This is a genomic window from Paenibacillus sp. YAE3, from assembly GCF_057546105.1.
In genome coordinates, this window is sequence record NZ_BAAIYF010000004.1 from 170,683 (window position 1) to 228,353 (window position 57,671).

Sequence of the window (57,671 nt, forward strand, 5' to 3'; positions counted from 1 at the left end):
GCACCGTGCTGATCGTTTCCCATGACCGGACGTTTCTGAACCATGTGGCGACGGGAATCTGCGAACTGACCGCGACCGGCGCGAAAAAATACAAAGGCGGCTATTCCGACTACAAACGGGAAAAGGAGCGGGAGCTGAGGGAGCAGGAGGCGCTGTACAAAAAGCAAAAGCAGGCGAAGGAAGCGCTGGAAGAGTCGATCCGCCGTTACCAGGAATGGTTTCACCATGCCGAAAAATCGGCGGACAAAAATACCGAAACCAAAGCCGCTACCCCTTATTACAAAGCAAAAGCGAAGAAAAACATTTCCAGGTACCATGCGAAGCAAAAAGAACTGGAGCGCCTGGAAAAGGACAGCGTGCAAAAGCCGAGGGACACGCCGAAGGTCCATATGCAGCTTGGGGACGGAGGGTTTGCTGCCCGCTACCTGCTGCGGCTGGAAGGCGTAACCTTCGGTTATGACCGTGAACCGCTGTTCCGAGGGCTGGACCTGGAGTTGTCCCGCGGCGACCGGATGGCGGTGAGAGGCCCGAACGGCAGCGGCAAATCGACGCTGCTGAAGCTGGTGCTCGGCGAGCTTGAACCGGATCAGGGCAAAATATGGATGCACCCGGCGGTCCGCATCGGTTATTTTTCGCAGGAGCTGGAAGGCTTGAATCTGGATGAAACGCTGCTGGACAGCTTGCTGCGCCTGCCGGACATGACGGAAACGCATGCGCGCACGATTCTGGGCTGCTTTCTGTTTTCGCGGGAAGACGTGTTCAAAAAAATCGGCAATCTGAGCATGGGCGAAAAATGCCGGGCGGCGTTCGTGCAGCTGTATTTCAGCGGCGCCAACCTGCTTGTGCTGGATGAGCCGACGAACTATCTGGACATCCAGACGCGCGAGGTCGTCGAAGAGGCGCTGGCTTCGTATCCCGGGGCTCTGCTCGTCGTGTCCCATGACCGGATGCTGGTCCGGAAGCTGGCGAACCGTCTGCTGACGCTTTCCCCGGATCATGAACCTTCGCTGTTCGAAGGCACGGTGGAGGAAGAAGAGGAACGTATGGCTAGGCATGGGGGAGCTTTAAAGGAAGATCCGGAGCGGGAAAACCGGAGGCTCGCGCTTGAATGGGAAATCGCCAGGCTGCTTGAGATCGAAGAGGCGGAGGGCGCCGAAGAGCGCATCCGGCAAATCCGTTTGCTGCGGAAGGAACTGGAGAGCCTTTAATCCCGATGCGAATGGGGCGGTGACTTGCCACCGCCGCCCTTTTTGCTTATAATAGTTGACTATAGTGTGCAAGATGAAATAAACGTCATACGATGATGTTCAACAACAAAAGCAAATGCCATGATGGAGACAAGTACGCAGTGCCGCTTTACAGGGAGGAGACGCCGGAGATTGAGAGCGTTTCTACAGGGACAGGGCTGCCGAAATTCCCTCCGGAGCAGTTCCCTGAACCTTTTTTCCGGCGCGGCCGGCACGGGGCAGTAGGGGAAACCGGTTTTCGTGCCGTTAACGACGAATCAGAGTGAGAACAGGCGAGTCCGTTCGCGGGCCATACGCGGTTCTAACAAGGGTGGTACCACGGTCTTTTCGTCCCTTTTCGGGAGAAAAGGCCTTTTTTGTTTTCTGTAAAGTTTCAGGGATACGGTTCGGTTGCGCTGCTCCTCTCCGCTTGCGGGGAGGCATGCCGAATCGCCCTTGGGGCGAAAGCGGTACGTTCATTTTGAGAAGGAGGCAGGAAAAAGATGAAGGAGAAACTCGAAGCGCTGCGGCAGGAAGCTCTGGACCAGCTGCAGGGAGTAGAGGACGTGCAGCAGCTGAATGACCTGCGCGTCAAATATTTGGGCAAAAAAGGCGCCCTGACGGAAATTTTGCGGGGCATGGGCGCGCTGAGCGCGGAGGAACGCCCGGTCATCGGCCAGGTGGCCAACGACGTGCGCGGCGCGATTGAAGCGGTCATCGAATCGAAACAGGAAGCATTCCAGAAAGCCGAAACGGAAAAACGCCTGCAGGCGGAAAAAGTCGACGTGACGCTGCCTGGACGCAAAATGAAGCAGGGCGGCGTTCATCCGCTGAACCGGGTCATCCAGGAAATCGAAGAAATTTTCATCGGCATGGGTTATGAAATCGCCGAAGGGCCGGAAGTGGAGACGGACTATTACAACTTCGAAGCGCTGAATCTGCCGAAAAACCACCCGGCGCGCGACATGCAGGATACGTTCTACATTACGGAAGACATTTTGATGCGGACGCAAACGTCGCCTGTCCAAGTGCGGACGATGGAAAAAATGGAGGGGCATGTGCCTGTCAAAATTATTTGCCCGGGCAAAGTGTACCGCCGCGACGACGATGACGCGACGCACTCCTTCCAGTTCAACCAGATCGAAGGTTTGGTCATCGGCGAAAATATCCGGATGAGCGACCTGAAAGGCACGCTGCTCCAGTTCGTGCAAAAAATGTTCGGGCCGGAAACCCAAATCCGCCTGCGTCCAAGCTTCTTCCCGTTCACCGAGCCAAGCGCCGAAGTGGACGTAACCTGCGCTAGATGCGGCGGCAGCGGCTGCCGCGTGTGCAAGCAGACCGGCTGGCTCGAAATTTTGGGCTGCGGCATGGTGCACCCGGAAGTGCTGCGCAAAGGCGGCTACGATCCTGAGGTATACAGCGGCTTCGCTTTCGGCATGGGGCCGGACCGGATCGCGATGCTCAAGTACGGCATTGACGACATTCGTCATTTCTATAATGGGGATATGGCATTTTTGAAACAGTTCGCCCGCCGATAAGGGAAACTGCGAACGGACATGAAATCAGGAAAGAAGGAAGGGACCCGGGATGAAAGTATCAACAGAATGGTTAGCGGACTATGTTTCGCTTGAAAACGCGGCGGCCGAAGAGCTTGCCGAACAAATCACGCGCGCGGGGATCGAAATCGATGAAATCGAAAACCGCAACAAAGGCGTCTCGAAGGTCGTTGTCGGCTACGTAAAAAGCAAGGAAAAACATCCGGATGCGGATAAGCTGAACGTCTGCATCGTCGATGCCGGACAAGAAGAAGACCTGCAGATCGTATGCGGCGCGAAAAACGTCGCGGCAGGCCAAAAGGTGCCGGTGGCGCTCGTCGGAGCAAAGCTTCCCGGCGGGCTGGAAATTAAGAAAGCCAAGCTGCGCGGCGTCGCGTCGCAAGGGATGATCTGCTCGGCAAAAGAGCTCGGCATGAACGACAAGCTTTTGCCGAAGGAACAGCAGGAAGGCATCCTTGTGCTGCAAGAGAACGTGCAGGTCGGCACGCCGATCGGAACGGTACTCGGCTTGGACGACAAGGTGCTGGAATTCGACCTGACGCCGAATCGTTCCGACTGCCTCAGCATGATCGGCGCGGCTTATGAAGTCGGAGCCATTCTAGGCCGGGACGTGAAGCTGCCGAGGCCGGAAAAGGAACTGATGGAAATCAGCGATGCGGCAGCCGACCATATTTCCGTCAAAATCAGCGCTCCGGAGCACTGCAGCCATTATGCGGCCAGATACATCACGGGCGTCAAAATCGGTCCTTCCCCGCAGTGGATGCAAAACCGGTTAATGGCCGCGGGCGTGCGCCCGATCAACAACATCGTCGATATCACGAACTATGTCATGCTGGAATACGGCCAGCCGCTGCACGCGTTTGACGCGGATAAACTGGAGGGCGGCGCGATCGACGTCCGCCTTGCCAAGGAAGGCGAAACGCTGGTCACGCTGGACGGGCAGGAACGCAAGCTGGAGCCGCATATGCTGCTCATTACCGACGGCGTAAAACCGGTCGCGCTTGCCGGCGTCATGGGCGGACTGAATTCCGAAGTAACGGACGGCACGGTGAACATCCTGCTGGAATCCGCCAAGTTTGACGGCGGTACGGTGCGGAAAACGTCCAGACAGCTGGGGCTCCGCTCCGAAGCGAGCCTGCGGTTCGAGAAGGAAGTCGATCCAAGCGCCGTCATTCCTGCGCTTAATCGGGCCGCAGAGCTGATCTGCCGTTATGCGTCCGGCGCGGTTCATAAAGGCATCGTGGAAGCCGGATCGGCGCAAACCGAAGAGAAGGTGATCGTGCTTTCGTTCGACAAGCTGAACCGTTTCCTAGGCACCGATCTGTCGATGCTGGAGGTCAAAACGATTTTCAATCGCCTTCATTTCAGCTGCGCGGACACCGCGCAGGGCGTGCTTGAAGTTAAAGTGCCGACGCGGCGCGGAGACATTACGCTGGACGTGGATCTGATCGAAGAGATCGCCCGCCTGTACGGCTACGACAACATCCCGACGACGGCAATCGAAGGCCAAACGACGCCGGGCGCTTACACGAAGGCGCAGGCGATTCGCCGCGATATCCGCAAGCTGTTTACGCATGGCGGATGGCAGGAGGTCATTACGTATTCCTTCACGCATCCGGATACGACCCGCTTGTTCCCGGCCTTGACCGAGGGCAGCCATGCCGTCAAGCTGCTGATGCCGATGAGCGAGGAGCGCAGCGTGCTCCGGACCAGCGTCATTCCGAACCTGCTCGACGTTGCCGCGTATAACGCCAACCGCAAGCAAAACGACCTTGCCGTATTCGAAATCGGGAACGTGTTCTATACGCAGGAGGAACAGGTGACGGTCCAGCCGAAGGAGCTGCCGGTGCTGTCGCTGATGTTGTGCGGAAACCGCGTGGATAAACAGTGGAATCAGGCACCGGAGAGCGTGGACTTCTTCGACCTGAAAGGCGCGCTGGAAACGCTGTTCGAATTCCTCGGCTTGGAGGACGTCATCCGTTACGTGGCGAACCAGCCGGAGGGATACCATCCGGGCCGTTCCGCTTCCGTCTATTTGCAGCACGGCACGGAGCAGATTCTGATCGGTACGATGGGCCAGGTGCATCCGCAGCTTCAGCAGGAGCGCGACCTTGGCGACGTATACACGGCGGAAATTTTGCTTCAGCCGTTATATGATCATACGAGCGAAGACATCAGATACCGCGAGCTTCCTCGCTTCCCGGCATCCGAACGTGACATCGCCGTCGTAGTCGACGAAAGCGTGGAAGCCGGTGCGATGCTGGAAGCCATCCGCGAAGCGGCCGGAGAATTGCTGCAGTCCGTGCAGGTATTCGATGTGTATACGGGCAGTAAGCTCGGCGAAGGCAAAAAGAGCGTCGCGATTTCGACGGTATACCGCCACAACGAACGTACGCTTACGGATGAAGAAGTATCCGCAGCGCATGCAGCCGTAGTCACCCGGCTTGAGCAAACTTTTCATGCAGAATTGAGAAAATAGCAGGAATTGAACAAAGCCGCATCGAATCCATGTACATAACGATTCGATGTGGCTTTTTTTGCGAAAAGAACAGACATCTCAGACCAACACACATATGAAGGAGGGCGCAAGCAGTGACTACACCCGATCGTACACGCGTCTCCGTAGAGATCTACGGGACTTCTTATAAATTGGTGGGCAGCAGTGCCGACTATATGAAAAAGATCGCCGCTTACGTCGATGAGCGGATGAACGCCATTTCCAAAAACCACGCCCGGCTCGATACGATGAAGCTTGCCGTGCTGACAGCCGTACATATGGCCGAGGAAGCCCTTCAGGTGAACGAGCTTCAAAACGAGGTCAAAATGCTGACCGGCGAAAGAAGCGAGCTGCGGAGCGAGCTGGCGAAGCTCCATACGCTCCGCGCCGAACAGCAGGAGCTTTACGAAAAGCTTAGGGAAGAACATCATGCAAGCGTCAAGGAAAAGGAGGAGCTTCGCAAGCAGTGGGAAACCGAGCAGGCGGAGCTGAAGAAGCAGCTGGAAGACACGAAAACCTCGCTTGGCGCGGAACTGCAGAAAACCCGGGCTTCGCTCGGCAAAGAGCTGGAGGAAGCGCGCGCTTTGCTCAAGAAGGAAACGGAAATGAAGGAAACGCTGCAGCGGAAGGAGAAGCAGGCGGCCGAGCAGTACCAAAGAGACCGGCAATCGCTCGAAGCGCGGCATAAAACGACGGTCCAGGAGCTTGAGAAGGGGCATGCCGCGGCGCTTCAAGCGGCGCAGCAGAAGCAGCAGGAGCTGCTCAAAACCGCCGAAGACAAACATCTGGCCGCATTAAAGGAAGCCCGCGATAAGCATGAAGCTTCCCTGCGCGAGGCGGAGCAAAAACATCAGGCGGCCATCGATGGCTTAAACAAGCAATTGAGCGAGCTTCGGGAAGGAAACGCCCAGCTGCAAGGGAAGCTCCGCAGTCTGCAAGAGGAGCTGCAGCAATCGAAAAACGCGTATGCCAAGCTGCAGGAGCAGCACCAGGCTGCGCTGAAGAAGGAAGAGGTCTCCCAGACCGAGCTGAAGACGCTCAGGGAGCAGCAGGTTCGGCTGAACGGTCAGATCAACCGTCTCAAAGAAGAAGCGGCGCTTTCGGAAGAGGAGCATCGCCGGATGCAAAAACTTCTTGAAGAATACGGCGCATCCGCCCAGAAGCAGAAAGCGGAACTTGAGAAGCTGGCTGCCGAGGCAGCCTCTTGGCGCAGCCAAGCCGACAAGCAAAAGGAAGAAATCGGCGATTTGGAACTCCGTCTGCTGGAGGCGGGAGAGCAGAACGATACGCTGGAAGCGGGCATGAAATCGCTCCATGACGAACTGAGCCTTCTGAAGGAGCAGCTCGCGGAGGAAACCCGGAAGGCGGAATCGGCAGAGCGGAACTACGAGGAGCAGCAAGCCCGGCTGGAACAGCAGCAGCGGCAGATCGAATACCAGAACCAAAAGCTCGAGGACCTGGACGAAACGCTGCAGCTGCAGGAACTGTCGATCGAGGAGCAGCAGGAGCTTCTTGCAGCCAAGGAGCTGCAGCTCCGGGAACGGCAGGAACAGCTGGATTCGAGCCATGGGCTGATCGAGAAGCTTCAGCAGTCGCTGAGCGAGCAAAACGGCGTTCGGCAGCAGCTTGAGCGGGATCTTCAAGAAAACGAAGCCCGGTACGGGGAGCTTCAGCAGTCGCTGAAGGAGAAGGAAGACCAATTCATCGAACTTCAACGGACGCTGGAAGAAAGCGAAGGCCGATACAAGCTGCTTCAGGAGACGCTGGCGGAGAACGAAGCCCGGTACGATCAGCTTCGTCAGACTTTGAAGGAGAAGGAACAACAACATCGTGATCTTCAACGGAAGCTCGAGGAGGGTCAAACCGAAAGCGATCAGCTTCTGCAGATGCTGGAAGACAACGAAGCCCAATATAAGCAGCTCCAGGAGACGCTGGCGGAGAACGAGGCCCGGTATGGTCAGCTTCGGCAGACTTTGAAGGAGAAGGAAGAACAATATCAGAATCTCCAACGGAAGTTCGAAGAGAACCAGTCCGAAAAGGATCGGCTTCGGCAGACGCTGGAGGAGAAGGAAGTCCGGCATGATCAGCTTGAGCGGGCTTTAGAGGAGAGCCAAGCCCAATCCGGGCGGCTCCAGCAGTCGCTTGAGGCAAGCCAAGCCGAGCGGGCCAACCTGCAGGCGGCATTGGAAGAACATGAAACGCGGCATGCCGCATTGGAGCAGACCGCGGCGCAGCAAGAAGCGCTGCTTGAACAGCTCCGGCAGTCGATCGAAGATAAAGAAGAGCAGTATCGGAAGCTGCAGCGCCAGCATGGCGAAACGCTGCAGCAGCACGAGGTGCTCAGGGACCAATACGACCAGCGCCTTCGCGAACTGGATGAGCTGCTGAACCAACTGGCCGACCTGGGCGAGCAGTGCGAGCGGCTGCAGAGTGAGCTTGAGGATCGCGAGGCGGCCTACCGTGATGCGGAACGACAAGCCAACGATTTCAGGCAGAAACAGGGCGACATGGAACGGCTCTATCAGGAGCACTTGAAGCAGTACGAAAACCTGAAGCAGCAGTATCAGGGCCTGCAAAAACAACATGAGGAATTGCAGCAAAAGGTTGCTGAAACAAAGCGGCAGCAGGAAGACACCGAAATCGAATACCTGTTGGTGCTGGAGGAAAAGGATGAGGCCGTCCGCAAGGTGGAAGAGCTGACGCGGATGCTGGACGACGCGGCCGACAGGGAAAACGAGCAGCGCGAACTGCTTCGCAGCAGCGAGCTGGCGATTCAGTCCTACCAGGAGAAGCTGGAGGAGATGATGAGTCGCGAGGAGCATTGGAACAGCAAGGAGCAGGAACTGAAGGCCGAACTTGCGGAATGGCAGCGCCAGATCGCCGCAGGGGAAGAACGGCTGGACCGCTTGCAGGACGAAAAGGAGCGCGCCGCAGCCGAGCTGCGCGAAGTCGGCGAAAGCTTCGAGCTCGTGGCCCATCAATATCGGCTCCTCCAAGCGGAGCTTGAACTCCAAAAGGAAAAAACGGAGGAACTGCAAAAAGAACACAGCTTGCTTCAGGATGAATATGCCAAGCTGCAAACGGAATATAACGAATGGATCGAATTGATCGAACAGGACCAAAGCTGATTGTTGCGATTTAAAAAGACGCAAATCCCCCTACAAACCGGGCAAGCAGGAACATCATGGTTGAAGTTCCTCCCTGCAGTTTTCGTAGGGGGATTTGCTTGAAGCCGTCGAACCGTCCAAGTCCCGCGAAGCCAAACCTTTAAAGACAGCTTTGGTTTTACGGGACCGTTTTGCGGCGTCTCCCGGCTCCGGATTATTCGTCGACGACCACCTTGGCGATCATCGCGGTATGGCCGGCACCGCAAAATACCGAGCAGGTCATTTCGAACGTGCCGGTTTTTTGGGGCGTCACGACTTGGGATTTATGTTTATTGTCGAGCTGGAGTTCGAGACCCGGGATCAATACGCCGTGGGTGCCTTCCTCATTCTCGAACGTGATTTTGACGGGAACCCCTTTTTTGAGATGATATTCCTGTTTATCGAACGCATAATTGGTCGCTTTGATGACCAGTTCTTCGCTCGGGGCGACGCCCGTTTCGGCGACCCCGCTGTCTTGCGTCGAAGCATTTTTGTTCTTCTCCCCGCAAGCGGCAAGGACCAAGAGAAGCGTGCAGGAAAGAACCAAAGCAATGGCCTTTTTCAAGATGGACCCTCCTCAAAGCATTAAATTTGAAGTAACGATTCTAGTAGTCATCATACCCCAAAAATGGAAGAGCGGAGCCATCGGCATTTGAATAATTGGTGAACTCAGCGCCGGTTGCCGCCCGTATCGAACGAATATCAGCCTGATTTTCAATATTTTTACAATTAAAGATGTATTTTGGCCTGACGGTAAGCTATAATGATAATCACGATTTCATTTGTTATTCCTTGCAAGATTTATTCTTTCCTAAAGAGTAGGGGATTGACTTTTTCATGGATGGGAACAATGTTCTTTTGGAGGATCGGTGGCACCGAAAAATATTAAACGCTTACTGGATTGTCATGGGGATGTTTCTCTTGGCGCAGGCCGTTTTTTTGCTGTTCGGCGGAATCCCGCGGGGCGTGGCTGAGAAAGGCGGCATGTTCTGGCCTCGGCTTTTGTGCTCCAACGGGCTAACCTTATTGCTGCTGGCGATGACGGAAACGTGGCTGCGGCGCTGGACGAAACATCATAAAAAAGCCATCGTGGCATGCGGGTTTTTGATTTCGTACCTGTTTTATTTCATTATGGAGCCGGCCGCGGACGGTTCTCAGGTGGCGCTTTTGCTCCCGGTGTTGATTTCGATCGTGTATTTCGACCGGAGAATGATGTACGGCTTCGGCATGTTTACGATACTGATGTACGTTCCGATCTATTTTTTGCTGGAACGCCCGCTGTACCAGAAACCGATCCCGGAATTCTTCCAGGTCGAAAGCGTGTTTGTGGTCTGCCTGATTTTCGGGAGAACCATTTTGATCCGGGTCAAGGAATTTTTCGCCTATTTGAAGACGGTAATGAAATCGGAACAGCAGCTGCTGGTCGAAAAAACCATTTCGGACAAGCTGCTCAAAATGGATGCCTTGACGGGACTTTACAATCATAAAACGTTTCATGAATACCTTGACGCCTTGCTGGAGCATTCGGAGAAATATCATTTGCCGCTGCAGCTGGCGATTATCGATATCGACGGATTCAAAAAGGTCAACGATTCGTACGGGCATTGGGTCGGCGATCTGGTGCTGAAGCAAGTGGCGTCGACGATCACTTCCATCATGACGCCGAATGACTTCGCGGCCCGTTACGGCGGGGAAGAATTTGCGGTCATTTTTGCGGATAAAACGCTGGCAGAGGCGGAGCGCATTACGGAAGAGCTGCGAAAAGAGATCGCCGTCGTCGAGCATTCCAACATGAAAGGCACTCCGGTAACAGTCAGCATCGGACTTTGCAATTACCAGCCGGGGGACGACAAGGAAACGTTGTTCCGCAAGGCCGACAGCGCTCTTTATCAAGCCAAGCGGACGGGCAAAAACAAAGTGGTGACGGTTTCCGATGCGATTCCGGCCGACTCGCCCCAAGGCAAGGTCGCTTCCATCTGAACCAGGGCCGGGCGAGACGAAAACACCCCTGTTCCATGGAACGGGGTGTTTTCGCTTGAGCGTTATTTACGGTCTTTGGCTGCGTTGAAGGCAGAAACCGGAATAAACAGGTCGATAATCCCGATCACGAGAGCGGCAAGGATCGCACCAAGGATGGTGACGCTGACGCCGCCAACGATGAATTGGGCGATGTAAATGACCAGCGCGCTGACGATAAATCCGACAATGCCCCGACCGAACGGCGTGACTCGTTTACCGAAGATTCCTTCAATGACCCAGCCAAGCAATGCGATGACCAGGGCCAACAGCAGGGCGCTCCAGAATCCACCCACGGAAAATTGCGGAACGATCCAGCCGACAATCATAAGCACAATCGCAGAAACGATAAATCGCACGACATGACCCAGAAAATGCATGCAATTGGCCTCCTTTGCGTAAAAGATACGTAATATGAATCCATTTCATAATGCGTCCTGTTTACGTTCATTAGGAAATGGGTTCTGTATGCATCGTTTATTGTATTCAATTTATAAAATGTTATGTACCGGGCTTGGCCGGATTTATTGGAAATCCGGAATAATCCGGAATCAAGCGTTTGACTTGCAAATAGCGAAGGCGCAGCCGTTTCGTATATAATAAGAGCGATATGGGGATTGCAGAATCGAGGCGGATGGAGAAGCTATCGTTTTCTGGCCATCCCGATGCATGAGAGGAGCAGTGAAATTTCTTGGACGATAAAATTTTGCATACATTGGAATACCGCAAGATTTTAAATACATGCGCCGGCTATACCCAGACCTCCATGGGCAAACAAATCACGGAAAACGTAAGGCCGGATACCGACCTTGAATCCGTCAAAAGGCTGCTGCAGGCCACGGATGAGGCGTATACTGTGGAGCGGCTGAAAGGAACGCCGACCTTTGGCGGAATCAGCGACGTATCGGCGGCCCTGAAACGGGCCAAAATCGGCGGCACGCTGAATCCCCACGAGCTTCTGGCGATCAGCAACACGACATATGGGGCAAGACGCATCAAACGTTTTATTTCCCAAATGAATGAAGACGAGCCGCTTCCGCTGCTTGCGGGCATCAGCGAAAACATTTCGGAGCAAAAAACGCTGGAAGACGCTATCAAAGCGTGCATATCGGATGAGGCGGAGGTGCTGGATACGGCGAGTCCCGAACTGGTCCAGATCCGGCGCGAGCTGCGTTCCGGCGAAGTGCGCATCCGCGAGAAGCTGGATAACATGATCCGCTCCTCGTCCGTCGCAAAAATGCTGCAGGATCAGCTGGTTACGATCCGCGGCGACCGGTTCGTCATCCCCGTAAAATCTGAATACCGCTCGTATTTCGGCGGGATCGTGCATGACCAATCCGGTTCGGGCGCGACCTTGTTCATCGAACCGGAATCGATCGTGGCGATGAACAACAAACTTCGCGAGACCCGGATGAAGGAAGAACGGGAAATCGAAGTCATTTTGCAGAAGCTGACGGCCAAAGTCGGGGAGCAAGCGGATTTGCTGCTGTTCGACCTGGATTTGGTCGGCCAGCTTGACTTTATTTTTGCGAAGGGCCGTCTGGCCCATGCCATGAGAGCTTCCAAGCCGATCATGAACGACCGGGGGTTCCTGAAGCTTCGCAAAGGGCGCCATCCGCTGATCGATATGGAAAAGGTCGTCCCGATCGACGTCGAGCTGGGGAACTCTTACACCTCGATCATCGTGACGGGTCCGAATACCGGGGGCAAAACGGTCACGCTGAAAACGATCGGTTTGCTCAGCCTGATGGCGATGTCGGGGATGTTCGTGCCTGCCGAGGAAGGCAGCCAGCTTTGCGTCTTCGACGCCATTTACGCCGATATCGGGGATGAACAGAGCATCGAACAGAGCCTGAGTACCTTCTCAAGCCATATGACGAACATCATCCGTATTTTGAAAAACATGACGCCAAAAAGCCTGGTGTTGCTGGATGAGGTCGGCGCGGGCACCGACCCTGCGGAAGGTTCCGCGCTGGCGATCGCGATATTGGAGCACATTCACCGGACCGGCTGCCGCATGGTGGCAACGACGCATTACAGCGAGCTGAAGGCCTATGCCTATGAACGGAAATCCGTCATCAATGCCAGCATGGAATTCGACGTCAATACGCTCAGCCCGACCTACCGTCTGCTCGTAGGCGTGCCGGGACGAAGCAACGCGTTTGCGATCGCGGAACGGCTCGGGCTGCCGCACCCAATCCTCGATTTTGCGCGCGGCCAGGTCAATGAAGAGGACCAGCGCGTGGAGCATATGATCGCTTCCCTCGAGGAAAACCGCCTTGGCGCGGAAGTGGAGCGGGAGCAAGCCGAAAAGCTGCGCCAGGAGATGGAGCAGCTGCGCACCCGGCATCAGCAGGAGCTGGAGAAACTCGAGCAGCAGCGCGACCGCTACATCGAAAAAGCGCAGGCCGAGGCGAAAGAGGTTATTGCCAAAGCGAAACGCGAAGCCGAGGAAATCATCGGAGAGCTTCGGCAGCTGGCGAAAGAAGAAGGCGCTTCGGTCAAAGAGCATAAGTTGATCGCCGCGCGGAAAAGGCTGGAGGATGCCGAACCGCAGCAGCGCAAAAAATCGGGAGCGCGAAACACGCCGAAAGCTCCGCGGAAAATCGAAGCGGGCGACGAGGTTATGGTGTACAGCCTGAATCAGAAAGGCCATGTCGTCGAGCTGGCCGGATCGAAGGAAGCCGTCGTGCAGCTCGGCATCATGAAGATGAAAGTCAGTCTGGACGACCTGGAGCTGGTTCAGACGCATGAAGCGGCAGCCAAGCAGGTTCAGCGCCAGGCAACGACCGTCAAACGGACCCGGGACGAGAATGTCCGGAGCGAGCTGGATTTGCGCGGCGCCAATCTCGAAGAGGCGTTGATCGAAGTCGACCGCTTCATCGACGAAGCTTTCCTGGGCAATTTGGGGCAGGTTTACCTGATCCATGGAAAAGGCACCGGCATCTTGCGGAAAGGGATTACGGATTATCTGCGCAGGCATAAACACGTCAAAAGCTTCCGTCTGGGCAATTATGGCGAAGGCGGAACCGGCGTGACGGTAGCGGAGCTGAAGTAAACGGCCGGTTGCTGCCGGCTGCAGCTGCGGGCAGATATGAAGGAGGCAGGACGATGAAAAACTGGGTAGATCAGATGCTTTCCCATCCGCTTGGGATTCTGATCGGTTATTTTTCGGTAGCCATATTGGGTTTGATCGTATTTTTGTACCTGTTCGAGCTGGTGGCCAGATATAATTGCTGGAACGAGATCAGCCGCGGCAATGTCGCGGCATCTCTGGCGACCGGCGGAAAAATTTTCGCCATCGGCAACGTGTTGAGGTACAGCATCGAGGCGAAAACCTCCATTTACGATACGATGAAGTGGGCGTTTTTTGGTTTTGTTTTGCTGTTTGCGGCATATTTGCTGTTCGAGTTTTTGACTCCGGTTTTTTCGGTCGACGAGGAAATCCGGAAGGATAACCGCGCGGTAGGGATCATTTCCCTGCTGATCTCGGTATCCTTGTCTTACGTGATCGGCGCTTGCATTTATTAGGGGGATAACATGAAGAACCTGATAAGAATTTTATTCGTGGCCGCTTTAATCTTTTTTATCGTTGGCATCTATTATTTAATGAATCATTGAGGAGATGAATGGCAATGGAAACGACCGTTTGCCCTTGGTGCCAGACGGAGATCGTCTGGGACGAAGAAATTGGACCGGAAGATACCTGTCCGCACTGCCAGAACGAATTGAAAGGGTACCGTACGCTGAACATCCAGCTCGGCGACGAGGAAGAAGAACCCGAAGAGCAGGTGGATTGGGAAGACGAAGCCGATGAGGAGGACGCTGCGGCGTTTTGGGGGCAAGAGGATATGCGTCACAGTCTCCCTCCTTCCATCCGTACGCTGGATAAATTCGAAGAAAGCCACGACTTGATGAATTACGAGGAGACCGTGGAAAAGATTTTGGATGAACAGGAAGAAGTGCCCGAATGTCCGAAATGCCGAGATTACATGATCTTGGCCGGCACGCAGGAAGTGACGGGAGACGGCTTTAAACCCGCTCAATATCGCGCCCTGAAGTCCCCGGTCATTCAGCCCCCTTTCCGGGTCAATATGTATATCTGCACCGGCTGCTTCCATGTCGAAACCAATTTGACCGAGGAAGACCGGCTGCGCATGGTGGATCATTTAAGCCGGGAAAAGGCCTGATCTGCAGCATCCGAATGGTTTGAAATTTTCAAAATGATATCCCTCCCTTTGGGGCATGTTAAGACCGAGCATGTCCGGCGATCCAAAGGGGGGACTTATGAAAACGACGGCACATTTGAACCGCCAATCGCTGCTTTTGCTGGCCGTGAACGGGTTGATCGTGTTGGCCGGAGCCCTTTCCGGCACGTTTTTGAATGTATACTTATGGAAAAGCAAGCAGGATTACGCGATGATCGGCTGGTTCACCGTCGCCCAGCAGGTGGCTGTCGGGCTTACCTTCTGGCTGGGCGGCAAATGGGTGAAAGAATACAACAAGATGAACGCCCTGCGTGCAGGCATCGTTCTTTCGGGTTTGTTTTATCTTTTCGTTTTATGGGCAGGCCCTCACGCCGTCCGGTGGATTTGGCCGCTGGGGCTGCTGCTCGGCATTGCGATGGGACTTTTCTGGCTTTCGTTTAACGTGGTGTATTTCGAAGTGACCGACCGGGCCAACCGCGATTTGTTCAACGGCTGGGTCGGGCTTCTCGGTTCGGTGACCGGCATCGTCGGCCCTTGGTTCTCGGGGCTGCTGATTACATGGCTCAAAGGCGACCGCGGATACCGGGTCGTATTTACCATTTCGCTGGCGATTTACGGTCTCTGCGTCGTGTTAAGCTTTTTTCTGAAAAAGCGGAAAAACGGCAGCGGCTATCATTGGATGGAACCGATCGCGCAGCTGCGGAGCAAAGGAAATCCGTGGCGGCTTATGGCCCCGGGACTGATTGCGCAAGGGGTGCGCGAAGGCGTGTTCGCCTTTTTGATCGGCCTGCTCGTTTTCGTGGCGACGAAACAGGAGTCCAAGCTGGGACAGTTTACCTTGATCACGTCCGCCATCTCGCTCCTGACATACTGGCTTGCCGGAAAATGGTTCAAGCCCAAGTTCCGGAGCGCCGGGATGCTTGTCGGAGCGCTGCTGCTGTGGATCGTCATCGTCCCGCTGCTCTGGAAAACCGGCTACGGCACGCTGCTCGTGTTCGGGATCGGAACGTCCGTGTTTATGCCGCTGTACATTTTGCCGATGATATCGTCGGGCTTTGACCTGATGGGCACAAGCGACGAAACGGTGGAGAAACGGGTCGAGCTGGTCGTCCTGCGCGAGCTGAGCCTGATGGCCGGCCGGCTGCTGGGGACGTTTATTTTTATCGCCGTATTGATGGTGAGCAAGACGCCGCTGACCATTACGGTGCTGATGCTGGTCCTCGGCGCGTCGCCGATCGCCAGCTGGATATTCGTCCGCAAGCTGCTGAAGGCGGAGAAGTCGGCCGTAACCAACAAATAACACATCCAATTGCAAGCCCCCCGGGTAACGCTTAACCAGCGTCCCGGGGTTTTTTTGTGCCTGTTCGGGATGATCCCCGCACAGTTGCCCGAATCGGCTGCGAATTTCGGCCCCATTTGTTGGGGCTGTTTTTATTTTTAAATTTAAGGTTGCTGTAAGGTTGGGATTAAAACGCTGTAAGGTTCGGGCTTTAAGATTAGGTTTGTGATCAATTCCTACATCCTATAGCGCATCTCGCATAGGGAACCAAAATAAGTAGGCCAAAAAATGATTCATATAAGGAGAACACTAATGAAAACGATCCTCCAAGCTAAACACGTCAACAAAACCTTTGGTACAAAAGGAAACCAATATACGGCGCTGCTAAACATCGACCTGAGCATCGAAGAAGGCGAATTCGTCGGCATCATGGGCCCTTCGGGCGCCGGCAAATCGACCTTGCTGAACATTTTCTCCACGATCGATACCCCGACGTCCGGGGAAATCACGATCGACGGGCAAAACATCGTCGCCATGAACGAAGAGAAGCTTTCCGATTTCCGCCGGAATAAACTCGGGTTTATTTTTCAGGATTACAACCTGCTCGATACGCTGACGGTCAAGGAAAACATTTTGCTTCCGCTGGCCCTGTCCAAGGTACCTGCGGCAGAGATCGAAAAGCGGGTGGAGGCCATCGCCGATACGTTCGGCATCCGTCAGATCCTCGATAAGTACCCGTACCATATTTCGGGCGGCCAAAAGCAGCGGGCGGCGGCATCGCGGGCGATCGTTGCGAATCCGAGCCTCATTTTGGCGGACGAACCGACCGGGGCGCTTGATTCGAAATCGGCCACCAGTCTGCTCGAGAGCTTAAGCAAGCTTAACCAGGGGAACCAAGCGACCATCCTGATGGTAACGCATGACGCTTATGCCGCGAGTTTCTGCAAGCGGGTCATTTTCATCAACGACGGACGGCTGTTCCGGGAGCTTCATAAGGACGGATTAACGAGGAAGGAGTTTTTCGGACGGATTCTTGAGGTGCTGGCATCGCTCGGAGGTGAACATCATGACGCTGTTTAGGATCGCCGGGAAAAACATCCGGAAAAATTTCACCAACTATTTTCTTTATTTCGCATCGATGATTTTCAGCATCGTCATTTATTTTACTTTCGTGTCTTTGAAATACGACAATACCATTCAGTCTGCATCGGACGGATCGCCGAAAATCAGCTCGGCTTTCAGCGGGGCGGCGGTCGTGCTGATCGTGTTCGTCGCCATTTTCATCTGGTATTCGAATTCGTTTTTTACCCGCAAGCGCAAAAAAGAAGTCGGGCTGTATTCCTTGCTTGGCGTGCGCAAAAAACAGATCGGGCGGATGCTTTTTTACGAAAACTTTCTGATGGGCGTCCTGGCGCTGATCGTAGGCGTCGCGCTGGGTTTCGTGCTCAGCCGGTTTTTCGTCATGATTTTAATGAAGGTCATGGGTTACGGCGTCATAGCGAACTTTTCCATCTCCCCGGCCGCGATCGTCAATACGGTCATCGTGTTTATGGCCATTACGCTTTTGACGTCGGTTCAGGGTTATCGGTTGATTTACCGGTTCAAACTGATCGAGCTGTTCCATGCGGATCAAGAGCACGAAAAGGAACCAAAGTCTTCCGTCCTGATCGCTCTGCTGTCCGTTATCCTTATCGGTTTCGGCTACTGGCTCGCGCTGCAAAACCTGGTCACGTCAAAAGCTTGGGCAACGCTTGGTTTGATGCTGACGCCGCTGGTCATTTTGATCACCGTCATTTTGGGCACGTATCTGTTGTTTAACACGTTGACCGTAACGCTGCTGAAGCTGTCGCGCAAAAACAAAAAAAGCTACTGGAAGGGCCTGAATTTGATCGGCACGTCCCAGCTGTTGTACCGGATGAAAGGGAATGCCCGCACGCTGACCGTCATTGCGGTGCTGAGCGCGACGACGCTGACGGCGGTGGGAACGGCGTACAGCTTGTACTACAACAACCGGATGAACGCGGAGATGGCGAATCCGAACAGCTTTACGTTTATCGGCGTGGACGGAAAAACAACCGCCAAGGCCGATCAGGCGATCGAGCAGGCTGCGGGCCATAAGGTGCTCTACCACGAGTCCGTTCCTGTTCTTGAAGTGGATGCCGACATCTCCGGCCTGAAGCAAAACGCAGGTTCGATGGAGCAAACGTACAGCGTGATTGCCAGCCGCGATTTTAACCGATTGGCCAAACTGCAAGGCCGGGACGACTTCGTCAGCCTTGAAGGAAGCGAAGCCGCGGTGCTGGATCCGGCGTACATGGAGGGGATTTCCCCGGACTACGTGGGTTCGACGGTCAAGCTGCAGGGAAAAGGCATCAACGAAGCCATCCGGTTCAAAGCGCTCAAAGAGTACACCGTGTTGAACCTGGGCACGGTCTACTCGACCATCGTCGTCGGCGACGAGATGTTTGCGGCCCTTCAGCCGAAGGCCCAAACGACTACGATTGAAGCTTACGGCATTTCGCGCCAGGACAAGGCGAAGGAACTGACCGGGCAGCTGCAAAGCATCTTGCCGGAGAAAGCGGAACTTTCGAGCTTTTACGACCAATATGCGCGAGGGATGGAATCCAGCGGCTTGCTGATGTTTATGGGCGGGTTTCTCGGTTTGGTTTTCCTGGCCGCGACAGGCAGCATCATTTATTTCAAACAGCTGACGGAAGCCAGCAGCGATAAAGCCCGTTATTTGATTTTGCATAAAATCGGCGTCAAAAAGAGGGAAATCCGCAAAACGGTAGCCAAGCAGGTCTTGTTTATTTTCGCGCTTCCGCTTGCCTTCGGCATCGCCCATTGCGCCGTCGCGCTGATGGCTTTATCGAAGCTGATGATGACCAGCCTGGTCGTTCCGGTCGTCAGCTGCATGGGGATCTATGTCTGCATTTATTTGGTCTATTATCTGTTGACCGTCAACAGCTACTACAAAATCGTCACGAATGTGAAGTAAGGAGCGAATCGAATGAAAAAAGGCTGGATCGTTGCAATCGTCGTTTTGGCCGTTCTGGTCGGATTTGTCGTATTCATCCAAAACGTGAATATCAACCGCCTGGGCGCGCACCAATATTACGTTCAGGTGAACCAAGAAGGAAAGAAAGTGGAAGATAAGTCGGACAGTGGACAAAAATATGTTTCTTACGAATACACCCTGGAGGGGTTTGATGCTGACGGGAAGGAAAAAAGCCTGACCTTTACCGCATTCAAAGAACTGCGCAAAGAAGCATACCTGCGAATCTATGTGAAAGGGGATGAAGTCAGCTCCTACCAGGAGGTGCAGGCCGCGGAGCTGCCCGAGGGGGCAAAACGAAAGCTGGAAACAGCCGGGAAATAGGGACCTGCGCCGCGTGAGATCTTTCATAAATATCAATCTTATTTTTGGATCAAGGGAGAGAAAACGATGAAAAAAACGGCCTTTAAAACCATATACAAAAGAACGCTGGCTTATTCGCTCGCATTTACGCTTGCAGCTTGCCCGCTGGCCAGCGCCGGTCATGTTCTGGCCGCGCCGCCAGCGGCATCCGCGGATTCCGTAGAGGCTGCGCAGGCGCATGCACACACCCAAGTCGCGTACCGGATTGACGCTAGGCTCGACGAAAAAAATATGCGCATCCAAGGGAGAGAAACGGTCACGTACCGGAACACGTCCAAAGATACGCTGCGGAAGATCGTCTTCCATACGTTTGCCGATGCCAACCGGTCCAAAGGGACCCAAACTTAGATGTTTGAGCAAAACAACGAGGAGATCCGGAAGGAGCATCCGGAGAAAAAGGCGGAGGATTTCCTTGGAGGCATCGACATCTTGAGTGCGTCGGCGGGTGGGGAAGCATTGGCCTACCAAAACAGCAATCAGGCTCTGACCGTTGAATTGAAGCAGGAGCTAAGGCCAGGGGAAGCGGTAACAGCAGAAATCGGCTTTGAGGTGAACATTCCTTTCGGCATGCAGCGCCTGTCCTACTACAAGGATATCGTCAATGGCGCACATTGGTTCCCGGTCATGTCGGTCTATGACAAGGAGAAGCATGAGTGGGATAAAACGCCGTACAGCAAAATCTTCGAAACCGATTATTACGACTCCTCGGATTTCGAAGTTCATTTCAACGTGCCCGATTCCTACCGGGTGCTGATGCCGGGTACGATCTCCACGCAGGCGGACCCGCAGGAGCCCGGCCGGAAAATCGTGTCTGCCGTGGCGGACAACACCCGGGAATTCGTCTTTTTTGCCAGCCCGAATTATAAGGTTGAGAGCATGACGCGTGACGGCTTGACGGTTGAATATTATTATTTCGACAATATGGCGGACAAGAAAAAAATCGTCGATGAATACATCGACACCGCGTTTAAGGCGATTCAATTTTTTAGTGAAAAATACGGGAAATACCCTTACCCTGAGTTCCGGATCGCGGAGTCGTACGTAGAGGGGGTGGCGGTCGAGTTTGCCCGGGTCATTCAAATGGGACAAATCGCGCGGAATAGCGATCCTGCGCATGATTATGTGTTTGTGCACGAAATCGCACACCAATGGTTCCATGCCCTGATCGGCAACAACTCGGAGAACGAATCGTTTTTGGATGAAGGATTTGCCGATTTTTCGAAGGTTTATTTTGCGGAAAAACAAGGGGACGACCTGAACGGGTTCAAATCGATCCAAATCGACGATTTGTCTTCCATAGATAAGCCGATCGCCGGAACCAATACGGAAGTAGGAGACTTGCAGAGTCCAACCTTTTACAATAAAGGACGCCAGGCCATCTACCAGCTGTACCGGACCGTGGGCGAAGAGAAATTCGACACGTTCATGAAAGAATATTTCAAACGGTACGAGTTCAAAAACGCGACGATCGAAGGGCTTTTGCAGACGATCCAGGATACGCTCGGCGATGAGGCCCGAAAGGAAATGGACGAGGCGCTCCATGATCCGCATTTTGTCCTGAAGCCCGAATATCTATTGTCCGAGGCGGAAGCAGCCGCGTATTGGCGTGAGCAGTTCAAAACCATGTACCGTTCTTCCCTGTCCCAAGTTGCGAATCTTCCGGCGGAAACGATGAGCCGCATCTTGGATAAGGCGCTGCAGGGCGAACCGCTGACGATCGTGGTGAGCGACCAGGCCGGCAGCCAAGCGAAAAAGCAGCAGCAGACGATCCTGGCGCAGCTTGAAGGGACGCTTGGGATTATGGGCATTCCATACGAGGTCATTTCCGACCGGCAAACACTTAAGAAAAAGCTGAAAAAGGAGCTGCCAAGCAGCAATATCATTGCCATCGGCAGCACGAAAACGAACGGACTCATCCAGGCGCTTAAACCCGGCATCATACAGAAATCGAAGGCCCTCGGCTTCGACTGGAAAAGCAAGATGAACCAAAAAGCTTCTTCAGGCGCTTATGTCATTAAACATCCATACAATCAAAACCGCCTGCTCCTGCATTTCTTCTGGAACGGTGACGCCCTAAACGGCAACGCGGTCGAACCGTTTGGGGAGCAGATGCTGAAATCGATCAGTTTTAGCAGCGATTTTTATCAATATTACGTCTTGGACAAGGCAGGTCGAATCGAGTCCGACAAAAAGACGGCCAACCCGATGGCGAAATTTTTTGCCGAAAATTAAGATCAAGCGAGCCGCTAGCCAAAACGCCGGATTCAAGATATGGTTATAGTAATCGGCAGGGCGGGGAAGATGATACTGCAAGGCCGCGGGGAGCGGCCTCGCGGTTTTTTTGTTCCGCATTGTTAGAATAGGAGGTCGAACGGAATTGTCGCTAAGCCAAAAAATACTGATCGTGGACGATGAAGAAGATATTTTGAGGCTCCTGAAAACGGTTTTGATCAAGGAAGGATTCGAGCACGTACATACCGCCGCTACGGCGAACGAAGGCTGGCTCCAGTTTCAGGACAAGCAACCCGATCTCGTTATTTTGGATATCATGCTCCCGGACGGCGAAGGGTATGACGTCTGCAAACAAATCCGGAGCGTTTCGAACGTGCCGATTTTCTTTTTGTCGGCCAAAACCGAGGAAATCGATAAAATACTCGGATTTGCCATCGGCGGCGACGACTACATCACCAAGCCGTTCAGCCCGAAGGAAGTGGCTTACCGGATCAAAGCCCGTTTTAGAAGAGCGGAGGCCATGCCGGAGAAGGAGAAAAAGGACCACATCCTGAAAGCAGGCCCGTTCGAGCTCAACGAACAAACATTCGAACTGAAAAAAAACGGCGAAATCATCGAACTCAAACCGAAGGAGCTTGGGCTGTTTACCCATCTGCTCAAGCACCCGAACCGGATCATCAGCAAAGAAAGCCTGTACGATCAAGTATGGGGAGAGGAATCCTTCGGATACGACAATACGGTCATGGTCCATGTCCGGCGGCTGAGGGAAAAAATCGAGGAAGATCCTTCGAATCCGCAGTTTTTGGTGACGGTGAAGGGACTCGGGTACAAGCTTGCCCTGGAGGAAACGAAACGATGAAATGGAGGCTGACCGGCAGGTACTTGGCATCCGTCGTCCTGATCGTCGTCATCGTCATTTTCATCAACTTCCTGATTTTGGCCGGGTTGTATGTATACCATAACGTATCCCCCAAATCCCCGCTCAAATACGGAGAAGATTCGGCCGAGGGCATCACACGCTCATTCGCCCAAGAGATCGTCGTTTCCGGATCGGGGTTGGCCATCACTGAGCAGGGAAAGAAAACGCTGGAGGGCCATGGCGCCTGGATTCAAATTTTGGACGATAACGGCAGGCAGGTTTATGGCTATCTCGTACCGTCCGGGGCCAAAACCAAATATACGCCGCTGGACATCGTCCAGACTTACAAGTATATGGAAAAAGAGCTGATGTCGACGGTTTTTATCGGGGAAAAGGAGATCGACGGCAAACGCTACAGCTATTTGATCGGCTTCCAAGATCCTTATCTGGAACGAAACATATTAACTTACGATATCCGGTCCGTGGGGCGCTTCCTGCAGATCGGAATCCTGACTGTGCTTTGCGTCGACGGCTTCATCGCGCTTTGCATCGCTTACCTGTTCGGCAAAAGGTTAACCCGGCCGCTTCACGCCCTGATTGACGGGATTAAGCAGCTGGCCCATAAAAACTACCGGATCCGGTATGAAGCCAAGGGCATCTACAAGGACGTGTTTTATAACGTAAACGTGTTAAGCGAGGAACTGCGCGCAAGCGAAGCGGAACGAAAAAAGCTGGACCGGATGAAAGAGGAGTGGATCGCGAACATCACGCATGACATCAAAACGCCGCTCGCATCGATTCAAGGATACGCGGAGATGATGAGGGACAAGGACTACGAGTTTACGGTCGAAGAGATGCGCGAGTATGCGGAAGTGATCGAGCGGAAGTCGCTGTACCTCAAAGACGTCATCGAGGATTTGAACCTGTCGACCCGCCTGAAAAACAAAAACATATCCCTCAACCTAAAACAGGCGAATCTCGTAAGCCTTGTCCGGAATACCGTCATCGACATGCTGAACGATGCGCGCTACGGGAGCCGAAACATCGATTTTCGGTACAGCGACGAGATGGTCATCATGGATGTGGACGAGATTTTGATCCGACGGGCCGTGAGCAATTTGATTTATAATGCGGTCGTTCATAATGCGGAGGATACGGCCGTTCAAGTCAGCGTAGAGAAACACGGCGGAACGGTCTCCATCGTCGTGGAGGATCAGGGCAAAGGAATCCGGGAGGAAGAACTGGAGCGCGTGTTCGACCGGTATTATCGCGGGACCAATACGGGCGAGCTGCACAAGGGTTCGGGCCTGGGCCTGGCCATCGCGCACGATATCGTCCAGGCTCACGGAGGCAAAATCGATGTGGACAGCGAGCTTGGCCGGGGAACCCGCATCGAAATTATGTTGGGAATGGAAAAAGCAGGCGATGTCAACAGATGACGTTGGCCTGCTTTTCCATGTCAACGAATCGTCAACGAGTCGGACGGCGAAGGTTTGCTGCTCCGCTGAAGGGAAAACATGTTCAGTTCCGGGCGCGGCCGGCCCGTGAGCTCGTCCCCCAGCAAATCCGCGGCGATCATGCAGTAGACGGTGCCGTTGCCGCCGTACGCTTCGATAAAATAACAATTCGGGTAATCCGGGTGCGGGCCGACCATCGGCATTCCGTCATGGGTCGTCCCGAAAATCGAAGCCCACGCGTAATCCGCTTCGAGGCGGGCGTAAGCGGGAAATAACTTGCGGATTTCTTCAATCAGCATCTTCGTCTGGTGCAGGAGGCGGGCTTCGCGTTTCTCCGGGGCCGGAGGGGACTCGTCCAGTCCGCCCGCCACGATGCGGTTGTCCGGGGTCGTCCGCATATAGAGATAAGGCCTTGCCGTTTCCCAAATCAAACAGCGTTCATGCCAATCGGACAAATCGCCGACGGGTTTGGTCAATATCGCGTAAGAAACGTTGATGACGGCGTTTTTATCCTTTTTCAATTCCTGCGTTTCGTACCCCATCGAAAAAATGACTTTGTTGGCGCGGATTTTCTTGCCGTTCGCATAACAAGTGACCCCGTGCTCGGCGAATTCGAAGTGTACCGCTTCGGTCTGTTCGTAGATGTCGGCTCCTTGCTCCGCCGCGGCTTTAACCAAAGCATGAACCAGGCGGTAAGGATTGACTTCCGCATCGCCGTCCTTGTAGAGCGCGGCCGGTTTCGTGAAAGGCATGCGTTTTCCGATCTCTTGTTTATCCCAGTACTGTACTTGGAAACCGTATTTTCTAAGCGTTTGATACTCCTCCCGAAGCATTTCCACGTCGTCTTCGCTGCTGGCAAAATACAGGCTGCTGCGGGGGACGAACTCCAGTTCCGGCGAAAGCTTGGCGCAAATCTCCCGGATTTGGCGGATGCTTTGTTCGCACTTTTTATAGAAAGCGACGCCGATCTCCTCGCCGAAGGTGTGGATCATGGACGTCAGGGATTTGTCGTTCGAACTTTGAAGCAAACCGGTGTTGGCCGCCGTGCTGCCGCCCCCGATGTTTCTTTTGTCGATCAGTACGATGTTCTGACGGCGCGCCGCGAGTTGATAGGCCATCATCGCGCCGCTCATCCCGCCGCCGACGATGAGGAAATCGCAATCCACGTCTTGATCCAGCGCGGGATATTCGGGTGCGGGCTTCAGCGTATGGGGCCATGCCGGATTTCCGCTGTTCAAGATCATCGTTTTTCGCTCCTTTCCCTTGAGATACCAGCCTCGTTTGCTCCCAATTCAGTATTTCTCGATCTCATGCCGTTTATCGGCTGCACATAGAAAAAAATGACCGGGATATAATAAGCACGAGTTAAATATCCCCAGAGGAGGCAAAACGTTATGCAATCCGGTCAAATGCAGCCGATCACCGGCAAAGAGCTGGAGTATATCGTCGATTCGATATCCAATGAAGATTTGCTGATCAAGCAGTGCGCCGCGACGTGCGCTACGACCCAAAACCCGACGATTCAGCAGGCTCTGCAGCAATATATCCGCTCGATGGACCATCATCTGGACCTGCTCGTCCAAGCGCTGCAGCAGCATCAGCCGCTTGCGCCGACGCAGCCGCAGCAATAAATTCCAAAGGAGGCACGCATAGATGTATTATCAACAATCCGGCAATTCCGCATTTATGCAGGATGAGGACCTGCTCTACACCATCCTCGCAGACCTGAAACGGACGGTAAGGGAATATACGACGGCGACGACGGAATCCTCCTGCCCGGCCGTTCGGAACCTGTTCACGCAGCTGACCAACGATACGCTCCGCATGCAAGGCGAACTTTATAACCTGATGAAGCAGCTCAACATGTACTCGACTTCCTCCAAGGCCCTGCGCCAGGATCTCGACAAGCAGGTTCAGAGTGCGCGGAACACGCAGCAAAAAACCCGGCAATTCGTGCAGCAAAAAACGTCCAACATGGGGCAATACGCGCAGGCCGCGCAAATCCAGCCTCCGCAGCAAAACGCTCAAAATCCTTACTACATGTAAAACATAACCTGCTTCCCGCCTGCTCAAACATGTGATGGAAAAGGGCGGGGCAAGAGGCATGGCACAATTTTACCGTCTCAAATTCGGCCCACGCCGTGGAGACGGTTTTTCTTTGCATGCACCCTAAAGTATTGTAATATTAGTATTAATCTCTTTCCCGGGTATGACATGTTTTGTAAGCAACCCGCGAAACGAATGCTGGAGGATACTTATGAAAGAACTTACCGAACTGAAGCTGAAAGTCCTCGACCTGCTGAATGAGGACGCGAGACGATCCCCAAAACTTCTCGCCACCTTGATTGGCGTGGACGAGGAGGCGGTGAAAGAGGCGATTGCCGAGCTTGAGGCGGACCATGTCATCGTTAAATACGCGGCCGTCGTCAACTGGAGCAAAATTGAGGAAGAAACCGTGACGGCGCTGATCGAAGTGCAGATCACCCCTGAGCGGGGACGCGGTTTTGAAGGAATCGCGGAGCGCATTTATTTGTACCCGCAGGTGAAGTCCGTTTATTTGATGAGCGGAGCGTACGACCTGCTCGTCGAAGTGGAAGGACGCAATCTGAGGGAAGTGGCGAACTTCGTTTCCGAGAAGCTGTCGCCGATCGATTCGGTATTGTCGACGAAAACGAACTTTATTTTAAAAAAATATAAACAGGACGGCATTATTTTTGAGGACCGTGAAGAAGATAACCGTCTCATAGTCTCGCCGTAAAGGAAGATGTGTCATGATCGTGAATGAAGATACCAAACAACAGCAAGTCAAATCGATGGAAACGTATTTGTCCCCGCTAGTCAGAAATATCCCGCCGTCGGGCATCCGCAAGTTTTTCGACCTGGCGAACGGCAGCAAGGATATCATCACCCTCGGCGTGGGCGAACCCGACTTCACGACGCCTTGGCATGTCAGGGAGGCTTGCGTTTATTCCCTGGAACGCGGAATGACCGCGTACACTTCCAATGCGGGGATGATCGAACTCCGTGAAGCGATTTCGGACTATTTGAACGACAATTTCAAGGTCGCGTACGATCCGAAGGATCAAATTATCGTGACCGTCGGCGGCAGCGAAGCGATTGACTTGGCTTTGCGGGCGCTGATCGTTCCCGGGGACGAAATTCTGATTCCGGAACCTTGTTACGTGCCTTATTCTCCGATCACTTCGATCGGGGGCGGCGTTCCCGTCGGCATCGAAACCTATGCCAAGGACGATTTCAAGCTGACGGCCGAAGCGCTGGAAGCCAAAATCACGCCGAAAACCAAAGTGCTGATCCTTTGCTATCCAAGCAATCCGACCGGCTCCATCATGACCTACGAGGATTGGCTCCCGATCGCGAAAGTCGTGGAAAAACACGATCTGATCGTCATTGCCGACGAGATTTATGCCGAGCTGACCTACGGCCAAAAGCATGTCAGCTTTTCGTCCATTCCGGGCATGATGGACCGTACCATCCTGGTCAGCGGTTTTTCCAAGGCGTTTGCGATGACCGGCTGGCGGATGGGATATGTCTGCGCCCACCCGGACCTGATCGCAGCCATGCTGAAAATCCACCAGTACACGATTATGTGCGCTCCCGTCATGGGCCAGGTCGCCGCACTGGAGGCACTGAAGCACGGCATGGAGGAAAAGGACCGGATGGTCGAGTCCTATAATCAGCGCCGGCGCCTGATCGTCCAGGGCTTCCAGGATATCGGGCTTTCCTGCCACGAGCCGCAGGGCGCGTTTTATGCGTTCCCGAGCATTGCTTCGACAGGACTGAGCTCCGAAGAATTCGCGCACCGGCTGCTGCTGGAGGCGAAGGTCGCGGCGGTTCCCGGAACGGCCTTCGGCGCGAGCGGGGAAGGATTTTTGCGTTGCTCCTACGCCACTTCCGTTGCCCAGCTGACCGAAGCGCTTGACCGGATCGGAAAATTTTTGCACAAGCTCAAGCAGGAGTCATAAAAAAAGTTTCATTTTAGGAATTTTCTGGTTATTATATTGTAAGCCTTCCTTGTACACGATGTTCTTTTCTTCTGGTCTGAAGGCCGCTCCTATGGATATTTGCAAAACCTGTATCAGGGTTTTATACTGATTTTGAATAATTTAACAAATTATTCACTTTCTTTTATCGATTTATATGTTATAATTTTGCTTCGGGAGCAAGAAAAGACTTACCAGGGAGGGGTTACCTTTGTTCTGTGCCGAATATGATTTGCCCTCATATCGCGGCGACTACATTGCCGAAGGCGATCAGCGCGGTGATTGGTCGGCCAAAACGACGGATTCTGCGAAGAATATTTCCTTGGAAGACGAAATTTTGATGCTCCGCAACAAGATGGAACAGATTTTCATGCAGGAACAATCCTTCACCTCGGAAGTCGTGATCGAAATCAGCAGCTTGCTCGACCTCAAAATCAACGAATACATGAAATCATCATGCCCGAAGAAAAATAAATCGTAAGCCTTAAAAAAGCTTGCAGACATCCAGTCGCTACGCTTATCCCGTCCCCTTCAGGGCGCAGGAGAAGGAAGTTCATTCCGGTGAATTTCCCTCTTGCCCCGGGAGGGGATTTTTGCTGTCCGGCCTTTATGAAGGGGCCGCTTTTTTGTCTCTCCCAGGTATGATATATTGAACCTATTGGAGAATAGAGGAGGAGCAGAGAGTGAAGGCGTACGGTAAACTCATGCTGGTTATTTTCGCTGTTTTTATGCTTGCGGGCTGCGGGAAGGAAAAGCCGGACCTGTCGATTTTCATGATCGACGACAAGTCCGATCCCACCCAAGTCGCCGAGCCGCTTGAGAAAGCGCTGCAGGAACGTCTGGGCCAGGAGATCAAGGTCGAAGTGATCGCAAGTCCGCTGTACAATCCGGAAAAGCTGATGGTCGAATATGCCGCGGGCGGCCACGACATCATGATTTTGCCTGAAGAGGACATGAAAAATTACGGCAAAATGGGAGGCCATGTGGTGCTGGACGACCATTTCGACCCGAAAACATATCCGGAAGGCGTATTTGCGAGCATGGAAGAAAAGGATGATAAAACGATCGACAAAACGGAACATCTTTACGGGATCCCCGTGAAGGACATGAAGATGTTCAAGGATTTGAAATATACGCCTGACAAGCTGTTCGTCACCATCCCGGTGTCCTCGAAGCATATGGATAACGCGGTGAAGGCGCTTAAAGAAATGACGGAGTAGGCGGCTTTTGAGCTTAAGGGAGGAACGAACGAATGAGAATTTATACACGGACCGGCGACGAAGGCCAGACATCCGTCATCGGCGGACGCGTTTCGAAGGATGATCTGCAGGTGGAAACCTACGGAACGATCGACGAGCTGAACTGTTTCGTCGGCCAGGCCGCAAGCCTGATGGAGGGCGAGGTTTTTGCCGATTTGCGGGACAACCTGATCGAAATCATGCATGAGTTGTTCGACTGCGGGTCGGACCTGGCGTTCGTCAAGCTGAGCGAAAGCAAATATAAAGTGCGTGCCGACATGGTGGAGCGGCTGGAGCAGTGGATCGATCGATACCTGGAGGAGACCCCCGAGCTGGAGCGGTTTATTTTGCCTGGGGGAACGCAGCTGGCGGCGACGCTGCATGTGTGCAGAACCGTATGCCGCCGTGCGGAACGGAGAGTCGTCACGCTCGGCCAACAGAAGGAGATCAATCCGGAAGTCCGCCGGTACTTGAACCGGCTGTCGGATTATTTCTTCGTCGCGGCCCGCACGGCCAACGTCCGCAGCGGCGTCCCGGACATCGAATACGTCCGCAGCAAAAAGGTGTTCGGCAACAAAAAATGACAGCTTATTATCCGCCCATCACTTATATCGTGCCCGAAGCGGAGGATGGCTGGCTGCTCAAGGCCATCCTGCTGCGGCGCATGCATGTTTCGCGCAAGCTGCAGTCCCGGCTGAAGCTGACGGAACAGGGAATTACGTTAAACGGCCGCCGAGTGTACACCAGCGTTCCCGTCCAGGCCGGGGATGTGGTGGCGATCCGCATGGAGCAGGAAATCTCCGACGACATTTTGCCGCAGCCGATCCCTTTTGAAATCCTCTACGAAGACGAGCATCTGCTGGTCGTCAATAAAGAAGCGGGCATGATCGTGCACCCGACGCACGGGCATTATACGGGCACGCTTGCGAACGGGGTCGTGGACTACTGGCGCCAAAAAGGCGAGTCGTTCCGTTTCCGCGCCGTACACCGCCTCGACCAGGAGACGACCGGCGTGCTTGCGATCGCCAAAAATCCATACGTGCACCAGCATATATCCGAGCAAATGATCGGAAACCGCGTGGACAAAACGTACCTCGCATTGGTGCATGGGACCCCGGCCCCGCCGGAGGGCGAAATTGACGGGCCGATCGACAGGGACCCCGAAGAGCCGCACCGCCGGATCGTCACGCCTAACGGTTATCCGTCGCTGACCAAATACCGGGTGCTGGAAAGCTGGAATAACGGGTCGCTTGTCCGGCTGAAGCTGGAAACGGGGAGAACGCATCAAATCCGCGTCCATATGACGAGCATCGGCTGTCCCTTGATCGGGGACAAGTTGTATCGGCATGACGTTTATAAAGAAATCGGGATCGAAGCCGCGGACTTGTCAGCGGGTGCCGATTCCGTTATTGAAACGAATGACCCTCCTATGCCGGCGGCTGCGCGGAACATCGTTCAATTGGACCGGGCGATCCCGCGCCAGGCGCTCCACGCCTATGAACTCTCCTTCGAGCATCCGGTGACGCACAGGCAAATGACCTTTCAGGCGCCGCTGCCCGCGGATATGCGGGAATTGCGGGAGCGGCTGGAGGAAGGGCTGTAGTGCCGAAGGGCCTGAAGCAAGCATCAAATACCGACAAAGAGAGTGGAATGACAGATGAGCAAACTGCAGGTTTACCAATATTCGAAATGCGGCACCTGCCGCAACGCAATCAAATGGCTCCAGTCCCATGGCCATGAGCTGGAGCTTCACCATATCAAGGAAGAACCTCCGGCGCCCGAAACGCTGGAGAAACTGATCGGCTTAAGCGGCCTGCCGCTCAAAAAGTTTTTTAACACGAGCGGCGAAGCGTACAAAGAAATGGGCCTCAAAGACAAGCTGGCAGACATGTCCGAAAAGGAGCAGATCGAGCTTTTGTCTTCGAACGGCATGCTGATCAAACGTCCGATCGTGACCGACGGCCGCAAAGTAACGGTCGGCTTTAAAGAGGATCAATACGAATCCGCCTGGGGATAACAGGAAACCGCCCAAAAGCTCCCCCTAGTTGTGTTATACTAGAGGCAGCATTGCCCGCCCTTGAAACAGGGATGAGGCAGACAAGGGGAGAAACGAAGATTGATCACGAATGAAAAACGACCATCCGTTATGTTGGTGGACGGGATGGCATTGTTGTTTAGAGCTTATTACGCTACCGCAACCAGCGGATATATCCGCCGGACGAAATCGGGGATTCCGACGAATGCGATTTACGGGTTTATCCGGTATTTTTGGGATGCGGTGCAAAATTTTGATCCGACCCACGTCGTTTGCTGCTGGGATCTTGGGGGCAAGACGTTCCGCGGGGAGCATTTTTCGGCTTATAAAGGAAACCGGCCGGAGGCGCCGGAGGATCTGGTGCCCCAGTTTTCACTGATTCGGGACGTGATGGACAGCATGGGCGTCCCCAATATCGGCGCCGAAGGGTATGAGGCCGACGATTGCATCGGCACGCTGGCCGCGAAGTTCAGCCAGGACATGGACGTGATGGTTTTGTCCGGCGACCATGACCTGCTGCAGCTGGTAAGCGAACGCACGACCGTCATCATCATGAAAAAAGGCCACGGCAACTATAAGGTGTACACGCCGGAGACGTTGTACGAGGAACGGCAGCTTCATCCGCGCCAAATCATCGACGTCAAGGCGCTGATGGGCGATGCCAGCGACAACTATCCAGGCGTTCGCGGCATCGGCGAAAAGACGGCGCATAAGCTGATTCAGGAGTACGGTTCCATCGAGGGGCTGCTCGACAATCTGGATCAGGTATCGAAGAGCATCCGCGCCAAAATCGAAGCCGATCTCGAGATGCTGCATCTTTCGCGCCGCCTGGCGGAAATCCATTGCGCAGCCCCTGTGGCGTGCGCGCTGGAGACCTGCCAGCTGTCGCTCGACGAGCAGGCGGTGGTCGATAAATTCGAAGAGCTTGAGATGAAGAGTTTGTGCCATCTGCTCGGGGTCGTCTAAAACAAAACGAGAAGTTTGCCACACACGGGGATGCCGGCAATCACGCCCGGCGTCCCCTTTTCCGTGCGCTTGCGCATTGACTTTCATGGAACAACTGGGCTATAATGCCCGTGGTTATTGGATAGGATTCGCTATTTGATGCCGCAGACGGGCAAACAGACAAGAGAATGGTGCAGGAGGGATTGCAACGATGAGTATTCTGGGAGCGATTGAAGCCGGAGGTACGAAATTTGTATGCGGTATCGGGAAGGAAGACGGAACCGTGCTGGAGCGGATCAGTTTTCCGACGACGACGCCCGAAGAAACGATGGCACAGGTGGTTTCTTTCTTTCAAAATAAAGGCGTGGAAGCGCTCGGGGTAGGTTCGTTCGGACCGATCGATCCCGTCAAAGGAAGTCCTACATACGGACGCATTACGACGACCCCTAAACCGCATTGGAGCAACTTCGATATCGTCGGCCATCTGGGCTCGCATTTCCAGGTTCCGATCGAATTCGATACGGACGTGAACGGTGCGGCGCTGGGCGAATATACGTGGGGCGCGGCCAAAGGCTATGACAGCTGCCTGTACATTACGGTTGGCACCGGAGTCGGCGCCGGCGCGGTTGTCGGCGGCGAACTGGTGCATGGTCTGTCGCATCCGGAAATGGGACATATTTTGGTCCGCCGCCATCCGGAGGACAAATTCGAAGGGTTCTGCCCTTACCATGGCGACTGCCTGGAAGGCGTAGCCGCCGGGCCTTCGCTGTCGAAACGCTGGGGCGTTCCGGGTGCGGAATTGACGCCGGATCATCCGGCTTGGGACATGGAAGCCTATTATCTTGCGCAAGCGTTGATGAACTATATCCTGATTTTGTCTCCGCAAAAAATCGTCATGGGCGGCGGCGTCATGAAACAGCTTCAGCTGTTCCCGCTGATTCACGCGAAGCTGCAACAGCTGCTGAACGGTTATGTGCAGCTTCCGGCCATCAACGAGCAAATCGCGGACTATATCGTTCCTCCGCAGCTCGGAGACAACGCCGGATTATGCGGCGCGCTCGCTCTGGCCAAAAAGGCGCTGGCTGCGGTTTAATCCTCATCGTCTAAGGGACGAGCTTCATTGAAACAGATTCAGGCAGGAGGCTGTAAAGCCTCCTTTTTCGCGTTTATGCCATCCATTTGATCTACTGCTGCAATTTTTTTTAGTCAAAAAGGCGCTTGTTAGAAGAAATGCAAAGCTCTATAGTTCATATATATTGATTGTGAAATTCATTTTATGGCAAGGAGTGGAGAGTTTGAAAAAGAAATGGATCCTGACGACGGCTGCGGCCGCAATGCTGCTAACAGCGGCTTCAGGCGTTTATGCCGGAGCCAAACTTCAGGAGGTCAAGGCGTATTTGAACAGCGGCATCCAGCTCAAATACAACGGAACGCCCGTCCAGCCTCGGGACGAGAAAGGAAACGCGGTGCTGCCGATTACATACAACGGAACGACGTATCTTCCGGTTCGGGCCGTCGGGGACGTGATGGGAATCGCCGTATCGTATAACCCGGAAACGCACACGGTGGAGCTCGGGGAGAAGTCGGAAGGCGTATCGATCGCAAAAGGGTTCGAAAGCATGTATTATACGAAGGACCCGGCGCAAACGACATATCAGGGCAAGGATTACAAGGAAGCGTATTTCGATAATGCCGGCAGCAAACGCAGCAGCAGCTTCATGCTGTTCCCGAAAGGAAAATACCAGAAGTTGTACCTGCAGGTGGCTGCCGTGGGCGAAGACATCGACAACTTTTTCATTCAAGACAGTGAGAAGGACGTCAAGCTGAAAACCGAAAAGCTTGCCGTAAAAGACGGCTTGAAAACGATCGTCGTCGACATCTCCGGCGTCAACGAACTGTTCATTTATGCGGATCTGGAGAACAAAGGAGCCTTGTTCGTTCCTCTGACCACGTCTTATTATAAGTAAGCCATTGCAGGAATCCGACAGGCATGCGCCTTTGATGCACCAAGGCGGCCGTTTTTTCAAAAAGGATTGACCATTTTCGATGATGTGGTATCATTTGGAATAACAGCATAATAACGGGGAAGCACCTCTCTTGAACTTCAAGGGGGGTGCTTTTTTTGTTGTGCTGATTCTAAAGGGAGGTAGTAAGATGCAGACCGTATTCATGAACCGAATGGTGAAGGAAAGCAAACAAGGGGGAAAATGGGCCGAAGTATGGATCGATGAGGGGGAAGGCGTCTGGAAGCTTGGCTGGAGGGATGTGGAAGGGGGCGGCAGCGTATCGGAACAGACCTGGTATGAAGGCGGTTCATGGAATGAGATGCTCCATATATACCGCCACGGTCTGGCCGTGAAATTGGGCGAGGGTTTCCGTCCGGTCATTGACGGCATCTTTCACGACGAAGAGGAGCAAAAAGGAAAAAGCCAAAACGCGCAAAAGCTGTATTGCTACAGCGAGCTGAACTACGACGAGGAGCTTTACAACGAGCTGTGCGCCTGGCGGCGCAAAAAAGCGGCGGCCGAGCGAAAGGCACCTTATTTTATCGCAACGAACCGGCTGCTGCGGCTGATCGGCACGTTCGTGCCGATGACCTTGGACGAGCTGCTGCAGCTGCCCGGCGTCGGGGACAACAAGGCGGCGGAATACGGCGCGGAGCTGCTGGAAATAACAGCAGGGCGTAAACGCAGCCACGGCTTCCCGCTGGATTGGGTGCAGGACGAGCTGGACGAGGCGACCTACGAGGCTTGGGTATACAAGCAGAAGGAGCAGAAATATAAGCAGGATCTCGATCGATACCGGACCAAGCAAATGCTGCTCCAAGGCATCCAAAACGGCAAAAGGCTTGAGGCAATGGAGCAGGAAACCGGCTTGACGAGACGGGAGCTGGTGGAAGCGCTGGAACAGCTGGAGAAAGAAGGTTACGACGCCGAAAGCCTGATCGCCGGGGAACTGCAGGAAATGCCGGAAGCGGAGCAGGAAGAGGTGTGGAAGGCTTTCGAGGAGCTGGGGGACACGCTGCTGAAGCCGGTCATGCACCGCGTATACGGTCAGGAAGCAGCGGCGGGACCGCTGATGGAGCTCCGGTATGAACGCCTGCGTTTGATCCGGATCCGGTTCCGGAAGGAAACGGGCAGCCGCCGGCATGCGGGATAACCTGCAGGTCGCGGGCTCCGGGCGTTAGGTGCGGCGATAAACGGAAGAAGACGCGTGGGGCACGGAGCGCGGGGACAATGCCGGGATGACGGGCCGTACCGCGAATGAATACGGATCACTGCTTCTTATCCATGCCGCTTAAGACGCAAAAAGGACGAAGATGCTTTACGTGCACGTGGAATGCAGCTTAAGCCAATCTTCGTCCTTATTCTAAATCGACCGTCTTTCAGATCCAGTCCTTCTTGCGGAAAATCAGCAGCATGCTGACGGCGAGCACGGCCATGATTCCGATTACGACAAAATATCCGTAAGCCGTATGCGTTTCGGGCATGTTGTCGAAGTTCATGCCATAGATTCCGGTAATGACCGTGAGCGGCATGAATATGGTCGTGATGGCGGTAAACACGCGCATGATTTCATTCGCGCGGTTGGCGATGCTGGACTGGTAGGCTTCGCGAAGGTTGCCCATCAGATCGCGGAACGTATCGAAGGTTTCAGAAATTTTGACGGCATTTTCATAAATATCGCTAAAATATTTTTGCAGCTGATCGTCGATCAACCGAAGATCCCGTTTATTGAGCGTATTGATCAGTTCTTTTTGCGGTCCCAGCACCTTTTTCAGCCACAGGATTTCGCTTCGCAAACCGATGATTTCGTTCAGGTGCGATTTTTTCGTGTGCATCAGGATATCTTCTTCCAGCTTTTCGATTTTGGCTTCGATCCGGTCGCCTACGGTGAAGTAGTTGTCAACGACAAGGTCGATCAGCAAATACAAAAAGCGGTCGGGGGTGCTGACTTCCTGCTCCCATAAAATCGGCTTCAGGGAACGCAGCTCGTGAATTTTTTGTTTGGTCACCGTGATAATAAAATGGCGGCCCAAAAAGACGTTCAGCGCACGCAGGAAAATTTCCTCGTCATCGAAACGGATGGAATTCACGACGATAAAATAATGGTTTTCGTAAATTTCGAGTTTGGGGCGCTGTTCCTCTTCGCTCAAGCAGTCTTCCACCGCCAGATCGTGAAGGGAAAATAAAGGCTGCAAAAGCGCCAGATCTTCCACGTCCGCATCGATCCAATAGAATCCTGCAGGCGGGGCAGTCAGCGTGGTTTGGATGTCATCGATCGGGCTGAAAACGCCCTCGTTTACCAACCGGATTTTCATCTGATCTCACTCCTTTATCCCGACATGCGGCGCATGTTCAGGAAACGCTTGTTTAGGGCATAGGAAAGAAATCAGCGTTGCCGGTCGTTTTTTTCGGGGAATTAAAAGAGGAATCCGCGGTAGACAAAAGCGAAAACTTCCCTGCGCCGGCAAGCCGATTTCAGTTCTATGCGGTTGTGTTCATTTGCATTCAGCTTCGGGCTCGGGTCGCCTTCCATCTCATGTCACCTCTTGTTTTAGGTTCAAACACTTGTCTAGTATAACGCCGGGCCATGGACCTTTCAAGAAAAAAATCGCGCCTGGCGCCGTCCTGTTACAGCGTATGACAAAGGCTGGAAAAACGTGTGGGCTCCTCTTGCGGCATTTGCCCGAAAGCTTCTTGACGAAGGATGGGATTATGATTTAAAGTAAGGAACAAGATCAAATAAAACTGAATACAGCGAAATCTTATCAAGAGCAGGTGGAGGGACTAGCCCAATGAAACCCGGCAACCGGCGCGAATGCGCACGGTGCTAATTCTTGCAGGAACGTGAAGCTGCTTTGCGCAGCGGTTTCTGACAGATGAGAGAGGCGTAAAATATAACGAACATGACCTTTCTCTATGCAGGAAGGTCATTTTTGTTTTATATGCACCTTGCTCCCCCGTATGATTTTCGCCACCTTCGAAAAGGAGTGTTGAATCATGCCGATTAAAATTCCGGATGCCCTGCCGGCCAAAGAAATTCTAAACGGAGAAAATATTTTCGTCATGGATGAGAGCAGAGCGTACCATCAGGACATTCGGCCGCTTCGCATCGCCATCCTGAACATCATGCCGACCAAAGAGACGACGGAAACGCAGCTGCTCCGCCTGCTGGGCAACTCCCCGCTGCAGGTGGAAATTACGCTGCTGCATCCGCAGTCGCACACGTCGAAAAATACGTCCGTGGAACACTTGGAGGCATTTTACAAGACGTTCGACGAAGTGCGCCACCGCCGTTTCGACGGGATGATCATTACCGGCGCGCCGGTGGAACGTTTGGATTTCGAAGACGTGTTCTATTGGGATGAGCTCGAGGAAATCATGGATTGGTCCAAAACGAACGTCACCTCGACGCTGCATATCTGTTGGGCCTCGCAGGCCGGCCTGTATCATCATTTCGGGGTGCCGAAGTGGGATTTGGCCAAAAAATGCTTCGGCGTGTTCCCGCATACGGTCAACCGGCAAAACGTAAAGCTTCTTCGCGGTTTCGACGAAGTGTTTTATGTACCGCATTCCCGCCATACGGAGGTCCGCCGTGAAGACATCGAAGGCATCGACGAACTCGAAATTTTGTCCGAATCCGAGGAAGCGGGCATCTATTTGGTGGCAACGAAAGACGGCAGACAGATTTTCGTCACGGGTCATTCCGAATACGACGCCTATTCCTTGAAGTGGGAGTACGAACGGGATATCGCCAAGGGCATGGAGATGGACATTCCGAAGCATTATTACCCGAATGACGACCCGAGCCAAACCCCGCCGGCGATCTGGCGCGCCCATGCAAACTTATTATTCTCTAATTGGCTGAATTACTATGTATATCAAGAAACGCCCTACGACATCGGCGAGGTCGCCGAAGTTTGGCCGCAGATCTAGGCTGTATACTTGAGGAGATTATGGGGGAAACCGACATGGAGAAAAGAAAAGCATTAAACATCGAAAGCCGATTGGCGCAAATCGGTTCGCAGGAGGATCCGGTCACGGGAGCCGTAAACTTTCCGATTTACCAGGCCACGGCGTTTCGCCATCCGAAGCTCGGCCAAAGCACGGGATTCGATTACGCACGGACGAAAAGCCCGACGCGCAAAGTTCTGGAGGAAGCAGCCGCTGAACTGGAGTCCGGAGACGCCGCTTTTGCGTGTAGCTCGGGCATGGCTGCTCTGCAAACGATTTTTTCCCTGTTCAAGCAGGGCGATCATTTGATCGTATCGCTTGATTTGTACGGCGGAACATACCGGCTGCTGGAGCGGATCCTTTCGAAATTCGGCGTCAGCGCGTCGTACATCGATACGAATGATCTGGATGAGCTCGAAAAATCGAGACGCCCGGAAACGAAGGCGGTCTTCATCGAAACGCCGTCCAATCCGCTGATGATGATTACGGACATCGAGAAGGTGGCTGCTTGGGCGAAACGCCATGAACTGCTGACCATCGTGGACAATACGCTGCTGACGCCGTTTTTTCAGCGCCCGATCGAACTTGGCGCAGACATCGTCATTCACAGCGCGACCAAATATTTGGGCGGACATAACGACGTGCTCGCCGGCCTGATCATCACGAAAGGAAAAGAGCTGTCGGAAGAAATGTTTTTCCTGCACAACTCGATCGGAGCGGTACTTGGAGCAAGCGATTCGTACCAGTTGATGAGGGGCATGAAGACGCTGGCGCTCCGGATGGAGCGGCACGAGAGCAACGCGATCGCCGTTGCCGAGTTTCTAAAGACGCATCCGGCCGTGGCCGAAGTGTTCCATCCGGCGTTCCCCGAGCATCCGGGACATGACATACAAAAGAAACAATCCAGCGGGAACACGGGCATTTTCTCCTTCAAGGTCAAGGATGCCCGCTACGTGGAGCCGGTTCTCCGCCACATCCGGCTGATCGCTTTTGCCGAAAGCTTGGGCGGCGTGGAGTCGCTGATGACCTATCCGGCCGTGCAAACCCATGCGGACATCCCGGAAGAAATCCGGAAGGCGGTCGGCGTGGATGACAGGCTGCTTCGCTTCTCCGTCGGCATCGAGCATATCGACGATTTGATCGCCGATCTCGGCGGCGCGTTGAACGCAGCCATTGAGGAAGTCGAAGGGGGAAAACGCCATGAGTGAGCAGCACGGCAAAGAGCAAAACGGCCAAGAATCGCGGAAGTTCGCGACCAAACTTCTTCATTTCGGCTCGGAAATCGATCGCAATACCGGGGCGTCCAGCGTACCGATCTACCAGGCATCGACCTTTCACCACGAGGATGTGTTTAACCCTCCGGTTCACGACTACAGCCGTTCGGGCAATCCGACGCGCCAGGCGCTGGAAGATTATATTGCGCTTTTGGAAGGCGGCGTAAGAGGTTTTGCCTATTCCTCCGGAATGGCTGCCATTTCCAGCACCTTCATGATGCTGTCCGCAGGCGACCATATGATCGTGACCGAAGACGTGTACGGCGGTACATACCGATTGCTGACCAGCATTTTGAACCGGCTCGGCATCGAAAGCACGTTTGTGGACATGACCGACCTGGATCAGGTGAAGGCGGCATTAAAACCGAACACCAAAGCGGTATATATGGAAACGCCGTCGAACCCGACGCTGAAAATTACCGACATTGCGGCCGTCACGTCCTGGGCGAAAGAACATGACCTGCTCACGATGCTTGACAACACGTTCATGACGCCGTATTACCAGCGTCCGATCGAACATGGCGTCGATATCGTGCTGCACAGCGCGACGAAATTTCTGGGCGGGCACAGCGACGTGCTGGCCGGTCTCGCCGTTGCCCGCACCCCTTCCATCGGCCGGCAGCTGAAGCAGCTGCAAAACGGGCTCGGAACGGTGCTTGGCGTGCAGGATTCCTGGCTGCTGATGCGCGGGATGAAAACGTTGCAGGCGCGGATGAACCACAGCGAGCAAAGCGCGGCCGTGTTGGCCGCATGGCTGAACGGGCGTCCGGACATCGAGAAGGTATATTATCCGGGACTGCTCGATCATCCGGGGCGGGAAATTCATGAAAAGCAATCCACGGGTTACGGAGCCGTCGTTTCGTTCGACGTAGGTTCGGGCGAACGCGCCAAGCAGGTGCTGAACAAAGTCCGCATTCCGCTTGTCGCCGTCAGCCTGGGAGCGGTGGAAAGCATCTTGTCCTATCCGGCCATGATGTCCCATGCCGCCATGCCGGCCGAAGTCCGGCACGAGCGGGGGATTGCGGACGGGTTGCTGCGCTTCTCCGTCGGCCTGGAGGATATCGACGATTTGATCGCCGATTTGGATCAGGCTTTGCAAGGATCTTAACAAGGAAGGAAAGCGCCGCTTGACGCGGCGTTTTTCTTTTTGCCGTTTGCCGTGAGCGAAATCGCCGGATTCATCGCGAGCCAGGGATAATTTATGTCCATTCCGTGACCATTTTGTGACGGTGGCGATGCCAAATCCTTGAAAATCACGGTTTTTGCCTCACATGCGACCTGTCATCCAAGAAAGTGAAGTTTTTCTCAAACCAAAAGTATGTTAAGATGATGAAGACGGTTTAATGATATAAGTCTGCTAAACGTATATATATTTTGCCATATGATAAGGAGGCTTCCGGAGATGAGCACAGTAGATCAGATCCTGGACAAAGCGCTGCGCGGGGAACGGTTGAACCTGGAGGACAGCGTTACCCTGTTTGAAAGCAACGAAGTCGAAAAAATCGGCCACGCCGCCGATATCATGATGAAGAGACAGCATCCGGAACCGATCACAACGTTTGTGATTGGGCGGAACGTCAACTACACCAACGTGTGCGATACATACTGCACGTTTTGCGCCTTTTACCGCGTCCCGGGACATAAGGAAGGTTATCTCCTTCCGGACGAAGTCATCTTCCAAAAGATTAAGGAAACCGAGGATGTGGGCGGAACCGAAATTCTGATGCAGGGCGGCACGAACCCGGACTTGCCGTTCAGCTACTATACGGATTTGCTCCGCGGCATAAAGCAGCGGTTCCCGAACATTACGATGCACTCGTTTTCCCCGGCGGAAATCCGCAAAATGGTGGAGGTGTCGGGTCTTTCCCTCGAAGAGGTCATGCGCGAGCTGAAAGCTGCCGGACTCGATTCCCTGCCGGGCGGCGGAGCCGAAATTTTGGATGACCGCATCCGCAAAAAAATCAGCCGCCATAAAGGCACCTGGCGCGACTGGATGGACGTCATGCAGATGGCCCACAAAATCGGCATGAACACGACCGCCACGATGGTCATCGGCTTCGGCGAATCGATGGAAGAGCGGGCGCTGCACATGCTGCGCATCCGCGACGCGCAGGACGAATGCATCGCGAACGGCTATGATTCGAAAGGGTTCCTTGCGTTCATTCCGTTTACGTTCCAGCCGGACAATACGAGCCTGAAGCGGGAGCGCGAAACCCCTGAAGCCTACCTGAAAACGGTGGCGATCGGCCGCCTGGTGCTCGACAACGTGCCGAATCTGCAATCCTCTTGGGTCACGATGGGCCCGGAAGTGGGCAAATTGTCGCTCAGCTACGGCTGCAACGACTTCGGCAGCACGATGATGGAGGAAAACGTCGTTTCCTCGGCGGGCGCGGTGCATAAAGTGAATATCGCTTCGATCCTTCAGCTGATCCGCGAGGCGGGGAAAATTCCTGCGCAGCGGAACACCCGTTACGACATTTTGCGCGTGTTTGAGGAAGGAACCGAAATCGAACGCGATTTTGTCATGCAGAACTAATCCATACTATTAATGAAGATATTGTAAAAATGGAAAAAAATCCTTATACGAATCCTGCTTCGAATGCGAAGCGGGATTTTTTTATTTTTAGGGGAACGAGGGAATGTCGAATTTTGCGAAAAAAAGTATTGTATTTTTATGCGTCTTTTCGTATAGTTTACTTAATTAACGTTAATTAAATCGGAGCTGAGGTAATCCATGACCAGAAATAAGTTGAAGGAAGCCGCGATGCGTTTATTCGGGGAGAAAGGGTACGACGGCACGGCACTATCCGAAATCGCCAAGGAAGTCGGCGTGAAAACGCCGGCGATTTACGCCTTTTACGAGAATAAGGAAGATTTGTTCATGACGGTCTTTCGCGAGGCGATGGATGCATACAATTCGTACGTTCAGGAGTTGGCCGAAGGGCGGGAGAAGTTAGGCGTCCGGGAAAGCTTGTACGGGATTTTAAGCAGGCAATACGAATTTTACCGGGAGTGTCCCGAGGCAAGCAAAATCGTGCTGCGGTACATGGTGTTCCCGCCTTCGTTTCTGAAAGATACGATCGAGGAGGCTTTTCTCCATTCGGACCAATTGCTGACGAAGCTCGTCGGCGCATGGATGGTTCGGGGAATGGAAGAGGGCGTCATTCGCGAGCAGAAGGTGCAGCCGCTGGTAGATTCTTTTTTGAACGTGATGGACGGATTAAGCATTCAATATTTCTATTACTCCTCCAAGGAAGTTTATGAACGCAAGCTGAACCATGTCTTTGAAACGTTTTGGAACGGCGTGCGCTCGTAGGCGATGGACAAACCTCAACCAGAATTTACACGACAAGGGGATGGGTACATTGAGTGAAGCGAGTCAAGTGAAAAGCAATGAAGCAAGCGCGCAGGATTTTGAAAGGGAGCCCGTTCCCGCGCATATGCGCAAAAAATGGTTGTCCATGTCGCTGGTTTGGATCGCGATCGGCATCGACTTGTCGGCCATGTTTTTGGGAGCCGAGCTCGGCAATGGCATGAATCTGTCCGATTCGCTGACGGCGACGGTGATCGGTTCCGTCATTCTCGGCTTGATCGGCGCTTTGTGCGCTTTTGTCGGGGCGAAGACGGGATTGTCCACGGCGATGATCAGCCGGTTTTTGTTCGGCAACGTCGGGGCGCGGATCGTGTCGATCGTGCTGGGGATTTTTTCGCTCGGCTGGTTTGGCGTCCAGGTCGGTTTTTTTGCTTCGAACATGCATACGGCCTTCGATAAGCTTGTGGGGGTGGACCTGCCTTTGGGATTGCTTTCTTTTATTGGCGGGTTGCTGATGATGTCGACCGCGATTTGGGGTTACCGCTCCATCGAAAGATTAAGCGTATGGTCGGTGCCGCTGCTCGTTATTTTTATCGGGATTGCCGTGTTTACCGCGTTTAAAACGAAAGGCACCGCGGCCATCTGGGAGCCGATCAGCGCCTCGCCGATTCCGATGGGAACCGCGATTTCGCTCGTCATCGGGATTTTTATCGTCGGCACCGTGCTTTCGCCGGACATCGGGCGCTGGGCCCGTACGCCGATGCATGCGGTAACCGCGGCTTTTATCGGCTTTTTCGTCGGGAACAGCTTTATGACGATCATTGCGATCTTTTTGTCCCGGCTGATGGACACGGACGATTTGACGAATATTTTCATTGCGCTGGGGCTGGGCCTTCCTGCCATTATCGTATTGACGCTGGCGCAGTGGACGACGAATACGAACAATTTGTATTCCGCTTCCCTCGGCTTTTCCGTCGTCTTTCAGCGGGTGCCGAAAAAGCTGATCACCATCATCGCCGGCATTCTGGCCACGCTGCTTGCGGTGTTCGGCATCTATGACAAGTTTTTGTCTTTCCTGAACGTCATTACGAGCTTCGTGTCGCCGATCGGCGGCCTGTATACCGCGGAGTATCTGCTTGTGAACCGTGCGAAGTTTACGTTCGAAGGCATTGACCGCAACAAAAACTGGATCATCCGTTCGTTGATCGTCTGGGTGGTTGCAACGCTGTTTGCATACATGACGACACCGGCGCCGGACGGCTTCGGGTTGTTCCAGCTGACACGCGTTCCGGCGCTGGACGCCTTCATATTCGCATTTATCGTCCAGTGGATCGTCGGAAAACTGCTGAGCAAAAAAGAAGAACAGAAAGGATAACATCATGGCTAACAACAATACGGATCAGAATACATTGACGGCATTGGACGAACAGGCCGTGCAATACATCGCCGTCGGCGCGGCGGTGCTTGGCACGGGCGGGGGCGGGGATCCCCATATCGGGAAATTGATGGCGTTGGAAGCCATCCGCAAATACGGCCCGGTTCGATTGGTTAGACCCGAAGAACTGGAGGACGATAGTCTCGTTGTCCCGCTTTCGATGATTGGGGCGCCGACCGTCATGAACGAAAAAATTCCTTCCATCGAGCAGATGACGCGGCCTTTGGATTTGATCGAAAAGGAGCTTGGCCGCAAAGTGAGCGCCGTTATGCCGATCGAGGTCGGAGGCGGCAATTCGCTGGTGCCTGTCATCGCGGCAGCGGAACGAGGCATTCCGATTCTGGATGCCGATGCGATGGGGCGCGCTTTCCCGGAATCGCAGATGGTGACGTTTTACCTCGACGGCATCGACTGCAGCCCGATCACGATGGCGGATGAACGGGGCAACGGCGTGCTTATGCATGCGATCGACGGCGTTTGGGAGGAACGGATGGCGCGCGCGCTGACGATCCAGATGGGCGGTTCGGCTTCGATCTGCGATTATCCCGTGTCGGGGGCGCAGGTCAAAAAAAGCGCCGTGCCGCACACGCTGACGCTGGCCTATGAAATCGGGAAAACGCTGTTTGAATCCAAAGAGCAAAAGCAAAACCCGATCGAAGCTTTGCTGAAGCAGCTTCACGGTTACGCCTTGTTCAACGGCAAAGCCGTGGACATCCGGCGCCGGACCGAAGGCGGTTTTACGCGGGGCGAAGCGGTGTTTGAAGGCACCGATGCCGAAAAGGGACGCACGATGCGCCTCTTCTTCCAGAACGAATTCCTTCTGGCGACGGAGGACGGACGGTCCTTGGCCGTGACGCCGGATCTGATTTCGCTGCTTGATCAGGACACCGGAATGCCGATCACGACCGAAAACCTGAAATACGGCGCGAGGGTGACGGCGGTCGGCTTCCCTTGCGACCGGAGATGGCGGACGCTGAAGGGGCTTGAGACGGTCGGGCCGAAATACTTTGGCTACGATACCCCCTATGTTCCGATCGAAGAGCTGGCAACCGGAAAAGGAGGGAATCTGTAATGCCTTGGACGATGATGAACAAGGAAGAAAAATACCGCATCGGGATCGACGTCGGCGGGACGAATACGGACGCCGCGCTGCTCGATTCGAAGCTCGACACGATTCATACGGTCAAGGTTCACACGACGCGCGACGTCAACGAAGGCATCGTCGAGTCGATCCGCCGCCTGCTTGCGGAAAGCGGCGTGAATCCGGCCCGGGTGCAGTACGCCATGCTGGGTACGACCCATTGCACCAACGCCATCGTCGAGCGGAAGCATCTGGGCAAAGTCGGCCTGATCCGGATCGGGGCGCCGGCAACGACGTCCGTGCCTCCGCTGGCGGATTGGGACGAGACGCTGAAGGCGGCGGTGGGCCCGCATGCCTATGTTGCACGGGGCGGGTACGAATATGACGGGCGCACGATCGTCGAACTCGACGAAGCCGAAATCAAGGATTACCTGGCCCGAATGAAAGGCGAAGTGGAAGCCGTCGCCGTCTGCGGCGTATTTTCTCCGGTCAACGCGTCGCAGGAGAAGCGGGTCGCGGAGCTTGCGAAAGAGATCCTCGGCGAAGGCATGCCGGTGACGCTTTCGCATGAAATCGGCAGCATCGGCATTTTGGAACGCGAAAACGCGTCGCTGCTGAACGGGGCGCTGCTGAACGTGATCGCGGGCGTCGTGCGCGGCTTCGAGCAGGCGCTGCAAAGCTTCGGGATCGACGCCGGCGTGTATATTTGCCAAAACGACGGCACGCTCATGCGCAGCGAATACGCGCTCCGTTACCCGATCCTGACGATTGCCTGCGGGCCGACGAACTCGATCCGCGGCGCGGCGCACCTGTCCGGGCTGAGCAACGCGCTTGTCGTCGACATCGGCGGCACGACGACGGATATCGGCGTGCTGGCCCAAGGTTTCCCGCGGCAATCGTCGGCCGCGGTCGAAATCGGCGGCGTGCGCACGAACTTCCGCATGCCGGACATTTTGTCGATCGGCATCGGCGGCGGTACGATCGTACGGGCCGGCGGCCCGGGCGAAACCGTCACGGTCGGACCGGACAGCGTCGGGTACGAGCTTTTGAAACGCGGCCGCATTTTTGGCGGCGATACGCTGACGGCAACCGACGTGGCCGTGAAGCTAGGCCGTTACGAGTGGGACGGCGCGCGGACAGAGGGGCTCGACGCTTCGGTTTGCCGCCAAGCGGATGAGATCATCACGCGCGACATCGAAGACGCGATCGACCGCATGAAAACGAGCGCGGAGGACGTGGACGTCATTCTCGTCGGGGGTGGAAGCATCCTTGTCCCGGACAAGCTCCAAGGCGTCGCCCGGATCGTCAGACCGGACCATTACGATGCGGCGAACGCGATCGGCGCGGCGCTCGGCGAGGTGAGCGGGGAGACGGAACGCATTTACTCGCTCGATGAAATGACCTACGACGAAGCGATGACGGATGCCAAAAACCATGCCATCGAGCAGGCGGTGCTTGCCGGAGCCGACCGGGCGACGGTGCAAATTGTGCTTTCGGAGGACATTCCGCTCGCGTATATGCCGGGCAATGCATTGCTCGTGAAAGTGAAGGCGGCGGGACGTTTGTAAAAACGTCCGAAAACGATTGAAACAAGGAGGCTTCTTCCTTTGTCGGACAGACAGGGGAGGGAGCCTTTTTGGCTTCGGAAACACCCGGAATTTGGCAGCCGGAAACTCGAATTCCGCCCGGTTTTTCCAGCGGATGCAAGTCGGGTTCAGCCTGAGAAATGTTAGCCTGTTTTCCATCGATCCCTCCCGTATATCCCCCCCGCAGAGACATATACTTTGTAAGAAGGATTTTGAAAGGAGTGAACTCCATGGAACTGTTCAGCATTGCAGCCCGAACCTCCGATCCGCAGGAAGAGGAGCGCTACATCAGCATCATTACGAAAGCGAACCAGGCTTTACATAAAAAGTACAAAACGCTCAGCATCAGCTGTTCGGTCCATGAGGGGATGACCTTCTGGCGCTGCCGCGAGGACGATCCGCGTTTTATCAAAGGCAACGTGCTGCAGCAGATTTACGGGACCGCGGCCAAAGCGCTTGCCGAGTATATTTTGCAGGAGAAAGAGCGGGAGCTGGCGGAAAAAATATTGAACGAGGAGTTCGACTTTCCCGAACCGGAAGAGCATGAGCAAATCCTAAAACACTGCCGCATGATCCTGGAGAAAAATCCCGAGTTCGGCGCATCGTGGAACCGCCGCTGCGCGATGCTGGAGCAGGGCATCCAACAATGCCTGAGCGAAAGGCCGCTGCTGCACGTGGACGGGTTCCTGACCTTTCGCGCTCATAGCTACATGAAGGAACTGAAGGAAATCGTGGAATACGCGGTGGACGAATTTATTATGGACCGTCAGTACGAGGAGTTCGTAGGCATGCTGAAATATTTCGTGTACTTCCAGCAGCCGCAGGTCCCGTTGGTTCATCTGATCCATAAAGGCGGCCAGGACGTGCTGCTTTTGGATGAAAATTTGAAGCCGCTGGATTACCGCTATGACGAAGGCGTCGTCGTGGAGCGGCTGGATCAGAAGGACCTGCAGATGGAAGACGCGGTTGTGACGACGCTGATTTCCGTGTCCCCGGCCAAAATCGTCATTCATACCCGGGAGCCGCATATGGCGGTGATCCGGACCTTGACGCAAATATTCGAAGACCGGGTGGAAATATGCAGATATTGCCCCGATTGCCACGGGTATTTCCGCGAGACGGGGAAGATCTGACTTGACTGTCAAAAGCTTGGGACTTATAATAACACACATAATTCGATAAAAGCTTCGACAAAGACATGGACCTAAGAAACGGGCGTTGCAGAGAGAGGAACCGGCGGCTGAAAATTCCTCACGCATCCGGCTTATGCGTCTACCCCTTTGTAGCTGCGGCCAGGAACGTTTTCCCTTTCGGGCAAGCAAGTAATGGGCCGCCGGGTCATTCCGTTATCAGATGCTGACGAAGGATAATGCTTCGGCTCCGCATTAGGAAATTCGGATTTTGGGGCGTTATCAAAATTGGGTGGAACCACGGGTACAGACACTCGTCCCTATGTTTTTAGGGATGGGTGTTTTTTTGTATGCTTTTGGTTGAATTTTGAAGGAGGAATGAAAGGTGTCAGTAAGTATCAAACTGCCGGACGGTTCGGTCCGGGAATACGCGGAAGGAAGCACGATCGAGGATGTGGCCGCATCGATCAGCAGCGGTCTGAAGAAAAACGCGGCAGCCGGCAAAATGGACGGGATTGTCGTGGATTTGTCCACCCCGCTCAAAGAGGGCGCGACAATCGAAATCGTGACGCTTGATTCGCCGGAAGGCCTGGAAGTGATGCGTCACAGCACGGCCCACTTGATGGCTCAGGCGACGAAACGCCTGTTTGGCGCCAAAGAGGTAAAACTTGGCGTCGGACCGGTCATCGAAGGCGGATTTTATTACGATATGGATCTTGAGCATCCGCTCAACCCTGAGGATTTGCAAAAAATCGAAAAGGAAATGGAACGCATCGTCGGCGAAAACCTGCCGATCGTACGCAAGGAGGTCAGCCGCCAGGAAGCGCTGGACATGTTCGGCGAGCTCGGCGACCCTTACAAGCTGGAACTGATCAATGCGCTGCCTGAAGACAGCGTCATCTCCATTTACGAGCAGGGCGAGTTTTTTGACCTTTGCCGCGGTCCGCATCTGCCTTCGACGGGCAAAATCAAAGTGTTCAAGCTGATGAACGTGGCCGGCGCATACTGGCGCGGAGACAGCAAAAACAAAATGCTGCAGCGGATTTACGGCACGGCATTCGCGAAAAAAGCCCAGCTGGACGAGCATCTGCACATGCTGGAAGAAGCGAAAAAACGCGACCACCGCAAGCTCGGCAAGGAGCTCGGCATCTTCACCTTCTCCCAGCTCGTGGGACAAGGCCTGCCGATGTGGCTGCCTCGCGGCGCCAAACTCCGCCGCACGCTGGAACGTTACATCGTGGATTTGGAAGAAAGCCTGGGCTACCAGCACGTTTACACGCCGGTGCTCGGCAACGTCGAGCTGTACAAAACATCCGGCCACTGGGAGCATTACCAGGAGGACATGTTCCCGAAAATGGAGCTTGATAACGAGGAGCTTGTCCTTCGTCCGATGAACTGCCCTCACCACATGATGGTTTACAAGAGCCAAATGCACAGCTACCGCGACTTGCCGATCCGTATCGCCGAACTGGGCATGCAGCACCGCTACGAAATGTCCGGCGCCCTGACCGGCCTGCACCGCGTGCGTGCCATGACGCTGAACGACTCGCATATTTTCTGCCGTCCGGACCAAATCAAGGAAGAATTCCTGCGCGTCATCCAGCTGATCACGAAGGTGTACGAAGACTTCGGCATCAAGGACTTCCGTTTCCGTCTGTCTTACCGCGATCCGGAAGACACCGAAAAATATTTCCCGAACGACGAAATGTGGGAAATGTCCCAGCGCATGCTGCGCGAGGTCGTCGAGGAAACCGGCATTCCGTTCTTCGAAGCGGAAGGGGAAGCGGCCTTCTACGGACCGAAGCTGGACGTGCAGATCCGCACGGCGCTCGGCAAGGAAGAAACGCTGTCGACCGTACAGCTCGACTTCCTGCTGCCTGAACGCTTCGAGCTGGAATACGTCGGCGATGACGGGCAAAAACACCGTCCGGTCGTCATCCACCGCGGCATTTTGGGCACGATGGAGCGCTTTACGGCCTTCCTGCTCGAAAACTTCGCCGGTTCGCTGCCTTTGTGGCTGTCCCCGGTGCAGGTCAAAGTCATTCCGGTATCGAACGCTTTCGAAGACTATGCGAAGAAAGTCGCCGAACAGCTCCAGCTGAACGGCATCACGGTTGACGCCGACCTTCGCAACGAAAAAATGGGCTACAAAATCCGCGAAGGACAGTTGGAAAAAATCCCTTACATGTTCATCGTCGGCGAAAACGAAATGAACGCAGGGTCCGTCTCCATCCGCAAACGCGGGGAAGGCGACCAGGGCGCGAAGCCGCTTGCCGAAGCGGTGGCGATGCTGAAAGAGCAAATCGCAAACCGCGAGATTTTTTAAATGCAAATGACTCGAAATTGGGCAGGAACGAAAATGAACCGGAAGTAGCGATATATGCTGCGGTCGTCTAAAAGCTTTCCGAAGGAAATGTTGAAGACAACAGCGATCGGAAGAATCCGTAACCGTAGCGGCTGCTCTCGCCTATTGAAAATGCGTTCCCCATTTTGAGCGACATCATCCTCTGCCTTGAACCTCAGGTTCAACATTCATGTATAAACGCCAAATCATCTGGACATCCTCGGAAGTAAAGGGGGAGGATTTTCAATGATGAAGGTAAAAACATGGCAGAGGATTTTGTTTTGCATGCTTTTGGTCGGGTTGTTCGCGGAAACGCCGAGTTTGTATGCGGGGTCGTTTTCGATGATGCCGTCTTACGTCGAGGACAGCAACCCCAATTCGATGATTGCTTCAAAAAACGATTATTATCTGAAACCGTTAAAATATGCTTCGAACCCGGAAATGTTCATGATCGTCGATCTCAATAAGAGCAAAGCTTCGCAATTCGCCGCGAAGTCCCAGAACGAGTTGCCCAAATTTGCCGCAAAGGCATTGCCTGCAATGACGAAACCCGAAACGAAGGTCCCGGCGAAAAAGCAGGGGGCGGTTGCGGTGACGGCTCCTAGGAGAGAGCAGGTGATCCATACCGTCAAAGTCATGGCAACGGGTTATACCGCCGGTTACGAGTCCACGGGCAAACGCCCTTCGCACCCGCAATACGGCATAACCTACTCCGGCGTGAAAGTGCGGAGGGACAAAAACACGATCTCGACGATTGCGGCCGACCCGCGCGTGTTTCCGCTGGGCACCATTTTGTACATTCCCGGTTACGGGTACGCGATCGTCGCCGACGTCGGCTCCGCCATTAAGGGACGGAAAATCGACCTGTATTTCGATACGACGAAGCAGGTTTATAAGGAATGGGGCAAAAAAGAGGTCGAGGTGCAGGTCATCAAACGCGGCAACGGCAAGTGCAACGAAAAAATGCTGAATACGCTGGGCAAAGCGATTCAGACTTATAAGTCGGTTCCGGCTTCATTGCTGGAAGAAGTCATTTAGAGCGACTGCCGCATAATTTTCTTGGCATTTCACATACTACTGACTGGGGAATAACCCCCCGGCAACCGAGGTTTGCCGTTTACGACAAGCTCAGGGAGGTGAAACGGCCATGAAAAAGCAACAACAAGGCAGCTATTTGACTCCGAACGAAAAGTTCAAAACGGAATTTGGCGAAGACACTGCGAACACGCCTACGACGCAAACGACTGGCGCAGCTCGTACAGGTGGTGCTGGCAGCGCAGGCAGCGCAGGCAGCAGCAGCTACAAAACGCCAAACGAGAAGTTTGACGAAGAATTCAAACCGACTGACCAAGCTTAAGGAACATATCGAAGCATAAACATCCGCCTGAAAGGGCGGGTGTTTTATTTTTTTGTAAATCTGTACCATTTGCCTCGGTCCCGGGACGGAGGACGATTTCATTCCCGCGCCGCTATCGTTCTTACGCCAACCTGTTGTACACTTAGATCAAAGCTGCAGAAGAGGCTTGGAGCGAAATCCAGCCCCCTAAGTTGATTGTTTAAAGGAGATACGGCTTATGAAAAAACGATGGTTGGACCGGCTGTTCGGCGGCGTCGTCCTGATCGGGATCGGCGTGATTTTCCTGTTGAACCAGCTGAACGTCATTGATATCAGTCTCGGTTACGTATTCAAGCATTATTGGCCCGTCATACTCATTGTCCTTGGCGTCAAGGAATTGCTGAAAGGGCGGAGAGCCTTTGCGGGAGCGGCCATCCTGCTGCTGTTCGGAACTTATTTTCTGGGAAGGAACGAAGGCTGGGATTGGGTGACCCCGGGCAGCTTCTTTAAAATTATCATCCCGTCTCTGCTGATCCTGGCGGGCTTGTACGTCATCTTCAAACCGACTGACCGCAAGCCGCCGTCCCGGCCGAATCAGACGGTTGAGCCGCCGGCGTTTACGCCCGACCCGCCCGAACCGGAGGATTTGACTGCAAAGTCGACTTTGGACCAGCAATTCGAGGAAAAGTTCGGCATTCCGTACACGAAGCAGCAGGCCGAGCACAAAACGATCCATGCCGATGCGGGCTTTGATGACGACGATGACTTTGATCCGGACGACATGGACGACGATGATGAGAAGGATCGATACAAGCAATATAAAAAAAGATACCGCGAGCAAAAAAAACAATATCGGGAGATGAGACAGGAAGCCCGGCACCAACACCGCCACCATCACCGCCACCATGGCGAATGGGACGGACATGACCACGACGGCGGGAAAATCAACCGGTCCTCGTTTATTGGCGACATTCACCTGGGACGCGATTACTTCCAATTGAAGCCGACGAATCTGTCGCAATTTATCGGGGATACGGTCCTGGATTTGACGAACGCGCATATTCCTTACGGCGAGACGAAAATCAACATTTCGGCGTTCATCGGCGACATCAAGGTGTACGTGCCCGACGATACGGACCTCGGGATTTCCATCCACACCAGCTCGTTTATCGGCGACATGTCGGTGCTTAACGAATCGCGCAGCGGATTCATGAGCAGCGTACAGACGAAAACCCCGTTTTACAAGGAAGCCCGGAAGAAAATCCGGATTCATGTCAGCGCGTTTATCGGGGACATTAAAGTGAACAAAGTGGGTTAAGCGCATGCGGAATATTATGAAAAATACGAAGTGGGTGCTGCTGTTTTATTTTATTCTGACCGGCCTGTTGATGAGCGCGGTGCTCGTGATCGGGGCGGACAGCGGATATCTGGTCGTAAAGGGAACCTGGGTTTGGGTCTACACAAGCCTGGGCTTCCTGCTGTTGTCGATCATGATCGGCTATGTGGCCGGCCAGCGGATCCAGCGGAGGGTCGACGTTCTCGAATACAACATGCTGCAAGTAGCCAAAGGCAATTTATCCGTGCGGATCGGGGAGTGCGATGACCCGACCTTTGCGCGGCTGTACCATGAGTTCGACAACCTGATGGACGCGATGGAGAAAAAAATGATGCTGCTGCAGCGGATGGGCGAGCAGGAGGTCGTGGAAAAGGAAAAAGCAGCCGAACGGGCCGTTTTGGAGGAACGCCGGCGCATGGCGCGTGACTTGCATGATACGGTCAGCCAGCAGCTGTTCGCCATTCATATGTCCGCCTCCTCGCTTCCCAAAGTGTTGGAACGGAATGCCCAGCAGGGGCAAGTGGTGATGGATCAGCTGATTTTCATGTCCCAGATGGCGCAAAAGCAGATGCGGGCGCTGATCGCCCAGCTCCGCCCGGTTGAGCTTGAAGGCAAAAACCTGGAGGATGCGCTCGAGGTATGGTTCCCGGATTACTGCCGCCAAAACGCGCTCAAAGGGATGAAGGAAGTCGAACTGCAGGGCAAATTATCCGAAGCGATCGAACATCAGCTGTTTTTGATTATCCAAGAGGCGATGGCGAACATCGTAAAACATGCCCATGCGCGTCTGGTCAGCATGTCGCTGCGCGAAGAGCAAAGACAGGTCGTGCTCAGCATTAGCGATGACGGACAGGGTTTTAACGAGGTGCCGCATAAGACGGGATCTTACGGTTTGTCCACGATGCAGGAGCGCGCCGAGAAATTGGGCGGAAAAGTGGAAATCATCAGCCGTCAAGGTTCCGGAACGACGATTCGCGTACATATACCTAAATTTGTGGAAGGAATGAACGGGGAACAACCACAGGGAGAGGATGAGGAACAATGACGGATGTTTTGAAAGTGATGATCGTCGACGATCATGAAATGGTGCGGATGGGGCTGAAGACGTATTTGATGCTGGAGCCGTCCATCGAGGTGGTGGGCGAAGCGGACAACGGCTCCAAGGTGGTCGATTGGCTGAAAAACGCCGCGCCCGAGCAGTTTCCCGATCTGATCCTGATGGATTTGATGATGCCGATGATGAACGGCGTGGAAACGACCCGGGCGGTTTTGGCCGAATTCCCCGCCATGAAAATCGTCATTTTGACCAGCTTTCTCGAGGATGAGCTTGTCGTGGATGCGGTGGAGGCCGGCGCCGTCAGCTACGTGCTAAAAACCGTGTCGGCGGATGAGCTGATCTATGCCCTTCAGGGCGCCAACCGCGGCATGCCGGTCATGACCGGCGACGTGTCGCAGGCGCTGGCCCGCGGCATTCGGCAGCGTACCGTCCAGGGAGATTCCTCCGGGCTCACCGAACGGGAGAAAGAGGTGCTGCTTCTGATCGCCGAAGGCAAAAGCAACAAAGAGATCGCCGAAGAGCTGCACATCAGCATCAAAACCGTCAAAACCCACGTCAGCAACCTGCTGATGAAATGCGAGCTGGAGGACCGGACGCAGCTGGCCATTTACGCGCACCGCAAAGGATGGGTGCAGGGAGGGTAAATGGGAGCGGTCTGGCTCCCAAGGAAATTCGTCGATCCTTTTTCTTTTAGAAATCAGTTTGAAATTGCCCCGTGGAGAGCGTCCTGATTTCGCAAGAAAAACTACCTTTAAATGCGGTCTGGCTCCCAAGAATTTTCGTCGATAAAGTTTTTCTTATCTCCTTTTTAATTGTTTTTAATCTGTGGTTAAGGTTTATAGTACATCATATATACAGATAAACAATTCCCCTACGAAATTGATATATAACAAGGGTGCACAGGAGGCATTATTATGGACGAAAGAAACAGATCGGGTCAACCTGAAGACGAATTTCAAAACGACGGCGTCAAACGTCAAGGATCTTCCGAATCGGGTTCTTCATATTATTATTCCTACGGACCGTTTCAGTCGATCGGCAAGGATCGCGCCGAACAGCATGGCGCCGAAAGCCACGGCAGACAGGAGGACGTCGAAATTACGCCTCCGAATCCGGTCCGGCCGCTCCCGACAGCAAATGCATACCGTTCATCGGCCGACTCCGGCAATCCCGGCGGAACGGGAGGGGGCGGCGGCAACTGGCAATTTAACCAGAAGCCGCCGCAGAAAACTTCCGTCAAAACGGTGTTGATTTCGTTCCTGGCCGGCGTGGTCGTCATTTCGGCGCTCATGTTTACATCCGATCGGATGAACCTGTTTACGCCGGACACGGCCGCCCAGTCTGGAGAGCAAACCAGCGCGCCGGTAACGGCGGCTCCGGAAAACAGCAACGGCAGCAATCAACCCGCTTCGCTTCCGTTGAACAAGCCGCTTGACGTCTCGGGCGTCGTGGAACAAGCCGGACCGGCAGTCGTGAAGATCGAAACGCTCGTGAAATCGAACAGCCGGAACTCGCAGTCCCAATCGCCGTTTATGAACGATCCGTTTTCGTTCTTCTTCGGCGGTGAGAGCGATTATTACGGCAACAACGGCGGAGATTCCGGATCCGGCCAAAATTCGCAGAATCAAGGAAAATCGCAGCTGGTTCCGTACGGCATCGGCTCCGGATTCATCTATAAAAAAGACGGCTACATTTTAACGAATGAGCACGTCATTGAGAACGCGGATGTCATCCAGGTAACGATCGAAAACGACAGCAAAACGTATGAAGCCAAACTGCTCGGCAAATCCAAGGATCTTGACCTTGCCGTGCTGAAAATCGAAGGCAGCAAGGACTTCCCGGTCGTGCCGCTCGGCGATTCCAGCAACATGAAAGTCGGTCAGCCGGTCGTTGCGATCGGTAACCCGCAAGGTTTTGACCACTCGGTTACGACAGGGGTTCTCAGCGCCCGCGAGCGTACGATCGACGTTGGCGACGATAACGGTTCGGATACGAGAAAATACCAGCATCTGCTGCAAACCGATGCTTCCATCAACCCCGGCAACTCCGGCGGTCCGCTTCTGAACCTGAACGGCGAAGTCATCGGCATGAACGTCGCCGTCAGCAAAGATTCGCAAGGCATCGGGTTTGCCATCCCGGCGAGCACGATCAAAAACGTCGTTCAGAAGCTTGAAAACAACCAGGAAATTCCGAAAGATCCGGAACCGTTTATTGGCGTCAAACTGATTACTTTGACGGATGAAGTAGCCAAACAGATGGGGACGGACATTGCGGAAGGAAGCGTGGTTGCGGAAGTGACGTTTAGATCGCCTGCATATGAAGCTGATTTGCGCCCATATGACATTATTACCGGCGTTGACGGCACGAGCGTTAAAACCAACACCGATTTGGTAAATTATATCCAAAAACAAAAAGTTGGCGCGAAAGTTACGCTTCATGTCGTCCGCAACGGCAAAAAGATGGATATGCAAGTCACCATCGGCGACAAAAACAAATACAACATTCCTTCTGAAGACAGCAATCAGTGATCATCGGAAGGCTACAATCAACAGCGGAAGGGAAGGTCCCTTCCGCTGTTGGCGTACAAGGATGCAAACGCAAAACTTCACTGCTACAATAGAAATAACAACGAACTTAGTCAAGAAATAAAGGAGCCATCCGTTTATGCGATCGAAAGTATTGATAATTGACGACGACGAAAAAATCATTTCCATGCTGCGCAGAGGGCTTGCGTTTGAAGGGTACGATATTATTACGGCCAGCAACGGAGCGGAAGGGTTAAAAAGCGTGCTGAACAGCGAACCCGATCTGGTGATCCTCGACGTGATGATGCCGCAGGTCGATGGATTCGAGGTGTGCCGCCGTTTGCGCGAAGGCGGAATCCGCGTGCCGATCCTGATGTTGACGGCGAAAGACGAGATCGAACACCGCGTAAAAGGGCTGGATCTTGGCGCCGACGATTATTTGGTCAAACCGTTTGCGCTTGAGGAGCTTTTGGCCCGTGTTCGCGCATTGCTGCGGCGGAAGCCCGGCCAGGAGGAAGCGGAAGACCATCGCTTGACCTTCGAAGACATCGTGCTTGACGTCGATTCCCGGGAGGTGCTCCGCGGCGGCCAGCGTCTGGAGCTGACTGCGAAGGAATTCGAGCTGCTGCATCTGTTTATGCAAAATCCGAAACGCGTGTTGTCCCGCGACCTCATCATGGATAAAATTTGGGGCTACGATTACAGCGGCGAATCCAACGTGCTTGAGGTCTACATCGCGATGCTGCGGCAAAAAACCGAGGAACATGGAGGCAAACGCGTAATCCAGACGATTCGGGGGGCCGGCTATATTCTGAGAGGTGACTCCTAAACATGTCCATACGACTCCGGCTGACAGCCTGGTATACGTGCATCTTGGCCGTGACGCTGATCTTGTTTGGCTCTGCCGTGTATGGGGTGGTTCATTTTTATACTTTTTCTAAAGTGAAGAGCAATCTTGAAGAGCAGAGCAAACAAATTCAGCCTAATCTGGTGTTGTACATTTCCCAAGGTGAATTAAAATTTGATATTGGCGGGTTGTCTGCAACTTCGGGTTTTCAATCATCCCAGATCTTTGGACAGTTGCATGATTATAATAATAATCGCGACCTGATTACGGAAAATTTGGGGAGGATGAAAAAGACCTTTCCCGTCCCTTCCGCAAAGAATGCTTTTAACGTCGATAC

The 57,671-nt window shown here is 54.0% G+C and carries 51 protein-coding genes, 1 riboswitch and 1 other annotated feature (2 of these 53 only partly in view); of the genes, 47 read left to right on the top strand and 4 right to left on the bottom strand.

What is annotated here, in order from left to right; translation table 11 throughout:
* The 4 genes from abc-f to AC27KL_RS09470 all read left to right on the top strand — a co-directional run.
* On the top strand, positions 1–1,208 hold the 3' portion of the coding sequence (gene abc-f, locus AC27KL_RS09455; protein WP_487169520.1) for a ribosomal protection-like ABC-F family protein. It extends 634 nt beyond the left edge of the window; 1,208 of the gene's 1,842 nt are visible here — the last part of the coding sequence; its start codon lies off the left edge, out of view; the stop codon is at positions 1,206–1,208.
* A 111-nt stretch (positions 1,209–1,319) separates the two neighbouring features.
* Positions 1,320–1,585, top strand: a binding site (T-box leader).
* A gap of 144 nt (positions 1,586–1,729) precedes the next feature.
* Positions 1,730–2,764, top strand: coding sequence for a phenylalanine--tRNA ligase subunit alpha (gene pheS, locus AC27KL_RS09460; RefSeq protein ID WP_339321939.1), 1,035 nt, complete (start codon positions 1,730–1,732; stop codon positions 2,762–2,764).
* Positions 2,765–2,813: 49 nt separating this feature from the next.
* Positions 2,814–5,261, top strand: a complete 2,448-nt coding sequence (gene pheT / locus AC27KL_RS09465; RefSeq protein ID WP_487169521.1) for a phenylalanine--tRNA ligase subunit beta — start codon at positions 2,814–2,816, stop codon at positions 5,259–5,261.
* Positions 5,262–5,374: 113 nt separating this feature from the next.
* Positions 5,375–8,407: a hypothetical protein gene (locus AC27KL_RS09470; protein ID WP_487169522.1), complete on the top strand. Its 3,033-nt coding sequence runs from the start codon at positions 5,375–5,377 to the stop codon at positions 8,405–8,407.
* Positions 8,408–8,600: 193 nt separating this feature from the next.
* Here AC27KL_RS09470 and AC27KL_RS09475 read toward each other — a convergent pair whose 3' ends face one another.
* Positions 8,601–8,990, bottom strand: a complete 390-nt coding sequence (locus AC27KL_RS09475; protein ID WP_487169523.1) for a cupredoxin domain-containing protein — start codon at positions 8,988–8,990, stop codon at positions 8,601–8,603.
* Positions 8,991–9,262: 272 nt separating this feature from the next.
* Here AC27KL_RS09475 and AC27KL_RS09480 point away from each other — a divergent pair, with 272 nt between their 5' ends.
* A complete protein-coding gene (locus tag AC27KL_RS09480) occupies positions 9,263–10,405 on the top strand; it encodes a GGDEF domain-containing protein (protein ID WP_487169524.1) in 1,143 nt (380 codons plus the stop codon).
* 62 nt (positions 10,406–10,467) lie between these two features.
* Here the strand turns inward: AC27KL_RS09480 and AC27KL_RS09485 are convergent, their stop codons facing one another.
* Complete coding sequence (locus AC27KL_RS09485) at positions 10,468–10,821, bottom strand: phage holin family protein (RefSeq protein WP_081992225.1); 354 nt, start codon at positions 10,819–10,821, stop codon at positions 10,468–10,470.
* 311 nt (positions 10,822–11,132) lie between these two features.
* Here AC27KL_RS09485 and AC27KL_RS09490 point away from each other — a divergent pair, with 311 nt between their 5' ends.
* The 11 genes from AC27KL_RS09490 to AC27KL_RS09540 all read left to right on the top strand — a co-directional run bounded on the left by AC27KL_RS09490 (position 11,133) and on the right by AC27KL_RS09540 (position 23,876).
* Positions 11,133–13,499 carry an endonuclease MutS2 gene (locus AC27KL_RS09490; protein ID WP_487169525.1) on the top strand — a complete coding sequence of 789 codons (2,367 nt, stop codon included), beginning with the start codon at positions 11,133–11,135 and terminating at the stop codon, positions 13,497–13,499.
* A 53-nt stretch (positions 13,500–13,552) separates the two neighbouring features.
* A complete protein-coding gene (locus AC27KL_RS09495) occupies positions 13,553–13,972 on the top strand; it encodes a DUF350 domain-containing protein (protein WP_339321935.1) in 420 nt (139 codons plus the stop codon).
* 104 nt (positions 13,973–14,076) lie between these two features.
* Positions 14,077–14,631 carry a hypothetical protein gene (locus AC27KL_RS09500; RefSeq protein WP_339321934.1) on the top strand — a complete coding sequence of 185 codons (555 nt, stop codon included), beginning with the start codon at positions 14,077–14,079 and terminating at the stop codon, positions 14,629–14,631.
* Positions 14,632–14,728: 97 nt separating this feature from the next.
* Positions 14,729–15,949, top strand: coding sequence for an MFS transporter (locus AC27KL_RS09505; protein WP_036708557.1), 1,221 nt, complete (start codon positions 14,729–14,731; stop codon positions 15,947–15,949).
* A 291-nt stretch (positions 15,950–16,240) separates the two neighbouring features.
* Positions 16,241–17,008: an ABC transporter ATP-binding protein gene (locus tag AC27KL_RS09510; RefSeq protein WP_487169526.1), complete on the top strand. Its 768-nt coding sequence runs from the start codon at positions 16,241–16,243 to the stop codon at positions 17,006–17,008.
* Positions 16,995–18,926: an ABC transporter permease gene (locus AC27KL_RS09515; protein ID WP_487169527.1), complete on the top strand. Its 1,932-nt coding sequence runs from the start codon at positions 16,995–16,997 to the stop codon at positions 18,924–18,926. The genes AC27KL_RS09510 and AC27KL_RS09515 overlap by 14 nt, the downstream gene beginning before the upstream one ends.
* 12 nt (positions 18,927–18,938) lie before the next feature.
* On the top strand, positions 18,939–19,307 hold the full coding sequence (locus AC27KL_RS09520; RefSeq protein WP_487169528.1) for a YxeA family protein: 369 nt from the start codon (positions 18,939–18,941) through the stop codon (positions 19,305–19,307).
* A gap of 66 nt (positions 19,308–19,373) precedes the next feature.
* Positions 19,374–19,694 (top strand): hypothetical protein, encoded by a 321-nt coding sequence (locus AC27KL_RS09525; RefSeq protein ID WP_487169529.1) that lies wholly within the window; start codon positions 19,374–19,376, stop codon positions 19,692–19,694.
* Positions 19,695–21,578, top strand: coding sequence for a M1 family metallopeptidase (locus AC27KL_RS09530; RefSeq protein WP_487169530.1), 1,884 nt, complete (start codon positions 19,695–19,697; stop codon positions 21,576–21,578).
* Between the two features lie 145 nt (positions 21,579–21,723).
* A complete protein-coding gene (locus tag AC27KL_RS09535) occupies positions 21,724–22,437 on the top strand; it encodes a response regulator transcription factor (protein ID WP_487169531.1) in 714 nt (237 codons plus the stop codon).
* Entirely contained in the window at positions 22,434–23,876 is a 1,443-nt protein-coding gene (locus tag AC27KL_RS09540) for a sensor histidine kinase (RefSeq protein ID WP_487169532.1), read from the top strand. Before AC27KL_RS09535 ends, AC27KL_RS09540 begins: the two co-directional genes overlap by 4 nt.
* A 20-nt stretch (positions 23,877–23,896) precedes the next feature.
* Here the strand turns inward: AC27KL_RS09540 and AC27KL_RS09545 are convergent, their stop codons facing one another.
* Positions 23,897–25,138, bottom strand: coding sequence for an NAD(P)/FAD-dependent oxidoreductase (locus AC27KL_RS09545; protein WP_487169533.1), 1,242 nt, complete (start codon positions 25,136–25,138; stop codon positions 23,897–23,899).
* A gap of 150 nt (positions 25,139–25,288) precedes the next feature.
* Here AC27KL_RS09545 and AC27KL_RS09550 point away from each other — a divergent pair, with 150 nt between their 5' ends.
* From AC27KL_RS09550 to AC27KL_RS09610, 13 genes are all read left to right on the top strand, one after another.
* Positions 25,289–25,525, top strand: coding sequence for a hypothetical protein (locus AC27KL_RS09550; protein WP_212949062.1), 237 nt, complete (start codon positions 25,289–25,291; stop codon positions 25,523–25,525).
* 22 nt (positions 25,526–25,547) lie between these two features.
* Complete coding sequence (locus tag AC27KL_RS09555; RefSeq protein ID WP_036708583.1) at positions 25,548–25,940, top strand: spore coat protein; 393 nt, start codon at positions 25,548–25,550, stop codon at positions 25,938–25,940.
* A 211-nt stretch (positions 25,941–26,151) separates the two neighbouring features.
* The gene (locus tag AC27KL_RS09560) at positions 26,152–26,652 is read left to right on the top strand and encodes an Lrp/AsnC family transcriptional regulator (protein WP_339321924.1); all 501 of its coding nucleotides are present in this window, start codon (positions 26,152–26,154) and stop codon (positions 26,650–26,652) included.
* A 13-nt stretch (positions 26,653–26,665) separates the two neighbouring features.
* Positions 26,666–27,877, top strand: a complete 1,212-nt coding sequence (locus tag AC27KL_RS09565; RefSeq protein ID WP_339321923.1) for an aminotransferase class I/II-fold pyridoxal phosphate-dependent enzyme — start codon at positions 26,666–26,668, stop codon at positions 27,875–27,877.
* A gap of 229 nt (positions 27,878–28,106) precedes the next feature.
* The gene (locus tag AC27KL_RS09570; protein ID WP_036708586.1) at positions 28,107–28,376 is read left to right on the top strand and encodes an aspartyl-phosphate phosphatase Spo0E family protein; all 270 of its coding nucleotides are present in this window, start codon (positions 28,107–28,109) and stop codon (positions 28,374–28,376) included.
* Between the two features lie 202 nt (positions 28,377–28,578).
* Positions 28,579–29,115 carry a hypothetical protein gene (locus tag AC27KL_RS09575; protein ID WP_339321922.1) on the top strand — a complete coding sequence of 179 codons (537 nt, stop codon included), beginning with the start codon at positions 28,579–28,581 and terminating at the stop codon, positions 29,113–29,115.
* Positions 29,116–29,147: 32 nt separating this feature from the next.
* Entirely contained in the window at positions 29,148–29,717 is a 570-nt protein-coding gene (locus AC27KL_RS09580) for a cob(I)yrinic acid a,c-diamide adenosyltransferase (protein ID WP_339321921.1), read from the top strand.
* Positions 29,714–30,736, top strand: coding sequence for an RluA family pseudouridine synthase (locus AC27KL_RS09585; RefSeq protein ID WP_487169534.1), 1,023 nt, complete (start codon positions 29,714–29,716; stop codon positions 30,734–30,736). Before AC27KL_RS09580 ends, AC27KL_RS09585 begins: the two co-directional genes overlap by 4 nt.
* A gap of 54 nt (positions 30,737–30,790) precedes the next feature.
* Positions 30,791–31,150, top strand: a complete 360-nt coding sequence (locus tag AC27KL_RS09590) for an arsenate reductase family protein (protein ID WP_487169535.1) — start codon at positions 30,791–30,793, stop codon at positions 31,148–31,150.
* Between the two features lie 129 nt (positions 31,151–31,279).
* A complete protein-coding gene (locus AC27KL_RS09595) occupies positions 31,280–32,134 on the top strand; it encodes a 5'-3' exonuclease (protein WP_339325215.1) in 855 nt (284 codons plus the stop codon).
* 190 nt (positions 32,135–32,324) lie between these two features.
* Positions 32,325–33,206, top strand: a complete 882-nt coding sequence (locus AC27KL_RS09600) for an ROK family protein (RefSeq protein WP_487169536.1) — start codon at positions 32,325–32,327, stop codon at positions 33,204–33,206.
* 193 nt (positions 33,207–33,399) lie between these two features.
* Positions 33,400–34,080 carry a stalk domain-containing protein gene (locus AC27KL_RS09605; protein WP_487169537.1) on the top strand — a complete coding sequence of 227 codons (681 nt, stop codon included), beginning with the start codon at positions 33,400–33,402 and terminating at the stop codon, positions 34,078–34,080.
* 187 nt (positions 34,081–34,267) lie between these two features.
* A complete protein-coding gene (locus AC27KL_RS09610; RefSeq protein WP_487169538.1) occupies positions 34,268–35,272 on the top strand; it encodes an HRDC domain-containing protein in 1,005 nt (334 codons plus the stop codon).
* 226 nt (positions 35,273–35,498) lie between these two features.
* Here the strand turns inward: AC27KL_RS09610 and corA are convergent, their stop codons facing one another.
* Entirely contained in the window at positions 35,499–36,434 is a 936-nt protein-coding gene (gene corA, locus AC27KL_RS09615; RefSeq protein WP_036715518.1) for a magnesium/cobalt transporter CorA, read from the bottom strand.
* 444 nt (positions 36,435–36,878) lie between these two features.
* Positions 36,879–37,002: riboswitch (SAM riboswitch) on the top strand.
* A gap of 114 nt (positions 37,003–37,116) precedes the next feature.
* On the opposite strand from corA, the gene metA reads away from it, so the two are divergent.
* From metA to AC27KL_RS09705, 18 genes are all read left to right on the top strand, one after another.
* Positions 37,117–38,052, top strand: a complete 936-nt coding sequence (gene metA / locus AC27KL_RS09620) for a homoserine O-acetyltransferase MetA (protein WP_036715519.1) — start codon at positions 37,117–37,119, stop codon at positions 38,050–38,052.
* 35 nt (positions 38,053–38,087) lie between these two features.
* Positions 38,088–39,278 carry an aminotransferase class I/II-fold pyridoxal phosphate-dependent enzyme gene (locus AC27KL_RS09625; RefSeq protein ID WP_487169539.1) on the top strand — a complete coding sequence of 397 codons (1,191 nt, stop codon included), beginning with the start codon at positions 38,088–38,090 and terminating at the stop codon, positions 39,276–39,278.
* Positions 39,271–40,452: an aminotransferase class I/II-fold pyridoxal phosphate-dependent enzyme gene (locus AC27KL_RS09630; RefSeq protein WP_487169540.1), complete on the top strand. Its 1,182-nt coding sequence runs from the start codon at positions 39,271–39,273 to the stop codon at positions 40,450–40,452. Before AC27KL_RS09625 ends, AC27KL_RS09630 begins: the two co-directional genes overlap by 8 nt.
* Positions 40,453–40,746: 294 nt before the next feature.
* A complete protein-coding gene (gene mqnC / locus AC27KL_RS09635; RefSeq protein ID WP_339321914.1) occupies positions 40,747–41,880 on the top strand; it encodes a cyclic dehypoxanthinyl futalosine synthase in 1,134 nt (377 codons plus the stop codon).
* Positions 41,881–42,078: 198 nt separating this feature from the next.
* Positions 42,079–42,660 (top strand): TetR/AcrR family transcriptional regulator, encoded by a 582-nt coding sequence (locus tag AC27KL_RS09640; protein WP_339321913.1) that lies wholly within the window; start codon positions 42,079–42,081, stop codon positions 42,658–42,660.
* A gap of 49 nt (positions 42,661–42,709) precedes the next feature.
* Positions 42,710–44,032: a cytosine permease gene (locus AC27KL_RS09645; RefSeq protein WP_487169541.1), complete on the top strand. Its 1,323-nt coding sequence runs from the start codon at positions 42,710–42,712 to the stop codon at positions 44,030–44,032.
* Between the two features lie 4 nt (positions 44,033–44,036).
* On the top strand, positions 44,037–45,164 hold the full coding sequence (locus AC27KL_RS09650; RefSeq protein ID WP_487169542.1) for an S-methyl thiohydantoin desulfurase family protein: 1,128 nt from the start codon (positions 44,037–44,039) through the stop codon (positions 45,162–45,164).
* Positions 45,164–46,741, top strand: coding sequence for an ROK family protein (locus AC27KL_RS09655; protein WP_487169543.1), 1,578 nt, complete (start codon positions 45,164–45,166; stop codon positions 46,739–46,741). The genes AC27KL_RS09650 and AC27KL_RS09655 overlap by 1 nt, the downstream gene beginning before the upstream one ends.
* Before the next feature lie 248 nt (positions 46,742–46,989).
* Positions 46,990–47,892: a putative sporulation protein YtxC gene (locus AC27KL_RS09660; protein ID WP_339321909.1), complete on the top strand. Its 903-nt coding sequence runs from the start codon at positions 46,990–46,992 to the stop codon at positions 47,890–47,892.
* A gap of 382 nt (positions 47,893–48,274) precedes the next feature.
* Complete coding sequence (thrS, locus tag AC27KL_RS09665; protein WP_487169544.1) at positions 48,275–50,215, top strand: threonine--tRNA ligase; 1,941 nt, start codon at positions 48,275–48,277, stop codon at positions 50,213–50,215.
* 459 nt (positions 50,216–50,674) lie between these two features.
* A complete protein-coding gene (locus AC27KL_RS09670; RefSeq protein WP_281422508.1) occupies positions 50,675–51,271 on the top strand; it encodes a 3D domain-containing protein in 597 nt (198 codons plus the stop codon).
* 109 nt (positions 51,272–51,380) lie between these two features.
* Positions 51,381–51,590, top strand: a complete 210-nt coding sequence (locus tag AC27KL_RS09675) for a hypothetical protein (RefSeq protein WP_487169545.1) — start codon at positions 51,381–51,383, stop codon at positions 51,588–51,590.
* A gap of 217 nt (positions 51,591–51,807) precedes the next feature.
* Positions 51,808–52,887 carry a cell wall-active antibiotics response protein LiaF gene (gene liaF, locus AC27KL_RS09680; RefSeq protein ID WP_487169546.1) on the top strand — a complete coding sequence of 360 codons (1,080 nt, stop codon included), beginning with the start codon at positions 51,808–51,810 and terminating at the stop codon, positions 52,885–52,887.
* A 4-nt stretch (positions 52,888–52,891) separates the two neighbouring features.
* Entirely contained in the window at positions 52,892–53,950 is a 1,059-nt protein-coding gene (locus AC27KL_RS09685) for a sensor histidine kinase (RefSeq protein WP_445164703.1), read from the top strand.
* A complete protein-coding gene (locus tag AC27KL_RS09690) occupies positions 53,947–54,606 on the top strand; it encodes a response regulator (RefSeq protein ID WP_487169547.1) in 660 nt (219 codons plus the stop codon). The genes AC27KL_RS09685 and AC27KL_RS09690 overlap by 4 nt, the downstream gene beginning before the upstream one ends.
* A 270-nt stretch (positions 54,607–54,876) precedes the next feature.
* Positions 54,877–56,490 carry a S1C family serine protease gene (locus tag AC27KL_RS09695; RefSeq protein WP_487169548.1) on the top strand — a complete coding sequence of 538 codons (1,614 nt, stop codon included), beginning with the start codon at positions 54,877–54,879 and terminating at the stop codon, positions 56,488–56,490.
* Between the two features lie 136 nt (positions 56,491–56,626).
* A complete protein-coding gene (locus AC27KL_RS09700) occupies positions 56,627–57,316 on the top strand; it encodes a response regulator transcription factor (protein ID WP_036714965.1) in 690 nt (229 codons plus the stop codon).
* 2 nt (positions 57,317–57,318) lie between these two features.
* Positions 57,319–57,671: the 5' portion of a sensor histidine kinase gene (locus AC27KL_RS09705; RefSeq protein ID WP_339321902.1), read on the top strand. The gene runs 1,111 nt beyond the window's last position; only the first 353 of its 1,464 coding nucleotides appear in the window; it begins with the start codon at positions 57,319–57,321; its stop codon lies beyond the right edge, outside the window.

Bases quoted from the DNA above. Each gene is read 5' to 3' on its own strand.
- pheT (WP_487169521.1), top strand. From the start codon at position 2,814: ATGAAAGTATCAACAGAATGGTTAGCGGACTATGTTTCGCTTGAAAAC.
- AC27KL_RS09540 (WP_487169532.1), top strand. From the start codon at position 22,434: ATGAAATGGAGGCTGACCGGCAGGTACTTGGCATCCGTCGTCCTGATC.
- AC27KL_RS09515 (WP_487169527.1), top strand. From the start codon at position 16,995: ATGACGCTGTTTAGGATCGCCGGGAAAAACATCCGGAAAAATTTCACC.
- AC27KL_RS09695 (WP_487169548.1), top strand. From the start codon at position 54,877: ATGGACGAAAGAAACAGATCGGGTCAACCTGAAGACGAATTTCAAAAC.
- AC27KL_RS09595 (WP_339325215.1), top strand. From the start codon at position 31,280: ATGTTGGTGGACGGGATGGCATTGTTGTTTAGAGCTTATTACGCTACC.
- AC27KL_RS09630 (WP_487169540.1), top strand. From the start codon at position 39,271: ATGAGTGAGCAGCACGGCAAAGAGCAAAACGGCCAAGAATCGCGGAAG.
- AC27KL_RS09650 (WP_487169542.1), top strand. From the start codon at position 44,037: ATGGCTAACAACAATACGGATCAGAATACATTGACGGCATTGGACGAA.
- AC27KL_RS09530 (WP_487169530.1), top strand. From the start codon at position 19,695: ATGTTTGAGCAAAACAACGAGGAGATCCGGAAGGAGCATCCGGAGAAA.
- AC27KL_RS09675 (WP_487169545.1), top strand. From the start codon at position 51,381: ATGAAAAAGCAACAACAAGGCAGCTATTTGACTCCGAACGAAAAGTTC.
- metA (WP_036715519.1), top strand. From the start codon at position 37,117: ATGCCGATTAAAATTCCGGATGCCCTGCCGGCCAAAGAAATTCTAAAC.
- AC27KL_RS09660 (WP_339321909.1), top strand. From the start codon at position 46,990: ATGGAACTGTTCAGCATTGCAGCCCGAACCTCCGATCCGCAGGAAGAG.
- AC27KL_RS09480 (WP_487169524.1), top strand. From the start codon at position 9,263: ATGGATGGGAACAATGTTCTTTTGGAGGATCGGTGGCACCGAAAAATA.
- AC27KL_RS09510 (WP_487169526.1), top strand. From the start codon at position 16,241: ATGAAAACGATCCTCCAAGCTAAACACGTCAACAAAACCTTTGGTACA.
- AC27KL_RS09625 (WP_487169539.1), top strand. From the start codon at position 38,088: ATGGAGAAAAGAAAAGCATTAAACATCGAAAGCCGATTGGCGCAAATC.
- AC27KL_RS09505 (WP_036708557.1), top strand. From the start codon at position 14,729: ATGAAAACGACGGCACATTTGAACCGCCAATCGCTGCTTTTGCTGGCC.
- AC27KL_RS09500 (WP_339321934.1), top strand. From the start codon at position 14,077: ATGGAAACGACCGTTTGCCCTTGGTGCCAGACGGAGATCGTCTGGGAC.
- AC27KL_RS09655 (WP_487169543.1), top strand. From the start codon at position 45,164: ATGCCTTGGACGATGATGAACAAGGAAGAAAAATACCGCATCGGGATC.
- AC27KL_RS09590 (WP_487169535.1), top strand. From the start codon at position 30,791: ATGAGCAAACTGCAGGTTTACCAATATTCGAAATGCGGCACCTGCCGC.
- AC27KL_RS09700 (WP_036714965.1), top strand. From the start codon at position 56,627: ATGCGATCGAAAGTATTGATAATTGACGACGACGAAAAAATCATTTCC.
- AC27KL_RS09685 (WP_445164703.1), top strand. From the start codon at position 52,892: ATGCGGAATATTATGAAAAATACGAAGTGGGTGCTGCTGTTTTATTTT.
- AC27KL_RS09520 (WP_487169528.1), top strand. From the start codon at position 18,939: ATGAAAAAAGGCTGGATCGTTGCAATCGTCGTTTTGGCCGTTCTGGTC.
- AC27KL_RS09560 (WP_339321924.1), top strand. From the start codon at position 26,152: ATGAAAGAACTTACCGAACTGAAGCTGAAAGTCCTCGACCTGCTGAAT.
- AC27KL_RS09565 (WP_339321923.1), top strand. From the start codon at position 26,666: ATGATCGTGAATGAAGATACCAAACAACAGCAAGTCAAATCGATGGAA.
- liaF (WP_487169546.1), top strand. From the start codon at position 51,808: ATGAAAAAACGATGGTTGGACCGGCTGTTCGGCGGCGTCGTCCTGATC.
- corA (WP_036715518.1), bottom strand. From the start codon at position 36,434: ATGAAAATCCGGTTGGTAAACGAGGGCGTTTTCAGCCCGATCGATGAC.
- AC27KL_RS09545 (WP_487169533.1), bottom strand. From the start codon at position 25,138: ATGATCTTGAACAGCGGAAATCCGGCATGGCCCCATACGCTGAAGCCC.
- AC27KL_RS09640 (WP_339321913.1), top strand. From the start codon at position 42,079: ATGACCAGAAATAAGTTGAAGGAAGCCGCGATGCGTTTATTCGGGGAG.
- AC27KL_RS09600 (WP_487169536.1), top strand. From the start codon at position 32,325: ATGAGTATTCTGGGAGCGATTGAAGCCGGAGGTACGAAATTTGTATGC.
- AC27KL_RS09670 (WP_281422508.1), top strand. From the start codon at position 50,675: ATGTTCATGATCGTCGATCTCAATAAGAGCAAAGCTTCGCAATTCGCC.
- AC27KL_RS09550 (WP_212949062.1), top strand. From the start codon at position 25,289: ATGCAATCCGGTCAAATGCAGCCGATCACCGGCAAAGAGCTGGAGTAT.
- AC27KL_RS09525 (WP_487169529.1), top strand. From the start codon at position 19,374: ATGAAAAAAACGGCCTTTAAAACCATATACAAAAGAACGCTGGCTTAT.
- AC27KL_RS09495 (WP_339321935.1), top strand. From the start codon at position 13,553: ATGAAAAACTGGGTAGATCAGATGCTTTCCCATCCGCTTGGGATTCTG.
- mqnC (WP_339321914.1), top strand. From the start codon at position 40,747: ATGAGCACAGTAGATCAGATCCTGGACAAAGCGCTGCGCGGGGAACGG.
- AC27KL_RS09555 (WP_036708583.1), top strand. From the start codon at position 25,548: ATGTATTATCAACAATCCGGCAATTCCGCATTTATGCAGGATGAGGAC.
- pheS (WP_339321939.1), top strand. From the start codon at position 1,730: ATGAAGGAGAAACTCGAAGCGCTGCGGCAGGAAGCTCTGGACCAGCTG.
- AC27KL_RS09690 (WP_487169547.1), top strand. From the start codon at position 53,947: ATGACGGATGTTTTGAAAGTGATGATCGTCGACGATCATGAAATGGTG.
- AC27KL_RS09585 (WP_487169534.1), top strand. From the start codon at position 29,714: ATGACAGCTTATTATCCGCCCATCACTTATATCGTGCCCGAAGCGGAG.
- AC27KL_RS09485 (WP_081992225.1), bottom strand. From the start codon at position 10,821: ATGCATTTTCTGGGTCATGTCGTGCGATTTATCGTTTCTGCGATTGTG.
- AC27KL_RS09610 (WP_487169538.1), top strand. From the start codon at position 34,268: ATGCAGACCGTATTCATGAACCGAATGGTGAAGGAAAGCAAACAAGGG.
- AC27KL_RS09580 (WP_339321921.1), top strand. From the start codon at position 29,148: ATGAGAATTTATACACGGACCGGCGACGAAGGCCAGACATCCGTCATC.